Annotated in this window: 36 protein-coding genes, 1 tRNA gene and 9 pseudogenes (1 of these 46 only partly in view); 23 read left to right on the top strand and 23 right to left on the bottom strand. The window is 37.6% G+C overall.

What is annotated here, in order from left to right; genetic code table 11:
• Window positions 1-254: 254 nt before the first annotated feature.
• Window positions 255-2,780 (top strand): annotated as a pseudogene (locus FIM66_RS00500) (TonB-dependent receptor family protein).
• Between the two features lie 88 nt (window positions 2,781-2,868).
• Here FIM66_RS00500 and FIM66_RS00495 read toward each other — a convergent pair.
• A pseudogene (locus tag FIM66_RS00495) lies at window positions 2,869-3,153 on the bottom strand (YgjP-like metallopeptidase domain-containing protein); the annotation flags it as partial.
• Window positions 3,154-3,259: 106 nt separating this feature from the next.
• On the opposite strand from FIM66_RS00495, the gene FIM66_RS00490 reads away from it, so the two are divergent.
• The 3 genes and pseudogenes from FIM66_RS00490 to FIM66_RS00485 form a co-directional block, all read left to right on the top strand.
• Entirely contained in the window at window positions 3,260-4,723 is a 1,464-nt protein-coding gene (locus tag FIM66_RS00490) for a site-specific DNA-methyltransferase (protein ID WP_341472521.1), read from the top strand.
• Window positions 4,720-5,304: a site-specific DNA-methyltransferase gene (locus FIM66_RS08285; RefSeq protein ID WP_238699879.1), complete on the top strand. Its 585-nt coding sequence runs from the start codon at window positions 4,720-4,722 to the stop codon at window positions 5,302-5,304. The genes FIM66_RS00490 and FIM66_RS08285 overlap by 4 nt, the downstream gene beginning before the upstream one ends.
• 2 nt (window positions 5,305-5,306) lie before the next feature.
• Window positions 5,307-5,825 (top strand): annotated as a pseudogene (locus tag FIM66_RS00485) (DEAD/DEAH box helicase family protein); the annotation flags it as partial.
• Here the strand turns inward: FIM66_RS00485 and FIM66_RS00480 are convergent.
• A pseudogene (locus tag FIM66_RS00480) lies at window positions 5,783-7,772 on the bottom strand (type I restriction endonuclease subunit R); the annotation flags it as partial. The pseudogenes FIM66_RS00485 and FIM66_RS00480 overlap by 43 nt on opposite strands.
• Window positions 7,773-7,841: 69 nt before the next feature.
• Here FIM66_RS00480 and FIM66_RS00475 point away from each other — a divergent pair.
• A pseudogene (locus FIM66_RS00475) lies at window positions 7,842-10,314 on the top strand (type I restriction-modification system subunit M).
• Window positions 10,315-10,322: 8 nt separating this feature from the next.
• Window positions 10,323-11,458: pseudogene (locus FIM66_RS00470) on the top strand (restriction endonuclease subunit S).
• A gap of 400 nt (window positions 11,459-11,858) precedes the next feature.
• On the opposite strand, the gene aapA3 reads toward FIM66_RS00470, so the two are convergent.
• The 5 genes from aapA3 to FIM66_RS00450 all read right to left on the bottom strand — a co-directional run bounded on the left by aapA3 (window position 11,859) and on the right by FIM66_RS00450 (window position 15,377).
• Window positions 11,859-11,951 carry a type I toxin-antitoxin system toxin AapA3 gene (gene aapA3 / locus FIM66_RS08385; protein WP_000681089.1) on the bottom strand — a complete coding sequence of 31 codons (93 nt, stop codon included), beginning with the start codon at window positions 11,949-11,951 and terminating at the stop codon, window positions 11,859-11,861.
• Between the two features lie 159 nt (window positions 11,952-12,110).
• Entirely contained in the window at window positions 12,111-12,737 is a 627-nt protein-coding gene (gene thyX, locus FIM66_RS00465) for an FAD-dependent thymidylate synthase (RefSeq protein WP_140489539.1), read from the bottom strand.
• Between the two features lie 21 nt (window positions 12,738-12,758).
• Window positions 12,759-14,552 (bottom strand): glutamine--fructose-6-phosphate transaminase (isomerizing), encoded by a 1,794-nt coding sequence (gene glmS, locus FIM66_RS00460; protein ID WP_140489537.1) that lies wholly within the window; start codon window positions 14,550-14,552, stop codon window positions 12,759-12,761.
• Window positions 14,553-14,792, bottom strand: a complete 240-nt coding sequence (locus FIM66_RS00455) for a DUF2443 domain-containing protein (protein ID WP_000461837.1) — start codon at window positions 14,790-14,792, stop codon at window positions 14,553-14,555.
• A 42-nt stretch (window positions 14,793-14,834) separates the two neighbouring features.
• The gene (locus tag FIM66_RS00450; RefSeq protein ID WP_140547810.1) at window positions 14,835-15,377 is read right to left on the bottom strand and encodes a purine-nucleoside phosphorylase; all 543 of its coding nucleotides are present in this window, start codon (window positions 15,375-15,377) and stop codon (window positions 14,835-14,837) included.
• A gap of 152 nt (window positions 15,378-15,529) precedes the next feature.
• On the opposite strand from FIM66_RS00450, the gene dnaA reads away from it, so the two are divergent.
• Together dnaA and FIM66_RS00440 are read left to right on the top strand one after the other, a co-directional pair.
• The gene (gene dnaA, locus FIM66_RS00445) at window positions 15,530-16,903 is read left to right on the top strand and encodes a chromosomal replication initiator protein DnaA (RefSeq protein ID WP_140599780.1); all 1,374 of its coding nucleotides are present in this window, start codon (window positions 15,530-15,532) and stop codon (window positions 16,901-16,903) included.
• Between the two features lie 228 nt (window positions 16,904-17,131).
• On the top strand, window positions 17,132-18,571 hold the full coding sequence (locus FIM66_RS00440) for a competence protein (protein WP_140599779.1): 1,440 nt from the start codon (window positions 17,132-17,134) through the stop codon (window positions 18,569-18,571).
• 2 nt (window positions 18,572-18,573) lie between these two features.
• On the opposite strand, the gene FIM66_RS00435 is transcribed toward FIM66_RS00440, so the two are convergent.
• A tRNA-Phe gene (locus FIM66_RS00435) sits at window positions 18,574-18,649 on the bottom strand.
• A 101-nt stretch (window positions 18,650-18,750) separates the two neighbouring features.
• Between FIM66_RS00435 and FIM66_RS00430 the strand changes: the two genes are divergently transcribed.
• The gene (locus FIM66_RS00430; protein ID WP_140489529.1) at window positions 18,751-19,503 is read left to right on the top strand and encodes an exodeoxyribonuclease III; all 753 of its coding nucleotides are present in this window, start codon (window positions 18,751-18,753) and stop codon (window positions 19,501-19,503) included.
• Here the strand turns inward: FIM66_RS00430 and FIM66_RS00425 are convergent.
• Window positions 19,500-20,135, bottom strand: a complete 636-nt coding sequence (locus tag FIM66_RS00425) for an outer membrane protein (RefSeq protein WP_140599778.1) — start codon at window positions 20,133-20,135, stop codon at window positions 19,500-19,502. The two genes, FIM66_RS00430 and FIM66_RS00425, sit on opposite strands and share 4 nt — an antisense overlap.
• A 3-nt stretch (window positions 20,136-20,138) precedes the next feature.
• Window positions 20,139-20,486, bottom strand: coding sequence for a hypothetical protein (locus FIM66_RS00420; protein WP_140599777.1), 348 nt, complete (start codon window positions 20,484-20,486; stop codon window positions 20,139-20,141).
• Window positions 20,487-20,567: 81 nt separating this feature from the next.
• Here FIM66_RS00420 and recG point away from each other — a divergent pair, with 81 nt between their 5' ends.
• From recG to FIM66_RS00385, 8 genes and pseudogenes are all read left to right on the top strand, one after another.
• Window positions 20,568-22,439 (top strand): ATP-dependent DNA helicase RecG, encoded by a 1,872-nt coding sequence (recG, locus tag FIM66_RS00415; protein ID WP_140547813.1) that lies wholly within the window; start codon window positions 20,568-20,570, stop codon window positions 22,437-22,439.
• A 50-nt stretch (window positions 22,440-22,489) separates the two neighbouring features.
• The gene (locus FIM66_RS00410) at window positions 22,490-23,953 is read left to right on the top strand and encodes a site-specific DNA-methyltransferase (protein WP_341472521.1); all 1,464 of its coding nucleotides are present in this window, start codon (window positions 22,490-22,492) and stop codon (window positions 23,951-23,953) included.
• Window positions 23,950-24,534, top strand: coding sequence for a site-specific DNA-methyltransferase (locus FIM66_RS08275; RefSeq protein WP_238699879.1), 585 nt, complete (start codon window positions 23,950-23,952; stop codon window positions 24,532-24,534). The genes FIM66_RS00410 and FIM66_RS08275 overlap by 4 nt, the downstream gene beginning before the upstream one ends.
• A 2-nt stretch (window positions 24,535-24,536) precedes the next feature.
• A complete protein-coding gene (locus FIM66_RS00405; protein ID WP_140599776.1) occupies window positions 24,537-27,449 on the top strand; it encodes a type III restriction-modification system endonuclease in 2,913 nt (970 codons plus the stop codon).
• Window positions 27,450-27,554: 105 nt separating this feature from the next.
• A complete protein-coding gene (locus FIM66_RS00400) occupies window positions 27,555-31,361 on the top strand; it encodes a type IIG restriction enzyme/methyltransferase (RefSeq protein WP_140599775.1) in 3,807 nt (1,268 codons plus the stop codon).
• A 1,019-nt stretch (window positions 31,362-32,380) separates the two neighbouring features.
• Window positions 32,381-33,998: pseudogene (locus tag FIM66_RS08270) on the top strand (RNA-directed DNA polymerase).
• Window positions 33,999-34,222: 224 nt separating this feature from the next.
• Window positions 34,223-34,661, top strand: a pseudogene (locus FIM66_RS00390) (Panacea domain-containing protein).
• Window positions 34,651-35,419 (top strand): annotated as a pseudogene (locus FIM66_RS00385) (hypothetical protein). The pseudogenes FIM66_RS00390 and FIM66_RS00385 overlap by 11 nt, the downstream one beginning before the upstream one ends.
• A gap of 243 nt (window positions 35,420-35,662) precedes the next feature.
• On the opposite strand, the gene nusA reads toward FIM66_RS00385, so the two are convergent.
• From nusA to plsY, 6 genes are all read right to left on the bottom strand, one after another.
• The gene (gene nusA / locus FIM66_RS00380) at window positions 35,663-36,850 is read right to left on the bottom strand and encodes a transcription termination factor NusA (RefSeq protein ID WP_140599774.1); all 1,188 of its coding nucleotides are present in this window, start codon (window positions 36,848-36,850) and stop codon (window positions 35,663-35,665) included.
• 96 nt (window positions 36,851-36,946) lie between these two features.
• Entirely contained in the window at window positions 36,947-38,119 is a 1,173-nt protein-coding gene (locus tag FIM66_RS00375) for an aminotransferase class V-fold PLP-dependent enzyme (RefSeq protein ID WP_140599773.1), read from the bottom strand.
• Between the two features lie 226 nt (window positions 38,120-38,345).
• Entirely contained in the window at window positions 38,346-40,985 is a 2,640-nt protein-coding gene (locus tag FIM66_RS00370; RefSeq protein ID WP_140599772.1) for a TonB-dependent receptor, read from the bottom strand.
• Between the two features lie 169 nt (window positions 40,986-41,154).
• Window positions 41,155-41,481 carry a Plug domain-containing protein gene (locus FIM66_RS00365; protein WP_120851965.1) on the bottom strand — a complete coding sequence of 109 codons (327 nt, stop codon included), beginning with the start codon at window positions 41,479-41,481 and terminating at the stop codon, window positions 41,155-41,157.
• Window positions 41,465-41,818 (bottom strand): FolB domain-containing protein, encoded by a 354-nt coding sequence (locus FIM66_RS00360; RefSeq protein WP_140463058.1) that lies wholly within the window; start codon window positions 41,816-41,818, stop codon window positions 41,465-41,467. The genes FIM66_RS00365 and FIM66_RS00360 overlap by 17 nt, the downstream gene beginning before the upstream one ends.
• Window positions 41,815-42,477: a glycerol-3-phosphate 1-O-acyltransferase PlsY gene (plsY, locus tag FIM66_RS00355; RefSeq protein ID WP_000446716.1), complete on the bottom strand. Its 663-nt coding sequence runs from the start codon at window positions 42,475-42,477 to the stop codon at window positions 41,815-41,817. The genes FIM66_RS00360 and plsY overlap by 4 nt, the downstream gene beginning before the upstream one ends.
• 105 nt (window positions 42,478-42,582) lie before the next feature.
• Here plsY and ccoG point away from each other — a divergent pair, with 105 nt between their 5' ends.
• On the top strand, window positions 42,583-43,959 hold the full coding sequence (gene ccoG, locus FIM66_RS00350; RefSeq protein ID WP_140599771.1) for a cytochrome c oxidase accessory protein CcoG: 1,377 nt from the start codon (window positions 42,583-42,585) through the stop codon (window positions 43,957-43,959).
• Between the two features lie 9 nt (window positions 43,960-43,968).
• On the opposite strand, the gene FIM66_RS00345 is transcribed toward ccoG, so the two are convergent.
• Window positions 43,969-45,168 carry a saccharopine dehydrogenase family protein gene (locus FIM66_RS00345; RefSeq protein WP_140547819.1) on the bottom strand — a complete coding sequence of 400 codons (1,200 nt, stop codon included), beginning with the start codon at window positions 45,166-45,168 and terminating at the stop codon, window positions 43,969-43,971.
• 85 nt (window positions 45,169-45,253) lie between these two features.
• On the opposite strand from FIM66_RS00345, the gene gltS reads away from it, so the two are divergent.
• The 4 genes from gltS to FIM66_RS00325 are packed head-to-tail and all read left to right on the top strand — an operon-like array spanning window position 45,254 to window position 50,599.
• Window positions 45,254-46,480 (top strand): sodium/glutamate symporter, encoded by a 1,227-nt coding sequence (gene gltS / locus FIM66_RS00340; protein WP_140599770.1) that lies wholly within the window; start codon window positions 45,254-45,256, stop codon window positions 46,478-46,480.
• Window positions 46,477-47,511 carry a dihydrofolate reductase family protein gene (locus FIM66_RS00335; RefSeq protein ID WP_140501611.1) on the top strand — a complete coding sequence of 345 codons (1,035 nt, stop codon included), beginning with the start codon at window positions 46,477-46,479 and terminating at the stop codon, window positions 47,509-47,511. Before gltS ends, FIM66_RS00335 begins: the two co-directional genes overlap by 4 nt.
• A complete protein-coding gene (locus tag FIM66_RS00330; protein ID WP_140599769.1) occupies window positions 47,493-48,209 on the top strand; it encodes a tRNA1(Val) (adenine(37)-N6)-methyltransferase in 717 nt (238 codons plus the stop codon). The genes FIM66_RS00335 and FIM66_RS00330 overlap by 19 nt, the downstream gene beginning before the upstream one ends.
• 23 nt (window positions 48,210-48,232) lie before the next feature.
• Entirely contained in the window at window positions 48,233-50,599 is a 2,367-nt protein-coding gene (locus FIM66_RS00325; RefSeq protein WP_140599768.1) for a heavy metal translocating P-type ATPase, read from the top strand.
• On the opposite strand, the gene FIM66_RS00320 is transcribed toward FIM66_RS00325, so the two are convergent.
• Entirely contained in the window at window positions 50,596-51,033 is a 438-nt protein-coding gene (locus FIM66_RS00320) for a CopD family copper resistance protein (RefSeq protein WP_039092565.1), read from the bottom strand. The two genes, FIM66_RS00325 and FIM66_RS00320, sit on opposite strands and share 4 nt — an antisense overlap.
• Before the next feature lie 181 nt (window positions 51,034-51,214).
• Here FIM66_RS00320 and FIM66_RS00315 point away from each other — a divergent pair, with 181 nt between their 5' ends.
• On the top strand, window positions 51,215-52,378 hold the full coding sequence (locus tag FIM66_RS00315; RefSeq protein ID WP_162967748.1) for an outer membrane protein: 1,164 nt from the start codon (window positions 51,215-51,217) through the stop codon (window positions 52,376-52,378).
• A gap of 60 nt (window positions 52,379-52,438) precedes the next feature.
• On the opposite strand, the gene FIM66_RS00310 is transcribed toward FIM66_RS00315, so the two are convergent.
• The 5 genes in view from FIM66_RS00310 to pth are tightly spaced (at most 56 nt apart) and all read right to left on the bottom strand, a layout consistent with a single transcriptional unit that may run on beyond the window.
• Window positions 52,439-54,055, bottom strand: coding sequence for an AlwI family type II restriction endonuclease (locus FIM66_RS00310; protein ID WP_140547822.1), 1,617 nt, complete (start codon window positions 54,053-54,055; stop codon window positions 52,439-52,441).
• A gap of 5 nt (window positions 54,056-54,060) precedes the next feature.
• Window positions 54,061-54,906, bottom strand: coding sequence for a Dam family site-specific DNA-(adenine-N6)-methyltransferase (locus tag FIM66_RS00305; RefSeq protein WP_238699330.1), 846 nt, complete (start codon window positions 54,904-54,906; stop codon window positions 54,061-54,063).
• Between the two features lie 50 nt (window positions 54,907-54,956).
• A complete protein-coding gene (locus FIM66_RS00300; protein WP_140501623.1) occupies window positions 54,957-55,958 on the bottom strand; it encodes a DNA adenine methylase in 1,002 nt (333 codons plus the stop codon).
• Window positions 55,959-56,014: 56 nt separating this feature from the next.
• Complete coding sequence (locus FIM66_RS00295; RefSeq protein WP_140499058.1) at window positions 56,015-57,082, bottom strand: LptF/LptG family permease; 1,068 nt, start codon at window positions 57,080-57,082, stop codon at window positions 56,015-56,017.
• A gap of 54 nt (window positions 57,083-57,136) precedes the next feature.
• Window positions 57,137-57,671 carry the 3' portion of an aminoacyl-tRNA hydrolase gene (gene pth / locus FIM66_RS00290; RefSeq protein WP_140489682.1) on the bottom strand. It continues 26 nt past the right edge of the window, so only the last 535 of its 561 coding nucleotides appear in the window; its start codon lies off the right edge, out of view — the gene reads right to left on this strand; the stop codon is at window positions 57,137-57,139.

Raw genomic sequence — 57,671 nt, 5'->3', positions numbered from 1 at the left:
TGTTTGAAAACGCATGCAAGTTTTTTGTGTGTCAAAAATGGGGATTTTTACTAGGGATTGAGCAAAATCAGCAAAATCAAAAAAAAAAAGATTTTCATGGGATTAATAAAATTTTAAGAATTTTATGATAAAATTCCGCACATTATTAAGTTTTTTTTGTTTTTATTACTTAATAATATGCGTTTGTTGTTGGCGTGATTTTACTTGAAAAATTTAAACCATTTTTTAATCTCTCAAAACATAAGGAGTTTGTGTTGCATAAAAAAGTTCTGTTGGCTTTAACTGCTAGTTTGATTTGCCAAGAGTCTTTGTTCGCTAAGGAAAAAGACTACACTTTGGGCAAGGTTTCTACTGCCGGGAAAAAGGATAAATCTGATTATTCTGGGCAGGTCAATTTGGGTTATAGCGGGATTACCGCGCCTAAGAGTTGGCAAGATGAAGAAGTGAAAAAATACACAGGAAGCCGCACGGTGATCTCTAATAAAGCGCTCACCCAACAAGCTAACCAAAGCATTGAAGAAGCTTTACAGAATGTCCCAGGTCTGCAAATTAGGAATGCGACGGGCGTAGGGGCTATGCCTACTATCCAAATCCGTGGCTTTGGAGCTGGAGGTTCAGGGCATAGCGATGCGACGCTTATGTTGGTTAATGGTATTCCTGTTTATATGGCCCCTTACGCTCACATTGAGCTAGACATTTTCCCCGTTACCTTTCAAGCCATTGATCGCATTGATGTGATTAAGGGTGGAGGCAGCGTGCAATATGGGCCTAACACTTATGGGGGTATTGTCAATATCATCACTAAGCCTATCCCTACTCAATGGGAAAACCAAGCGGCTGAAAGGATCACTTATTGGGCTAAGGCTAGAAACGCCGGGTTTGCCGCTCCCCCTGATAAAACCGGCGATCCTTCTTTTATCAAGTCTTTAGGCAACAACCTCCTCTATAACACTTATGTGAGGAGTGGGGGGATGATCAATAAGCATGTGGGTATCCAAGCGCAAGCTAACTGGGTTAGAGGACAAGGCTTTAGGGACAATAGCCCCTCTAATATTTCAAACTATTGGCTAGATGGGGTCTATGACATCAATGAAAGCAATGGGATTAAAGCCTATTACCAATACTACGATTTTGCTATCGCTCAACCGGGATCACTCAGCGAGCAAGATTACAAAATAAACCGCTTCGCTAATTTACGCCCCTTAAACCAAAAAGGCGGGCGCTCACAACGCTTTGGGGCTGTGTATGAAAACCGCTTTGGGGATTTAGACAGAGTGGGCGGGACTTTTAGCTTCACTTACTATGGGCAGTTGATGACTAGGGACTTTCAAGTGAGTTCTAGCTACAATAGCGCTAACATGGTTACTTGTTTTAGCGAAGCGGCATGCAGGGCGGCAGGACTTCCGGCAGGGTATAACTTGGCTGTGCCTTATTATGCCACTAACTACAATGGTTGGGCAGAGGTAGAAAACCCTGTGCGTTCCATTAACAACGCTTTTGAGCCTAAAGTGAATTTGATCGTCAATACCGGGAAAGTCAAGCAAACCTTTATCATGGGCTTGCGTTTCATGACCACCACTTTTTTACAGCGCCAATACTTAAACACCAATGAATGCGCCACCAAAACGAGCGGTGAGGGGGCAGGATTCTTGTGTGAGGGTGCTAATGTGATGAGCGGTTGGAAACCTCACATCAAGCATGGCGTTTATAGAAACTGGAATAACTGGCGTAACAATTACACAGCGGTTTATTTGAGTGATCGCATTGAAGCTTGGGACGGGCGCTTTTTTATTGTGCCTGGTTTGCGCTACGCTTTTGTGCAGTACAACAACGAAAATGCGGCTAACTAGATGCAAATCCCTGAGAAGGATTTAAGAAAAATCAAGCACATGAACAATTGGATGCCCTCAACCAATATTGGCTTTATCCCCGTGCAAGGCGATCACAACGTGCTTACCTACTTCAACTACCAACGCTCTTTTGTCCCGCCTCAATTAGATGTTTTGAGCTATGGAGGAGCGGAGTATTTCACCCAACACTTTGACACGGTGGAAGCAGGAGCGCGCTACACCTATAAAGATAAGTTTAGCTTTAATGCGGATTACTTTAGGATTTGGGCGCGCGATTTTGCCACCGGGCAGTATTCAGTCTATACAAGCGGTCCCATGAAAGGTAATGTGCGCCCCATTAATGGCTATTCTCAAGGCGTGGAGCTGGAATTGTATTACAGGCCTATTAGAGGGTTGCAATTCCATGCCGCTTTCAACTACATTGACACTCGTGTAACCAGCCATGGCCCTTTAACAGACTTGAACGGGGATGTATTAAAAGGGACTAGCTATAACAAGCATTTCCCTTTTGTAAGCCCTTTCCAGTTCATTTTTGACGCTCGTTACAATTGGCGTAAAACCACCATTGGTATTTCTAGCTATTTTTATAGCCGCGCTTATAGCGGGATCAGCAACAGCGCAGCAGGAGGCTATTATGGGATGCAATATTATAGTGGGGGGAACAACTATGAAAGCGTTCTTAACAGCGGTTATCAATGCGAAGCTTGGTGCATGACCCAACATGAAGGGCTATTGCCTTGGTATTGGGTGTGGAATATCCAAGTGAGCCAAATTTTCTGGGAAAACGGAAGACACAGAGTTACAGGAAGCTTGCAAATCAATAACATCTTCAACATGAAGTATTATTTTACCGGGATTGGCTCTAGCCCTGCAGGCTTGCAACCCGCACCTGGAAGATCGGTTACAGCGTATTTGAACTACACTTTCTAAAGGCTTTAAAAAGGAGGGGGTTATTGCACTATGATGAGCCGCTCAAATTAGCCGCTTAGCGATTTTATTGAGATGATGAAATCTTCATTTAAGAACGCTCCAAATAAGTTTCTTTGAGGCTGGCCTTAGCCCTTTGCCAATCAGGCAAATACAAACTCATCAAATCCCTAAAATATTCGTTATGGTGGTGCGTTTTTAAATGCAATAATTCATGCACAACCACATATTCAATGCCCTCGCTAGGCGCTTTAGCCAATTCCAAATTAAAAAGCAGGGCGCGTTTAGCAATGTTGCAACTCCCCCATATCCGTTTCATTTTTTGGATTTTAAAGCTTTGTATGCTTTCGTTTAAAATCTTTTCATACTGGTTGATGGAAACGGGATTTTTTAAAGGCCGCTAGCGTTTCACATGGAACATTTGAAAATTGAAAATTAAGGTGGAATTGGGTAATTTAAATCATTTAAAATAAAGGATAGCAATGCAAAATAAAGAAGTTTGTGAAGAAAAAAGCGTTAATGAAAAAAATTTAGAAATTTTTAATCGTTATTTTCCCAGTTGTTTGAGTGTGGAAAATGATGATAAACTCACGCTGGATGTGGGAAGATTAAAAGCGTTACTTGGGGATTTTAGCGAAATGAAAGAAGAGGGCTATGGGTTGGATTTTGTGGGTAAGAAAATCGCCTTAAATCAAGCTTTTAAGAAAAACAATAAGATTTTAAAGCCCTTAAACGAATCCACTAGCAAGCACATTCTCATCAAGGGCGATAATTTAGACGCTCTCAAAATCTTAAAACAAAGCTATAGTGAAAAAATCAAAATGATTTACATTGATCCGCCTTACAACACGAAAAACGAGAATTTTATCTATGGCGATGATTTCTCGCAATCCAATGAAGAGATTTTAAAAACATTGGATTATTCTAAAGAAAAGCTGGATTATATCAAGAATCTTTTTGGGTTAAAAAGCCATAGCGGGTGGCTTAGCTTCATGTATCCCAGATTGCTGCTCGCTAGAGATTTGCTCAAACAAGACGGCGTGATTTTCATTTCTATTGACGATAACGAAGCCGCCCAACTCAAACTTTTATGCGATGAGATTTTTGGGGAGGGGAATTTTTTATCATCTTTGACTTGGCTTAAAGGTAACGCTCAAAATGATGCGCAATATTTTCAAAACAATTATGAAAATATTCTTGTTTATGCAAAGCATGTTGAAGCGCTCAGTCTTAATCGCATGGCTTTAAAAAAAGAAGTCAAAGTATTTTGTGAAAATGATAAATATTATTATGAAGGAGCTGGGCTTACAACAGGCGGAGCTGGAGGGACTTTAAACGCACGAGCAAATTTAGGTTATAGTATTTACTATAATCCTAAAACGCTAGATTTTTTAGGTGTAGATGATTATGATAAAAAATTAGCAAAAAGTAGTAATGATGAAAACCTAGTTTATAACGATAGACAAGACTTATTAAAACAAGGCTATAAAATCATAAGACCACCAAAAAAGGGTGTTGGACTTGGGCGTTGGACTTGGGCGTTGGATACTTTTAATAGTAATAAAAATATTATTTCTATTAAAAAAAATAGTAGAAATGAATATGTAATTTGTAAAAAAGAATTTTTAGATAAAAAGCAAGTCAAACAAAATGAAAACGGCGAATTTTACGCTATTTTAGACAAGTCATCACCCACAAGAAATGTGATAGAAAATATCGGCGGTGGTAATGGGACAAAAGAAGTTAATGCCCTTTTTAATCAAAAGATTTTCAATAACCCAAAACCTACAAAACTCATCAGCCGACTGATTGAATTATCCACTAACGAGGGCGACATCATCTTAGATTTTTTCGCCGGGAGCGGGACAACCGCGCATGCCGTGTTAGAGAGTAATAAGAGCGATTATCAAAAATTAAGTGAGGGGGGGGGTTATTTAATGGCTTGAGCGCCGCATTTAAAGAAAGGCGCTTCATTCTCGTCCAATTAGATGAAAAAATTGACCCCAAGAAAGACAAAAGCGCGCATGATTTTTGTTTAAACACCCTAAAATCCACCTCCCCAAGCATTTTTGACATCACCGAAGAAAGGATTAAAAGAGCGGGGGCTAAAATCAAAGAAGCTTGCCCTCATTTAGATGTGGGGTTTAGAGCGTTTGAAATCATTGATGATGAAAAATTAGGCGATAAAAATCTGGGCGAAGCCACTCAAAAGGATTTATTCGCTTATTCCAACCCTGAAAAAAAAGAAACTCAAATAATTTTAATCAAGCTTTTATGCTTAGAGGGTTTGGAGCTAACCACCCCTATAACTTGCTTGATTGAAAACGCCTTGTATCTGGCTAAAAATACGGCTTTCATTGTGGGGGATGTGGAAATGAGCGGAATTTTAGAAAACTTGAAAGATAAAGGGGTGGAAAAAATCAGCATGTATATGCCCGCTATCAGTAACGATAGGCTGTGTTTGGAATTGGGCAGTAATTTGCTTGATTTGAATTTAGAGAGCGGCGATTTAAAGATTAGGGGGTAGAGGTGAAAATCAAATTCAAACGATTGGATTATCAAGAAAAATGCTTGAATCAGATTTTAGGGGTGTTTAAGGGGATCTATTTTGAAGAGCCAGAAAATGACGCTCAAAGGATTGCTAACCCTGTTTTTGAAATAGAGGCGCTCAAAGATGTTTTATTAGAAAATATTGAGAATTTGCGATCGAAACAAAAAATAACCCAGGGGAGCGTGGGGATTGAGAAGTCGTTAAACTGCGACATTTTAATGGAAACAGGCACCGGGAAGACCTTTTGCTTTTTAGAGTGCGTTTATGCCTTGCACAAAAACTACCATTTGTCAAAATTCATCGTTTTAGTGCCAAGCAACGCCATTAAATTAGGGGTTTTAAAGAGTATTGAAATCACCAGAGAATTTTTTAAAAGCGAATATTCTAACACGCATTTAGAGAGCTATGAAGATGTAGAAAGATTTATTTTAGCGAGCAACCACAAATGCTGCGTGTTGGTGATGACTTTTTCTGCCTTTAATAAAGAGAAAAACACTCCAAAATCCTTATCTTCGCTATCTAGTCTATTCACCCTGCACACCGCTTGAAAAAGCCCATGATCTTGCATTTTCTTATCCATGTATAAATAAGTGAGGCTTGGCGCATCAAAACCGGTCAATAGCTTATCCACCACGATCAATAGCTTCATTCTATTAGGCTCATTAATAAAACGCTCTTTAACTTTTTCTTCAAACTCTTTAATTTTATTAAGGGCTTTTTTCTCATCTTTTTCATCAAAAAAGTTTTGCAGCATTTTACAATAAGCGCGGTATTTGTAACTCTCTTCGCTCTCATCGCTCCCGCAATCTTTCAGATCAGCGATATTGGGTTCATAGCTTGTGATCACAACCACCTTATCCTTTAATTCTGTTTCTAAAAAGAGTTCAAAATACCGGCATGCGTTATGCACGCTTTCAGCCACCAGCATGGCATTCCCTTTTTCACTCCTTAATCGTGGGAGTTTTGCCATATCCAATACAATATCTTGCACAATGCGAGCTAATCTGTCTTTAGTGGAAAAAACTTTTTGCAAATTAACCCATTTCTTTTTAAGCTCTGTTTTAGCCGCCTCATTCAAGCCTTGGGTTTTTAATTCAAAATATTCGTCTAGCTTTTCAGGGTTACTGACATATTGATCCACGCTTCTGGCTTCATAGTTTAAATCTAGCACCACTTTATCGCTAACGGCTTCATTAAATTTATAGCAATGGATATAATTCCCAAACACTTCCTGGCTTGTCTTTTTATCTTGCTTCAATAAAGGCGTGCCGCTAAAGGCGATAAAAATCGCATTAGGGAGCAGGCTTTTCATGGCGTTGTGCAATTTACCGCCGTGGGTTCTGTGGCATTCATCCACTAAAACAATCCATTCTTTTAAAACAGGTTGCTTTTTTAAGTCTTCTAAGTCATTGTCATCAAATTTATGGACAAGCGAGCCAACCAAAAATTCCTTATTTTCAAACAGCGCACCCAACAAATCCTTCTTGCTGTCTGCGCGATAAATAGGATCGCCTATTCCCAGAAACACGCCTTGAATTTGAGCGTCTAATTCCCTCCGGTCTGTAACGATTAAAATCCTCGCTTGTGTGGTATTTCCTCTTAGCCATTTAGTGAGCCACACCATAGTAAGGCTCTTACCGCTGCCTTGCGTGTGCCAAATAATCCCCCCTTCTTTTCTTTTGATAAATTCTTGCGTTTTTTTTAATTGCAAAATACTGATGGAACCTGGCGCATTTCTTTTGCCCCTTATCAAAAATCAAAAAATCATGGATAAATTCTAAAAACCTTTCTTTTTTTAAAAAGCATTCAATCGTCTCAAACAAATTTTTTTGAACGCCCTCTTCTTTCCAAGAAAGGTAGTGTTTTTCTTTAGTTTCTATGACGCCATATCTTAGCCCTTGACTTTCATTGCCCGCCATAACCAATTGGATCGTTTTAAAAAAATCTCTAATAAATTCTTTCTTTTGGTTGTCTAAATTTTGCCTGATACCGCTTTCTACGCTCACGCTGGATTTTTTTAATTCCAACACCCCTAAAGCGATCCCATTAATATAAAGCACTATGTCCGGCCGCTTCATATTTGGTCCTTTAACGCTCACTTCTTCAGCCACGCTAAATTCATTCTTAGAAACATCTTTCCAATCAATGAGCCAAGTCGTTTGGAAGTTTTCATTCTGGCTTATTTTAGTTCCCACGCCATAAATCAAAAGCTCGTAAAATTCTTGATTCGCTTCGTATAAGTCGTTTTTTAAAGCGTTATGGATTTTCTGCTCAATTTTAGGCCACCTTTCATCACTGATTTTTTGATTTTTAACTAGCCATGCCTTCAAGCTTTCTTTATTAATGTTTTCGTTATCGCTCTTTGTTAAATCCCCTAAATACGCATAGCCCATGCTTTTAAAAGTTTCTATGACTTGTTTTTGAACTTCTTTTTCTGTTTTCATCATAAACCCCTTAAGAACGCTTTTTACCGCTTTATATTATAATCCTAAAAACAAAATAGGGCGGTTAAAATGGCGATCAAAAAAAGCGAATTGTATAGCTCTTTATGGGCTGGAGCGGATAGCTTAAGGGGCGGAATGGATGCGAGCGAGTATAAAAACTATGTTTTGAACCTGCTTTTTTTAAAATACATCAGCGATAAAGCCAGAAATGACGCTAAAAACAATACTGATAGTGCCATAGAAGTGCCAGAAGGGTGTTTTTATGAAGACATTCTCGCTTTAGAGGGCGATAAGGAAATAGGCGACAAACTCAATAAAATCATCGCCAAGATCGCAGAGCGAAACGGCTTAGAAGGCGCGATTGACAGCGTGGATTTTAACGATAACACCAAGCTTGGAGAGGGTAAAGCGATGATAGACACCCTTTCTAATCTGGTTAAAATCTTTGCTGATTTGAGTTTGGGCGCGCATGGGGCTTTAGACGATGATTTATTGGGCGACGCTTACGAATATTTAATGCGCCACTTTGCCAGCGAATCCGGTAAATCCAAAGGGCAGTTTTACACCCCTAGCGAAGTTTCGCTTTTATTGTCCCTTTTGCTTGGCATTGATGAAAACACCAAATAGGATAAAAGCATCTATGACCCCACTTGCGGGAGCGGTTCGTTACTATTAAAAGCTTCTAGCTTGGCCGGCGAAAAAGGCTTAACTATCTATGGGCAAGAAAAAGACATTTCCACAACAGCCCTTTGTAAAATGAATATGATTTTACACAATAGCACTGATGCTGATATTGCTAAGGGGGGGTTTAGCACCCTTTCTAACCCCCTTTTTACTACTGAAAATGGCATGCTAAAAACCTTTGACTATGTCGTGGCTAACCCTCCCTTTAGCTTGAAAAACTGGACTGATGGGCTAAGCATAGACCCTAAAAGCAAGCAAGTCATTAATGATTAATGATAGTTTCAATCGTTTTGAAGACGGCACGCCCCCTGAAAAAAATGGCGATTTTGCTTTTTTGCTCCACATCATCAAATCCCTAAAAGACACAGGCAAAGGGGCAGTGATTTTACCCCATGGGGTGCTATTTAGAGGGAATGCTGAGGGTGTAATCAGAAAAAATCTTTTAACAAAAGGCTATATTAAAGGCGTGATAGGCCTAGCCCCTAATCTTTTTTATGGCACTTCCATTCCTGCATGCGTGATTGTTTTAGACAAAGAAAACGCGCGTGCCAGAAAGGGCGTTTTTTTGATAGATACGAGCAAGGATTTTAAAAAAGACGGCAATAAAAACCGCTTAAGAGATCAAGATGTCCAAAAAATGATAGACACTTTTAACGCTTTAAAAGAAATCCCTTATTATTCCAAAATGGTAAGCTTAGAAGAAATTAGCGCTAACGACTATAACTTGAATATCCCGCGCTACATTGCCGCCAAACCAGAATCAGAAAAAGACTTGTTCGCTTTAATCAACAGCCACAAGGCCAGTTATTTGCCCAAAAACGAAATAAAAGCCTACGCCCCTTATTTTAGAGTGTTTAAAGAGCTTAAAAACACGCTTTTTAAAAAAAGCGATAAAGAGGGTTATTACGCTTTAAAAACAGAATGCGAAAACATTAAAGAATCAATCATTCAAAGCTCAGAATTCCAAACCTTCCACGCTTCTGTTTTAAGCGCTTTTGACCGATTGGAACTATTGACAACTTTTAATGATTTAGAGCCAGGTTTTAACCCAAAAACCCTCATAGAGAGCGTTTGTTCAAAAGTTTTAAAAGAATTTGAAAAAGTGGAAATTTTAGACAAATACGGCGTGTATCAGCTCTTCAAAGATTACTACAACGAAGTCTTGCAAGACGATTGGTTCCTTCTTTCATTCAATGGCTTTATAAGCGCTAAAGAATTAAGGAAATTAACCCCCCTAAAAGACAAAAACAAAAAAGCCAATTATTTGGAGGAGCCGGATTTTATCATTCAAAAAACCTACTATAAAAGCGATCTGATCCCTAAAAACCTGATCAAACAACGCTTTTTTGAAAAAGAAGCGAAAGAATTAGAAGAATTAGAAAACGCCCTCAATGAAAAAGAGGCCCTTTTAGATGAATTTATAGAAGAGCATTCCAACGAAAAAGGGCTTTTTTATGAATCAAAAATCAATGAAAGCGTTTTGAAAAAAGAGCTAAAAAACGCCACCGATTCAGAAGATAAGAAAATCCTAAAAACCGCTTTAGAATTGCTAGAAGCTAAAAACAAGGCGCTAAAAATGAAAAATAAAGCCCACGAGGAGTTGGAATTGAAAGCGTTCCACCAATATAAAAACTTAGAACTAGGCGAAATTAAGGATCTCATCATCCAAGACAAATGGCTTAAGAGCTTGAAAAACGCCCTAGAAAACAAAATTTTTAAACGCATCAACGCTTTTAGCAGCGCCCTTAATGAAATCGTTTCAAACTACTCTAACAGCCTGTTGGAATTGGACAAAGAAGTCAAAGAGAGCGAATTAAAAGTTTTAGAGCATTTGAAAGATTTGGGGCTAATGGGGTGATAGAACGCATGGACGCATTAATGCTGCCCTTAAATTGGCAACGAGTAAGGCTTGGGGATATTGCCGAGATTATTGGCGGAGGCACACCTAGCACTCAAGTAGCATCATTTTGGAATGGCAGTATTAATTGGTTCACGCCTACAGAAATAGGCATAACAAAATATGTTCATAAAAGTCAGCGAACAATCACGCTATTAGGGTTAAAAAAGTCAAGCGCCAAACTTTTGCCTATAGGAACAATCTTATTGACAAGTCGCGCCAACATTGGAGATTGTGCCATTCTTAAAGTGGTAGCTACAACAAATCAAGGTTTTCAATCGCTGATACCATTAGAAAAAATCAATAATGAATTTTTATACTATTTAATTTTAACACTAAAAAATAAATTATTAAAGTTGGCAAGTGGTAGCACTTTTTTAGAAGTTAGCCCAAACAAAATTAAAAATTTACTAATCCCCCTACCCCCTCTAAACGAACAAATCGCTATCGCTAACATTTTAAGCGATGTGGATAATTATCTTCATGCTTTGAGAGCTCTCATTCTTAAAAAAGAAAGCGTTAAAAAGCTTTAAGCTTTGAACTATTGAGCCAAAGAAAACGCTTGAAAGACTTCAATCAAAATTGGCAAAGAGTGAGGCTTGGGGATATATGCAACTATTTAACATCAAATTTAAGTACAGAACAAATCACGCAACAAGGAAAAATTAAAGTCTATGATGTGAATAATTTCATAGGCTATACAGATACAACTTTCATTAGCGATAAGCCTTATATTTCTATTGTTAAAGATGGAAGTGTAGGCAGAGTGAGGATTTTACCACCTAAAACAAATATTTTATCTACTATGGGAGCGTTAATTGCTAATCATAAGACAACAACAGAGTTTTTATTTTATTTATTATCTAATTTTGATTTTAAAAATTTCACAAGCGGTAGCATAATACCGCATATTTATTTCAAAGATTATAAAGAAAAGACTATTTTTTTACCCCCTCTAAACGAACAGAGCGCTATCGCTGACATTTTAAGCGCTTTGGATCATGAAATCATTAGCCTTAAAAACAAAAAACGCCAATTTGAAAACATCAAAAAAGCTTTAAACCACGATTTAATGAGTGCTAAAATCAGGGTTTTAAACAAATGAAACGCCCCAAAAGTCAAGGACAAACCCGCTTTTTAAAGGAAACCCCTAAGCTTTTCAACTCAGGGGAACTCTGGCTAATACATTACTTTTCTATAGAAAAGACCACTTTAAACCCCTTAAAAGAGATTTTAATGTATAATACTAACCAAGAGTTTTTATCATGTCTTCTCCACATGATAAACCCTTCTTAAGTTGGAATTTGCCCCATATCGCAACTATGGGGCGTGATGAGATTCTACAACAAACCCCCTTAAAACTTTTAATTTTACAAACGCTAAAATAAGATTAAAAAATTGAATGAAAAGATAAAGAGATAATAAACGCCCCAAAAGTCAAGGACAAACCCACTTTTTAAAGGAAACCCCTAAGCTTTTAAACTCAGGGGAACGCTCTTAGAAAATCAGCGTTTCACAGAAACGATCACTTTAAGCCCCAAAAAAGCAAACTCAAAGTATAATGTTTTCCAAGAGCGTTTGCCATTTTTGTGTTTCATGGCATGCTCCTTTTGACATAGGATTTGCCCCATATCGCAACTATGGGGCGTGATGAAATCCTACAACAAACCCCCTTAAAACTCCACCTCATCAAACGCAAAAATAAGGCGTTTTTAGAACATCAAAGAATGAGCGTTATTAAGCGGTATTGTTTAAAACTAATGCTTCAAACAATCTTCAAACAAATATTGATGCTCGCCAGGTAAAGCGTCAAATAAAGCTTTGGCTAAATCTTGCATTTCTTTTAAGGCTTTATTACTGCTTCTTAAAGTCAATAAATTTTGCAAGCTCCTAGCGTTAATGCTATAAGCTAAATGCGTTTTATAGCTTTCAGGCATGGCGTATTTGGCTAAATCGTTTTTAATGTTATATTCGCTCAACAAAACCCTGAGATTTTCCAAAGCCAAAACGCTCATTGCATTCACTTTTTCATCATCCACAAAAACTAAAAACTCTTTGGCTCTTTCTAAATTCGTTTCATTAAGGGGCAAAAAGCTCTCCACTTCTTTCAATTCCCTTAAAGTGTAACGGCTTGATTTCACGCTCAAGCTCGCTATTCGATGCCGGCTCAATTCTTGCAACGCCCCCCTACTCAAGCCCTTGATTTCAAAATTGTAATAAAGATGCTCTAAAGTGGAAGAATGCCTGAAAATATTCCCCACCCTGTGGATCAAATCCTTATCCTTACAGCCTCCATCATCGCTGTATTCAAAACTCTGCCAGCAAGTGCGGATCGCTTGGCTTGCAATGTCTAAAGGGGTGTAATGCTTACAAATCACTTCCATTGTCTTACTCCTAATCGCTTTTTATTCCACGGTAACGCTTTTAGCCAAGTTTCTTGGGTGATCCACATCGTGATTCAAACGCATAGCGATTTCTAAGGCTAAAAGCTGCATCGCTAAATTCATGCGGAAAAATTCTTCCATGTAGCTTTCGCTCTCTTCTAATTGGATAAAATCATCAGCGATCTCTAAAATTTCAGAACTTAACACGCAAATCGTAGAATCCCTAGCGCTCAATTCTTCAATATTGCTTTTGGTTTTATCAAATAACAGATGCTTAGACAATAAAGCAATGGTAAAAAGATTAGAATCCACCAACGCAATAGGCCCATGCTTCATTTCCGCGCTCGCATACCCCTCAGCGTGCAAGTAGCTGATTTCTTTAAGTTTCAACGCCCCCTCTAAAGCGAGCGGGTAAAACACATCGCGCCCGATATAAAAAAAGCCATGCCCATGCAAGTAGCGTTTGGATAGGCGCTTGATTTTTTCATGCAATTTAGGCTCTATTTTCATCGCATTCACGCTATTGAGCATGTTTTTGGCTTGGATTCTTTCTTCTTCTTTAGAGATGGTCCCTAGTTGTTTGCCTAGATACACGCTCAAAAGCCATAAAAGCATCACTTGCGAAGAAAACGCCTTAGTGGATGCCACGCTCCGCTCCACCCCCGCTCTAATCAAAAGCGTGTGATCACTAATGCGGCTCATCATGCTAAAAGGAGCGTTACACAAACTAATGGTTTTAAGCCCTTGGGCTTTGGCTAATTTTAAGGCTTCCAAAGTATCAGCGGTTTCACCGCTTTGAGAAATCGCTATAAAAAGCTCGTTAGGGTTGCTTTTAAAATGGGCGTAGCGGTATTCGCTCGCTAAAATGGCCCTCGCTCTTATTTTGGCTAATCTTTCAAACAAATACACGCTCGCCAAACTCGCATGGTAACTGCTCCCGCAAGAACACAGCGTGATCTCGCTCACATTTTCTAAAAATTCAGGATCGATCTCGCAATACACACTCAAGGCTTCCAAGCGCCCCTCTAAACACTCTAACAAACTGCTGTGCTGCTCATAAATCTCTTTTTCTAAATAATTCCTAAAATTGCCTTTAGAATAATCCTTATTTTCAAAAGCGTAATCTTTCATGTTTTCAATATTGTTTAAATCTTTAAAATTTTCTAAAGAAATCTGCCCCACGCTGTTTTCTTCTAAAATGACAAATTGATCCACTTTAGGGGCTAACACGCTCAAACTGGACGCAAAAAATACCCCCTCTTTGCCCTTGCCCACGATTAAGGGCGAAGAAGATTTAGCGTAAAACAAGCTTTCTTTAGCCCTTTTATGGAGCATTAAAATCGCATAACTCCCTTTCAAAAGGCTGATGCTTTTTTCAAAGGCTTTCAATAAATCGCTCTCGCTTTTAAGCGTTTCTTCTAACAAATGCGCAATGACTTCCGTGTCCGTTTGGCTTAAAAACGCATGCCCTTTATTTTCCAATTCCTTTTTCAAACTCGCGTAATTTTCAATGATGCCGTTATGCACTAAGGCTAAATTTTCTGTAAAATGCGGGTGGGCGTTCGCACTGCTTGGCTTCCCATGCGTCGCCCATCTCGTATGAGCGATACTCACGCCAAAATTTAAAAACTCTTTATTTTTAAGCTCTGTTCTAAGGTTTTCTAATTTCCCTTGAGTTTTAAACACTTCCAAACGATTAGCGCTCAATACGGCTAAGCCAGCACTGTCATAACCTCTGTATTCCAATTCCTTTAATCCCTCTAAGAGAATGGATTTTTTCTCGCTATCCCCTATATAACCTACAATCCCGCACATTTAAAACACCAATAACCCTTTTTTGATTTTATTTAAAGCGTTGATAAGCTCCTTTAGGCGCTCCACTTCTTCGCTTAATTGCGTAAAAAACGCTTCATTCACGCCCTTTGGCATGTCCATGCTCCCTCTTTTAATCTCAATAAAATCCCCCAAACTCAAATTCGCTAATTTTAAAAGCATTTCAATTTCATTTTGCGAATCTTCAATATCCGCTAAAATCTTGCGTATTTTTTCAAACATGTGATCGCCTTTAATTTAGAATGCTCCATGATAGCTAAACTATTAAATTATCAAACTATCAATGATGTTTTCTAAGATCTGTTTGACTTTGGCATGGTTTTCTTTAAATTCCTGATGCGCGTTAAGTCCTATATAGTTACTCACGCAAAAAATCCCTTTAGCTTTTAAAGAAAACGCTTTAGCCACGCTTAGCACACTAAAAAACTCCATGTTTTCTAATAAAACGCCCTTTTGAACCATTTTTTTAGCAAACATTTCACTCGTGTGGATGTAGTTACTGCTATTGACACACACCCTTTCAAAAAGAGCTTCCTCTTCAGTTTCTATTTGAATAAAATTATCCAAAGGCGTGTAGCTGTTTAAATGGCTAAAACTCTCTTCAATTTGATAGCCGCAAACGCTTTCAAACACGCTTAAAAGCTCCATTTCTGAGCTATAACTCCCCGCGCTCCCTATAAAAATAAGGCTTTCTGTATCAGGGTTTTTTAGGCACATTCTCGTTAAATTGATCGCGCTTCCTATCAAACCCACACCAATAGGCGTCGCTTTTTGTAAAGTTTCATTCCTTCCCGCGCAAAGCAGCATGAAAATCCTTTTTTCGCATCCATTAGCTTATTATAAAGCAAGCATTATAGACAAACCCTTAAAAGAAACACCTTAATTTTAAGGCTTCATTCACATTTCATTCACATGTTATTCCTTTTTCATTCACAACTTATTCACGCTATAATAACGCCATGGATACCAACAACAATATTGAAAAAGAAATCTTGGCACTAGTCAAACAAAATCCTAAAGTTAGTCTCATAGAGTATGAAAATTACTTTAGCCAACTCAAATACAACCCTAACGCGAGCAAGAGCGATATTGCCTTTTTTTATGCCCCCAACAAAGTCTTATGCACCACGATTACGGCTAAATACGGCGCGTTGCTTAAAGAAATTTTAAGCCAGAATAAAGTCGGCATGCATTTAGCCCATAGCGTGGATGTGCGTATTGAAGTAGCGCCTAAAATCCAGGTTAACGCCCAATCTAATATCAATTACAAAGCGGTAAAAACGAGCGTCAAAGACTCTTACACTTTTGAAAATTTTGTCGTAGGCTCATGCAACAACACCGTTTATGAAATCGCTAAAAAAGTCGCCCAAAGCGATACGCCCCCTTATAACCCGGTGCTTTTTTATGGCGGCACAGGGTTAGGCAAAACGCACATTTTAAACGCTATCGGTAACCACGCCCTAGAAAAGCATAAAAAAGTCGTGTTAGTCACTTCAGAAGATTTTTTGACAGACTTTTTAAAGCATTTAGACAACAAAAACATGGATTCTTTTAAAAAAAAATACCGCCATTGCGACTTTTTCTTGTTAGATGACGCTCAATTTTTGCAAGGAAAACCCAAACTAGAAGAAGAATTTTTCCACACTTTCAACGAATTGCACGCCAACAGCAAACAAATCGTATTGATTTCAGACCGATCGCCTAAAAACATCGCCGGCTTAGAAGATCGCTTAAAATCGCGCTTTGAATGGGGGATAACCGCTAAAGTCATGCCTCCTGATTTAGAAACCAAACTTTCCATTGTCAAACAAAAATGCCAACTCAATCAAATCATTTTGCCTGAAGAAGTGATGGAATACATCGCCCAACACATCAGCGACAATATCCGCCAAATGGAAGGCGCGATCATTAAAATCAGCGTGAACGCAAACTTGATGAACGCTTCCATTGATTTGAACCTCGCTAAAACCGTTTTAGAAGATTTGCAAAAAGATCATGCTGAAGGCTCAAGCTTGGAAAATATCTTACTCGCTGTCGCGCAAAGCTTGAATCTCAAATCCAACGAAATCAAGGTCTCTTCGCGCCAAAAAAATGTCGCTTTGGCGAGAAAATTAGTCGTGTATTTCGCCAGGCTCTATACCCCTAACCCCACGCTCTCGCTCGCTCAATTTTTGGATTTAAAGGATCATTCAAGCATTTCTAAAATGTATTCTGGCGTTAAAAAAATGCTTGAAGAAGAAAAAAGCCCTTTTATCTCAAACCTTAGAGAAGAAATCAAAAACCGCTTGAACGAATTGAACGATAAAAAAACCGCTTTCAATTCAAGTGAATGAAAAAAGGCTTATCAAAAAGCGTTTCATTCACTCTTTTTCAAATCCCACAACCCCCCTAAAAACGCGCACCCCTAAAGCTTTTTATTGTTTCATTCCATTCATTCACGCCCCTACTACTGTTACTAATTATTATTAATTAAAGTGTTACCTATCTATAACTTATTGATGACTTTTACTAAACCTTTTTTTAAGATATAATCCAAAAATCCAAAATAAAAAGGAATCAACATGAAAAAAACCCTTTGTTTGTCTTTCTTTCTGACTTTCTCTAACCCTCTTCAAGCCCTTGTGATCAAGCTTTTAGAAGAAATCAAAACTTCGCCGCATAAAGGCACTTTTAAAGCTAAAGTCCTTGATTCTAAAGAACCCAAACAGGTTTTAGGCATTTATAATATCTCCCCACACAAAAAACTCACGCTCACTATCACCCACATATCCACTGCAATCGTCTATCAACCCCTTGATGAAAAACTTTCTTTAGAAACGACACTAAGCCCTAACCGCCCTACTATCCCTAGAAACACCCAAATCGTTTTTTCTTCAAAAGAATTGAAAGAGTCGCACTCAAACCCAATACCTTCTTTAAACGCGCCCATGCAAAAACCACAAAATAAACCTAGCTCATCGCAACAATCTCCTCAAAACTTTTCTTACCCAGAGTCCAAACTAGGCTCTAAAAACTCTAAAAACAGCCTTTTACAGCCTTTAGTAACTCCTAGCAAAGTAAGCCCCACTAACGAAACTCAAACGCCAACAAACGACACCAAACCCCCTTTAAAACATTCTTCAGAAGATCAAGAAAACAACCTTTTTGTAGCACCACCCACTGAAAAAACGCTCCCTAACAACACCCCTAACGCTGATGCGAGTGAAAACAATGAAAGCAACGAAAATAAGGACAATGTGGAAAAACAAGCGATTAGAGATCCTAATGTTAAAGAATTTGCGTGCGGGAAGTGGGTTTATGATGATGAAAATTTACAAGCCTATCGCCCAAGCATTTTAAAACGCGTTGATGAAGACAAGCAGACTGCGACAGATATTACCCCTTGCGATTACAGCACCGCTGAAAATAAAAGCGGTAAAATCATTACCCCTTATACTAAAATCTCTGTTCATAAAACAGAGCCTTTAGAAGAGCCGCAAACTTTTGAAGCTAAAAACAATTTCGCCATTCTTCAAGCTAGAAGCTCTACAGAAAAATGCAAAAGAGCCAGAGCGCGAAAAGACGGCACGATTAGGCAATGCTATCTCATAGAAGAGCCTTTAAAACAAGCATGGGAGAGTGAGTATGAAATCACCACGCAATTAGTGAAAGCTATTTATGAGCGCCCCAAACAAGACGACCAAGCAGAGCCGACTTTTTATGAAACCAGCGAATTAGCTTATTCTTCCACACGAAAAAGCGAAATAGCGCGCAATGAATTGAATTTGAATGAAAAATTCATGGAATTTGTGGAAGTGTATGAGGGGCATTATTTAAACGATATAGTCAAAGAGAGCAGTGAATATAAAGAATGGGTTAAAAACCATGTGCGCTTTAAAGAAGGGGTGTGCATGGCCTTAGAAATAGAAGAGCAACCACGAGCCAAAAGCACGCCTTTAAGTATTGAAAACTCTCGTGTTGTGTGTGTCAAAAAGGGGAATTATTTATTCAATGAAGTTTGAGATGGTGGCTTGAGGCGGAATCGAACCACCGACACGAAGATTTTCAGTCTTCTGCTCTACCGACTGAGCTATCAAGCCAAGCAAAAGACAATTATTACATAAAAAAGGTAAAATAAAGCTTAATTTTTAAAAAAATGACTAAAAAGATATAATTCACTCAAAATCAAACAAGGATTAAAATGAAATTGATTTCATGGAATGTGAACGGGTTAAGGGCTTGCATGACTAAGGGTTTTATGGATTTTTTCAATAGCGTAAATGCGGATATTTTTTGCATTCAAGAATCTAAAATGCAGCAAGAACAAAACACCTTTGAATTTAAAGGGTATTTTGATTTTTGGAATTGCGCGATTAAAAAGGGCTATTCTGGGGTGGTAACTTTCACTAAAAAAGAGCCTTTAAGCGTGAGCTATGGGATTAATATTGAAGAGCATGACAAAGAAGGGCGCGTAATAACTTGCGAATTTGAGTCGTTTTATTTAGTGAATGTTTATGTCCCTAATTCCCAACAAGCCCTATCCAGGCTTAGTTATCGCATGAGTTGGGAAGTGGAATTTAAGAAATTTTTAAAAGCTTTAGAGTTAAAAAAACCGGTCATTGTGTGCGGGGATTTGAATGTGGCCCACAATGAAATTGATTTAGAAAACCCTAAAACCAACCGAAAAAATGCCGGCTTTAGCGATGAAGAGAGAGAAAAATTCAGCGAGCTTTTGAACGCTGGTTTTATTGACACTTTCCGTTATTTTTACCCCAACAAAGAAAAGGCTTACACCTGGTGGAGTTATATGCAACAAGCAAGGGATAAAGACATTGGTTGGCGCATTGATTATTTTCTATGCTCTAATCCTTTAAAAACGCGCTTAAAAGACGCTTTAATCTATAAAGATATTTTAGGGAGCGATCATTGCCCGGTGGGGTTGGAATTAGTTTAAAGGTAGAAAGTGTGCGAAATAAAGACAGAAAAAAGCCTTACAAAGGGTGAGTCGTATTCAAAAGCAAAAGGCCATTTGATCCCCACTTCAATACTAGCGTCATGGTGGAATAGCACGGTTTGGAATTTAAACCCCACTAAACCCAACATCCTGAAATTTGAAGTTTTGAGCGAAAACCCTTGAATACTGCGCCAATCGTCAATGATGAAATTTGCGCTGTGCTTGGAAATCGTCCATGTGTTTTCAGCAACTTGCATGCCATAAAAAAGAGAAAATACATACAAGGGGTTTTTATTGTATTCCACGATCAAATCCCCTCCAAAGCCATAAGTGAACATGTTCGCTTGAGCGCCCGTTCTTTTATTAAGGATGACATTCCCATAATCCATAAAAAAGTAATAGCGCGAATAAAACCAGTAATTAGTGGGGTTAATCTCCCAGCCTAAAGAAAAGCTCGCCCCTTCAATCGTGCGTTTGAGATCGTTGTATTTTTCCATGATCATTTTCCCCACCTGGTATTGAGAAGCCACATAAAAACGGCTTTTGGCTTGCGTAAGGGTAGGGCTTAAAAAACAAACACTTAAAAATAAAGGGGTTACTTTTTTAAATAAATCCTTTGAAAAAAATTTCACACTTTAATACTTCCTGTTGAGTGGGGAGCTGAGATTGTCTTGGTGGTTAGTGGCTCGTTGCAAAACGTTATTCGTTCTTTTTTGCGAAGGATCAGCGTTTTCTTCATTATTGATTTCATCAATTTTATTTTCGTTATTGATCAAATCATTCGCTTCTTTGGTGACTTTTTCATCTTCTTCTTCATGCTCAATCTTTTTTATATCCTTATTCGCTTGATTGATTTGATTGTTTTGAGTGGTTTTAGTGTTGTTTTGGTGCGATTGGGACGATTTTTTAGGCTCATCTTTGCATGCGCTCAACAGGCTTAAAACAAAAGAGATAGCGATAAAATGAGTGATTTTAGATTTCATCAATTAAATTTCCTTAAGTCAATGTATAATTTGATTATCTTATCATAAAAATGATTAAGGATTGGCTAGGGTAAGAACAAATTGCAAGAAACAGATGACTTATTAAAAACATTGAATGTGAAATCGCTTTTAGAAGCCTTGCTTGTTTATACGCCTAAGGGTTATAAGGATTTAAGCTTGTTAGAGCGTTTTGAAACGGGCTTGAGCGGTGTTTTAGAAGTGGGTATTTTAGAGAAAAGAAACTACGCCAAAGTTTTAAAGATTTTCGCCTATTCCAAACGATTTTACAAAAATTTGGAGCTTGTTTTTTTCAATTACAGCGCGTTTTATTACAACCAATTTAAAACCGGCGAGAGTTTGTTTATTTATGGTAAATTAGAGCAAAGCTCTTTTAATCAAGCTTATATCATTAACACGCCTAAAATCCTTACCGAATTTGGAAAAATTTCTTTAATTTTTAAAAAAGTTAAAAACCATAAAAGAATACAGGAAAATTTACAAAAACTCCTTTCATTAGAAAATTTAAAAAAGGAAGGCGTTAAAGAGAATATCGCGCGTTTGTTGTTAGAAATCTTTTTCCCCACGCCACATTTTGTCAAGGATTTTGAAACGAATAAAAATTTCCCTTCACAACATTTAAATGCATTAAAATACATTGAAATGCTTTTTTATATGAAAAATTTAGAGCGCAAAAAATTGCAATTTGGCGCTAAAATCGCATGCCCCAATAATAGCGAACGCTTGGATAACTTTATCGCTTCTTTACCCTTTAAACTCACACGCGATCAACAAAACGCCATTAAAGAAATCCAAAGCGATCTCACTAGCTCCATAGCGTGCAAGCGTTTGATTATAGGCGATGTGGGGTGTGGGAAAACGATGGTGATTTTAGCGAGCATGGTATTAGCTTACCCTAATAAAACCCTTTTAATGGCGCCCACTTCCATTCTCGCTAAACAGCTTTATAACGAAGCCTTAAAATTTTTACCCCCTTATTTTGAAGTGGAATTACTGCTTGGCGGGAGCCATAAAAAGCGTTCTAATTGTTTGTTTGAAAAAATCACGCATATTATTATAGGCACGCAAGCGTTGTTGTTTGATAAGCGCGATTTGAATGAATTCGCTTTAGTAATCACTGATGAACAGCACCGATTTGGCACCAAGCAGCGCTACCAATTAGAAAAAATGGCGAGCAGTAAGGGCAATAAACCCCATTCCTTGCAATTTTCCGCTACCCCCATTCCTCGCACGCTCGCCCTAGCCAAAAGCGCGTTTGTGAAAACGACCATGATTAGAGAAATCCCTTACCCTAAAGAGATTGAAACTTTAGTTTTGCATAAAAGAGATTTTAAAATAGTGATGGAAAAAATCAGCGAAGAAATCGCTAAAAACCATCAAGTCATTGTCGTCTATCCGCTGGTGAATGAGAGCGAAAAAATCCCGTATTTATCGCTCAGTGAGGGGGCAAGTTTTTGGCAAAAACGCTTTAAAAAGGTTTATACCACTTCAGGGCAGGATAAAAATAAAGAAGAAGTGATTGAAGAATTCAGAGAGTCCGGGAGCATTCTTTTAGCGACTACGCTCATTGAGGTGGGCATTTCTTTACCACGATTGAGCGTGATGGTAATCTTAGCGCCCGAAAGGTTGGGCTTAGCGACTTTACACCAGTTAAGGGGGCGCGTGTCTCGTAACGGATTGAAAGGCTATTGTTTTTTATGCACGATCCAAGAAGAAAACGAACGATTAGAAAAATTTGCTGACGAATTAGACGGCTTTAAAATCGCTGAATTAGATTTAGAATACAGAAAAAGCGGGGATTTACTTCAGGGCGGAGAGCAGAGCGGGAATAGTTTTGAATACATTGACTTAGCCAAAGATGAAAACATTATCGCTGAAGTGAAACGGGATTTTTTAAAGGCCGCTAGCGTTTCACATGGAACATTTGAAAATTGAAAATTAAGGTGGAATTGGGTAATTTAAATCATTTAAAATAAAGGATAGCAATGCAAAATAAAGAAGTTTGTGAAGAAAAAAGCGTTAATGAAAAAAATTTAGAAATTTTTAATCGTTATTTTCCCAGTTGTTTGAGTGTGGAAAATGATGATAAACTCACGCTGGATGTGGGAAGATTAAAAGCGTTACTTGGGGATTTTAGCGAAATGAAAGAAGAGGGCTATGGGTTGGATTTTGTGGGTAAGAAAATCGCCTTAAATCAAGCTTTTAAGAAAAACAATAAGATTTTAAAGCCCTTAAACGAATCCACTAGCAAGCACATTCTCATCAAGGGCGATAATTTAGACGCTCTCAAAATCTTAAAACAAAGCTATAGTGAAAAAATCAAAATGATTTACATTGATCCGCCTTACAACACGAAAAACGAGAATTTTATCTATGGCGATGATTTCTCGCAATCCAATGAAGAGATTTTAAAAACATTGGATTATTCTAAAGAAAAGCTGGATTATATCAAGAATCTTTTTGGGTTAAAAAGCCATAGCGGGTGGCTTAGCTTCATGTATCCCAGATTGCTGCTCGCTAGAGATTTGCTCAAACAAGACGGCGTGATTTTCATTTCTATTGACGATAACGAAGCCGCCCAACTCAAACTTTTATGCGATGAGATTTTTGGGGAGGGGAATTTTTTATCATCTTTGACTTGGCTTAAAGGTAACGCTCAAAATGATGCGCAATATTTTCAAAACAATTATGAAAATATTCTTGTTTATGCAAAGCATGTTGAAGCGCTCAGTCTTAATCGCATGGCTTTAAAAAAAGAAGTCAAAGTATTTTGTGAAAATGATAAATATTATTATGAAGGAGCTGGGCTTACAACAGGCGGAGCTGGAGGGACTTTAAACGCACGAGCAAATTTAGGTTATAGTATTTACTATAATCCTAAAACGCTAGATTTTTTAGGTGTAGATGATTATGATAAAAAATTAGCAAAAAGTAGTAATGATGAAAACCTAGTTTATAACGATAGACAAGACTTATTAAAACAAGGCTATAAAATCATAAGACCACCAAAAAAGGGTGTTGGACTTGGGCGTTGGACTTGGGCGTTGGATACTTTTAATAGTAATAAAAATATTATTTCTATTAAAAAAAATAGTAGAAATGAATATGTAATTTGTAAAAAAGAATTTTTAGATAAAAAGCAAGTCAAACAAAATGAAAACGGCGAATTTTACGCTATTTTAGACAAGTCATCACCCACAAGAAATGTGATAGAAAATATCGGCGGTGGTAATGGGACAAAAGAAGTTAATGCCCTTTTTAATCAAAAGATTTTCAATAACCCAAAACCTACAAAACTCATCAGCCGACTGATTGAATTATCCACTAACGAGGGCGACATCATCTTAGATTTTTTCGCCGGGAGCGGGACAACCGCGCATGCCGTGTTAGAGAGTAATAAGAGCGATTATCAAAAATTAAGTGAGGGGGGGGGTTATTTAATGGCTTGAGCGCCGCATTTAAAGAAAGGCGCTTCATTCTCGTCCAATTAGATGAAAAAATTGACCCCAAGAAAGACAAAAGCGCGCATGATTTTTGTTTAAACACCCTAAAATCCACCTCCCCAAGCATTTTTGACATCACCGAAGAAAGGATTAAAAGAGCGGGGGCTAAAATCAAAGAAGCTTGCCCTCATTTAGATGTGGGGTTTAGAGCGTTTGAAATCATTGATGATGAAAAATTAGGCGATAAAAATCTGGGCGAAGCCACTCAAAAGGATTTATTCGCTTATTCCAACCCTGAAAAAAAAGAAACTCAAATAATTTTAATCAAGCTTTTATGCTTAGAGGGTTTGGAGCTAACCACCCCTATAACTTGCTTGATTGAAAACGCCTTGTATCTGGCTAAAAATACGGCTTTCATTGTGGGGGATGTGGAAATGAGCGGAATTTTAGAAAACTTGAAAGATAAAGGGGTGGAAAAAATCAGCATGTATATGCCCGCTATCAGTAACGATAGGCTGTGTTTGGAATTGGGCAGTAATTTGCTTGATTTGAATTTAGAGAGCGGCGATTTAAAGATTAGGGGGTAGAGGTGAAAATCAAATTCAAACGATTGGATTATCAAGAAAAATGCTTGAATCAGATTTTAGGGGTGTTTAAGGGGATCTATTTTGAAGAGCCAGAAAATGACGCTCAAAGGATTGCTAACCCTGTTTTTGAAATAGAGGCGCTCAAAGATGTTTTATTAGAAAATATTGAGAATTTGCGATCGAAACAAAAAATAACCCAGGGGAGCGTGGGGATTGAGAAGTCGTTAAACTGCGACATTTTAATGGAAACAGGCACCGGGAAGACCTTTTGCTTTTTAGAGTGCGTTTATGCCTTGCACAAAAACTACCATTTGTCAAAATTCATCGTTTTAGTGCCAAGCAACGCCATTAAATTAGGGGTTTTAAAGAGTATTGAAATCACCAGAGAATTTTTTAAAAGCGAATATTCTAACACGCATTTAGAGAGCTATGAAGATGTAGAAAGATTTATTTTAGCGAGCAACCACAAATGCTGCGTGTTGGTGATGACTTTTTCTGCCTTTAATAAAGAGAAAAACACTATCAATAAATCATGCTTAGAAAACACGAATCTGTTCAATGGCGCAAAAAGTTACATGCAAGCTTTAGCCAGTATGTGCCCTATCGTGATCTTAGACGAACCGCACCGATTTTTAGGCGATAAAACAAAAAAATATTTGGAACAATTAAACGCTTTAGTTACGCTCAGGTTTGGGGCGACTTTTAAAGATAATTATAATAATTTGATTTACGCGCTAGACAGCAAAAAAGCGTTTGATAATGGGCTGGTGAAAAGCATTAGCGTGGCGTCTGTGGGGGAGAGTGATGAGTATTTTTTAGAGCTTAAAGAGGCTAACAAAAAACAAAATGAAGCGACGATCAATTACACGAATTTAGAAAATAAAACTCAAAGCGTCAAAGTCAAAACGCATGATAATTTAGGCGCGCTAACTCATATCAGCGCTTTAGAAGATTACATTGTAGAAAACATCACTAAAAATGAGGTTCGTTTTCTCAATGGCGTTAATTTGTTGTTGGATCAAAAAGAGCCTTTTTCTTATTTTGTAGAGGGCGAACAAGAAGTGATGCTGAAAGAAGCGATAAAAAGCCATTTTGAAAGAGAAGAAGGGCTTTTTAAAAAGGGGATTAAAGCCTTGTGCATGGTGTTCATTAGCGGGGTGAATAGCTATTTAAGCGAAAATGAACAGCCGGCCAAATTAGCCCTTTTATTTGAAAAACTTTACCAGCAAGAGCTTGAAGAAGTCTTAAAAAAGCCTTTAGATGAAAATTATAGAGCGTATTTAGAGCACACTAGAGAAGATATTAAAAGAGTGCATGGAGGGTATTTCGCTAAAAGCAAGAAAGTGGGCGATGAAGATAAAGCGATCGAACTCATTTTAAAAGAAAAAGAGAAATTGCTGAGTTTTGATTCCGATCTCAGGTTTATTTTTTCGCAATGGGCGTTGCAAGAGGGGTGGGATAACCCTAATGTGATGACGATTTGCAAATTAGCCCCTAGCTCTTCCAATATCACTAAATTGCAACAAATCGGTAGGGGGCTAAGGCTCGCTGTGAATGATAAGGGCGAACGCATCACTAAAGAGCATGCTGATTTTGATTTTGTCAATGAATTGGTGGTGATCGTGCCGCAAGTGGAGGGGGATTTTGTGGGAGCGATCCAGCAAGAGATAAGCGAACACAGCTTGATCAAACAAGTATTTAGTGGGGAAGAGCTAGAAAAAAGCGGCATTGTTAAAAAAGGGTATTACGGGGTTTTATTGGAAACATTAGAGGGTTTGGGTTTTGGAGAAAAAACAGGTGATGAAAACTTTAAACTCACTCTCAATCAAAACGAATTTTTAAAAAAAGAGCCGGAACTAGAAAATTTAAAAAATGAAAAATACCTGGATCTTGAAAAATTAAAAGATTTTTTAAAAGATCGTTTAGTGGGTCATTTTAGAGTGAGGAACAAAAACGAGCGAAAAACTGAAAAAATCAAAATCAATAAAGAAAATTTTAAAAAATTTGAAACCTTATGGGCGGGTTTGAATCATCAAGCCCGGATCGCTTACGCCATTGATAGCGAGAGCTTGATTGATGAGATTGTCAAAAATATTAATTCTTCTTTTAATGTCAGTTCAAAAAGCGTTTTGGTTACGATGCATAAAAAAGTAGAAACTATGAGAAATAACGCCAAAACAGAAATTTTTGAGCGAGAAAGCGCATGCGTGTGGAGTCTGCATGAATTTATCAGCGCCTTGTCCAATAAGGTGAAATTGAGTTTTAAAAGCGTGGCTAAAGTGTTGGAAAACATTGATGAAAACAAGTTTGAGCTCATTAAAAAAAACGAACAAGAGGGCTTAAAGCGCTTAGAAGAGCTGTTTTTGGAAATCATTTATCAAAATATTAAAGATAAAATATCCTATCAAATGCGCGAAACGACGATTAAAAACAGAAAAAACGATGCGTTTTATGATGAAAAAGGAGAAATTAGAGAATTTTTAGACGGGAGTTTGGGAGGAGCGGATAAATATGAGATTAAAAATTCAAGCGTGCGAGAAAAATGCCTGTATGAAAATTTCATACAAGTGGATAGCGAGATTGAAAAAGACACGATTGAAGAATCTAACGACACTAAAATCATTGTTTTTGGTAAGCTCCCTAGGGTTAAAATCCCAATAGGGTTAAATCAAACTTATAGCCCTGATTTCGGGTATGTGGTTGAAAACAACGATAAAAAAGTGTTATTAGTGGTAGAAACTAAGGGGGTTGATAAAAAAGGCGAATTACGCCCTGAAGAAGAGCGGAAAATTTCAACCGCTAAGAAATTTTTTGAAGCTTTAAAAAAGCAAGGCGTGAATATTGAATACAAAACCAAAATGAACAAAGATCAATTGAGCGCGTTGATCAATGAAGTTTTAAATCGTAAAGATTAGAGTTACTTTAATGTTTCACATGGAACAATTTTAAAGAAAAGCGTTTTATTTAAAATTCACGGCGCTTTTGTTATAATCGTTTTTATCCCATTTCAAAGGCGTTTTATGATTCGTTTCACTCGCATCCCGCTCAAAGATTTTATTAAAAAATACAATCTCCAAGAACCCAAAAAGGAAACTATAGAAGATTTTGAAAAAGAAATAAACAGCTTATTAGAAAACACGCCAAGACAAGATGATGAAGAATTTCAAAAAAATGTAATCAATTCTTTTTTAAAAAACACCTATGGCTATGATTGTAATACCCATGAAAAAGTTGATAGCGCGATCTATGTGGATAAAGAAGTTTGGGTGCTTATTGAAGTCAAAGCCCTAAATAACAAGACAGAATTCCCTAAAAACAAAGAAAACCCGCTCAGTAAAGCCTTTTGTCAAATGATTTCGTATTTTTTAAAAGAGATGAAAGAAAATAACTCCCTAAAACACACCATTATTTGCAACGCGCATGAATTTTTTCTCTTTGATTGTAAGGATTTGCTCTTTTTAAAAGGAGATAATCGCATTACAGATTTCTATAAAAATTGCGCTAAAAAAGAAGGCACAGACACCGCCACCAAAAGATTCTACAGCGATTTAGAGGAATATTTAAAAAAGGATTTTGAAGGCGAACTCCGCTACACTCACTTTAATTTGAGCGGTGTTGATCCTAAAGAACTCCCTTTGATTTATCAAGTTTTAAGCCACGAAGTCCTTTTAAAACAAAAGAAAACCCTTGACGCTAACACGCTTAACAAAGATTTTTATGAAGAATTGCTTTACATTTTAGGGTTAGAAGAGCAACATGAAAAGGAAAATAAAAAGGGGAAAATTTTAATCAAGCCTAGCCGCACCAAAAACTCCCTAAGCGGTGCTTTAAAAAAAGAATACAAAAATTTAGACGATGAAGAAGTCATGGCGTTACTCATCGCTTGGAATAACCGCATCTTGTTTTTACGGCTTTTAGAAAGCCTTTTAATTTCTTTCAAGCATTTTGAAAAACCTTTCTTAACCACAGAAAACTTTAAAGATTTCAAAGCCCTAAACACCCTTTTTTTTGAAGTCCTAGCCAAGAAAAATAACGAGCGTTCCTTAGAAAAAGAAGACAAGATTTTAGGAAAAATCCCTTATTTGAATTCCAGTTTGTTTGATAAAACGCCTTTAGAATCAAACGGGCATGAAATCAGATTACTCAAGAACGAGTCTTTAGAGGTTTATCCTAAATCCATTCTCAAAAAAGACAAAGACTACCAAGAAAAAGAAGATTTGCCCTTGCTGGAATACCTTTTTGCCTTTTTGCACGCTTATAAATTCACCACCACCCCTGAAGACATTAAAGATAATAAGAATACCAGCGAAAGCCGTTTAATCAACCCTGCCGTTTTAGGGCTTGTTTTTGAAAAACTCAACGGCTATAAAGAGGGGAGCTTTTATACCCCAAGCTTTATCACAAGCTACATGTGCAAAGAGAGCATCACGCCAATCGTGTTGGATAAATTCAATCAAACTTATAATAAAGAGTGTGAAAATTTAGAAGAATTAAAAAATTATCTCAAAAATGATAGCTATAAAGAGGATAAACGCAAAGAATATTTGCAACTCCTTCTTGCTTTACGCGTTTGCGATCCGGCGGTGGGGAGCGGGCATTTTTTAGTTTCTGCGCTCAATGAAATGGTGTGGATCGCTTATGAGCTAGGGCTTATTGCTTCCTTGTATCGCCACTCTCTTAGATTAGAAAACGATGAAATCATCATTCACACGCCAGAGGATAAAGTCTTTAACTACACCATACCGATTAGAGAAAACGACCCCCACCACCAAATCCAAAAAGAACTTTTTGAGCTTAAAAAATCCATCATTGAAAACTGCCTTTTTGGCGTGGATATTAACCCCAATTCTTGCGAAATCACCAAGCTCAGGCTATGGATAGAGCTTTTAAAATACAGCTATTATATTTTTGAAGAGGACAAGAACACTAACGCGCTTGAAACCCTCCCCAACATTGATATTAACATTAAGTGCGGTAATTCGCTCATTTCACGCTTTAGCTTGCATGACGATCTCAAAAAAATCCCCAATATCAAAGCAAAAATCCAAGAATACAAAGATCTAGTCGCCCAATACAAAGATCCAAACCCTCTCTTTCCCTTAAATAAAACAGATCTCACCAACAAAATCCAAGATTTAAAAACCACTTTTTCCCTAGAACTCAAAGACCCTAAAACCAAAGCAGAGCTTGAAAAAGCGATTGAAAAGCACATTAAAAATTACAATGATTTTGCCCTAGACGATAAGAGTTTGCTAGATGGATTGGAGAAGGGTGTTGTGAGAATAAAAAATATTTTTGGCACGCCCAAACTAAGCCCCAAAGAAGAGGAAGAGGCTTTTGCGTCTTATGGGCGTATTAGAGCTTTAAGAAAAAAGCTTGATGATGCCTTAAGTGGTGGGGAATATCAAAATGCGTTTGAATGGCGTTTTGAATTCCCTGAAGTGTTGAATGATGAGGGGGATTTTTTAGGCTTTGATTGCATTATAGGCAATCCGCCTTATATCCGCCAAGAACAAATCAAACCCCTAAAGCCTTTATTAGAAAAGCAATACCAAGATTTCTACAACAGCTCCGCTGACATTTACACCTACTTTTTTGCCCTATCTTACCACCTTTTAAAAGAAAAAGGGTTTAACGCTTTCATCACTTCTAACAAATACGCGCGCGCCAAATACGGTGCTAAATTAAGAGAGTTGCTGCTCAAAAAAACCACCATTGTCAGCTACATGGAATTGAACGCCTTAAAAGTCTTTGAAAGTGCTGCAGTGGATACCAGCATTATGAGTTTCATCAAACAAACGCCCCCCAAAGAGAGCCAATTTAATTATTACGAACCCACCCCAGACGATAAAAACGATTTGAAAAGCGCCCACTCTCTATCCATGAAACAAAACGCGCTTTCAACAGAAAGCTTTATTTTTGCCAACACCTCTCTTTTAGATTTAAGGGATAAAATGGAGGGCATCGGCACCCCGCTCAAAGACTGGGATATTCAAATCAATTATGGGATAAAAACCGGCGCGAACGAAGCCTTTATCATTCCCACTGAAAAAAGAGACGCCATTTTGAACGCTTGCAAGACGCAAGAAGAAAGGGAGCGCACAGAGACGCTCATCAAACCCATTTTGAGAGGGAAAGACATTAAAAGGTATTCTTATGAGTGGGTGGGGGAGTGGATTATTTTTATACCTTGGCATTTTCCAAACACTGATAGTCAAAAAAGCATGGAGGAAAATGAACAAGATTTTTCTATCCATTATCCTATTATCTATGCTCATTTGCTTTCACATAAAGATGAACTTTTAAAACGCAATAAAGATGAAACCGGAAAGCGATATGAATGGTATTGTCTACAAAGATGGGCGGCAAGCTATTATCAAGATTTTGAAAAAGAGAAAATTGTGTATGGCGAGATTGTGCAAGAGCCACGATTTTATTTAGATAATGGAGAATGCGAGTTAGGGTATTTTTATGCAGAAGCTACGAGCTTCATTCTCACAGGAGAGCATTTGCGCTATCTTTTAGGAATGTTGCATTCTAAATTGATTACTTTTGCTTTCAAAACTTTCTATGCAGGCGGAGGACTAGGCGAGAGTGGCTATCGCTATAAAAAGGCTTTTATAGAACGGCTACCCATTCCCAAAATCACCTCTAAAAACCAAGAATTGGCCCGTAAGATCACCGCTTGCGCGAAGCAAATTCTAGCGCTAAAAGAAAAAGACCCTAAAGCCAACACCCAAGGATTAGAAAAAGAAATTGACGCTTTAGTCTATCAGCTCTACCACCTCACCGATGAAGAAATTAAAATCATTGAAAACGGGCAGTGAATAAAAAGCGCTTGTTCTTTGTCTAAGAAACACCCCCTTAAAAAAGGGGGACTCTTGAAAAACTATCGTTTGATTTTTAATTCCAAACAAAACCCCAAAAAACTGATTTTTAGGTATAATGTTTCCCAAGAGTATTTACTATGATTTTTTCTCATAGAAGTCTCCTAGACAAACTTTACCCCCTAATCTCTAGTGGAATAAAAATTAGGGGGTGAGCGTTATTTTATCCTAATCTTAAAAAAACGATTTTTATAAAAGCTTTAAATCACTAATTTAAAATCATATTAAAAAACTTCACAAGAAATAAAAAACGCTTTACCTTAAAGGAAACCCCTTAAATAGGGGAAACCTTTGGCTCTTAATGGGTTTTTTTAACAACGATTTTAACCCTATACTTAAAAAAAGGTATTTTTAAGTATAATACAACCAAAGGCTTTTTACCATGTTTTTTGGACATAGTAATCCTTTGAAGGTAATTTACCCCCTAATCTCTAGCGAAAAAAACTAGGGGGTGAGCGTGATTTTATCCTAATCTCACAAAAACGATTTTTAAAACTACAAATCACTAATTTAAAATCATATTAAAAAACTTCACAAGCAATAAAAAGCGATTCACCTTAAAGGAAACCCCTTAAATAGGGGAAACCTTTGGTTTTAATGGGTTTTTTTAACAACGATTTTAACCCTATACTTAAAAAAAGGTATTTTTAAGTATAATACGACCAAAGGCTTTTTACCATGTTTTTGGACATAGTAATCCTTTGAAAGTGATTTACCCCCTAATCTCTAGCAAAAAAACTAGGGGGTGAGCGTTATTTTATCCTAACCCTTAAAACAAGCAAAAACAATCAAACGCAGTTTAAAGATTAAAAAGCTTTTTCTAACGCATGGTTTTGGACTAAAACCATAAATAGTAGGGATCGTAATGTTTAAAGCAAACGCCTTAAAAACTAAAAAATACCATAGAATTGCTTTTGAATCTGTATATTGGCAATGGGAAAACTTTCAAAAAGAGAGTAATGTTAATGAAAAAAGTGAAAGAAAAGACTTATTTTGAATGTCTTGATGAGATTTCTCAAAATAAACTTTTTAAGGGATTGTTAGGATATGGGATGTTTGTAGAAAGAATTCCTAATTTTCTGACATCAAAGCCTTTTTACAGATATTGCAAGAATAATGAAAATAAGATATTTCCCAAACGCAAGATGGGGTATCAGCATATTACTTACGAGGGAATAAGAGATATTGGAACACCAAGATATTTTGCTATCCCTAATCCTTTGGCTTATTATAATCAATGCAAAATTCTACGGGATAATTGGGATAAACTAAAGGAGTATTTTAAAGAAAAGACAGATGGCAATACCCACAAGATCAGCCGCATCCACATTCAAAAAATTCCTAAAAATAAAAAAATTTTTCAAAACGATTATTCTAAAGATAGAGTTGCTATGAGAAAAAGTATTTTTGATATGGGTCATAAAGATATTTTTTGTGAGGGGAAATTAGGGAGGAGTATTCGTATTGGTGCGAGATACAAGCTAAAGGCTGATATATCCACTTGTTTTCCAAGCATTTATACGCATTCAATTCCTTGGGCAATAAGGGGTAAAGAAATTGCTAAAAAAGACAAAAATCATTGGAGCGATGAGATTGATACCCAAACAAGAAACATGAATCATAAGGAAACTATGGGGATTCTTATTGGACCGCATAGTTCCAATTTGATTTCAGAAATTATTTTAGTCGCCGTTGATAGGGATTTAAAAAATTTAAGAAAAGAGCAAAATAAAACAGAATATAGATATATTAGGCACATTGATGATTATACTTGCTATGTGAATTCAAGAGATGAGGCAGAACAATTTACAATCGATCTCGCAAAGTGTCTTAAAAAATATAACCTTTCACTCAACCACAAAAAAACAAAAATTTTTGAACTCCCCTTAACGTATGAAGAAGAATGGATCAATCAGTTAAAAATTTTTAAAATGGATGAGTATAAAGGGAAAATTAAATACCCTAGTGTTGTTGCTTTTTAGATAAATCTATTGCATTGATAAAGCAAAATGATAATAAGGCTTCCATTTTAAAATATGCTATAAAAATGCTCAACAAAAAGAAGATGACAGATAACGCAAGAGAATATTATTTTAGCACCTTGCACCATTTAGCTTTGCTCTATCCTTATTTAATCCCTTGTATTGAAGAAGTGTTTGATAACAATAACTATTCGATCTAAACCAATCAAATTCAAGAAATTTCTAAGGATATATTTAAAGCAGGGTCAAAAAACAATAATCATGAAGCTTGTTCTTATGCGTTGTATTTCTCTCTAAAATATGATTTTGAGATGGAAAAAACTTGCCATAGTATGGCCCTTGAAAGTAATGATTGTATTTTTATGCTTTTAGGACATTTAAGGGCAAGAAAAGATTCAGAGAGTTCTGCGATTGATGAATATTTAAAAAGAGCTGAAACGATGATTAAGTCATGTGTATATTAGATGATGAATTTTGGCTTTTTGCATATGAAGTATTGAGAGTTGAAAACGAAAATGCATTAAAAAATTGCAATGGTTGGAGTGAATTGTCAAAAAAAGGGATTTCATTCATCAAAAAAGAATTTCAAAAATAAATTAAAAAAGTTACTGAATTCCCTAAACATGTGAATAGCTCACTAGTTGAACCATCAAGCGATTTTTGCTATTCTAAAAGGCTAAATATCCATTGAAAAAACTTGAATTATTTCTCTAGAATTAGCTTTAAGAAATTCAAGAGATTAAAATCATTGGAAAAGAAATGGTTAGAAAAGTTAACAATATTTAGTTAAAATTAGCAAAAACTAGCTAGGAGGTATTGATGGTCAATACTTTGGAACTAGCAAAATATATTCTTAAGCATTCAAACAAAGAATTGAGTAACTTAGAATTACAAAAAACTTTGTATTTCACAGAGCTTGATTATATCAAAAAGTTTGACAAACACCTAGTTTCTGATGATTTTGAAGCTTGGAAATACGGGCCTGTTGCAAGAGAGGTGTATCTATGAATACCGCAATTATGGTGCCAATTCTATTGACAAACCCAAAGAAGAAACTCTCTCGCAAAATCTTAGAAAAGATGAACTTGAAACCATCAACCACTCCATAGAAAAATGCAGCAAAAAATCCTATTGGGACTTAGTGAAAGAGAGTCATAAAGAAAATGGCGCTTGGCATAAAAGCTTCAAAGAAGACAAAAAAGAAATCATTAGCAAAGATTTGATCAAACAAGAAGCAAAGCAAACAAATGGAAACTAAAGAAGAAGATAAAGATAAAAAGCTAGAAGAAATGATTGTATTGCTGTGCGAAAAGGGGGATTTGTCTAGTCAAACAGATCAAATCATCAAAGATCTCAAAGAAATCTATGAAGGAGAATATAGGCATAAATACTCAAAAATTACAACTACTATTTTAAATTCCACAAGGGATAAAGAGCAAGCCTTTATGACGCTCACACAAAATATAAGGACACTCCAAGAGATTCAAGATAATAAAGAAGTTGAAAGCATTAAACCAAAATTAGAAAAGCTTTATGATCACATGAATTTAGAGTGTATCAGGTTGCAAGATTTTGATGAGAAAATGAGCAGAGTTAAAGATGTTTCTAATAAGCTAGAAGATGATCTAAATAAAAACTATAAAAAATTAAGCGAAGAATTGAATAAGCAACAAACACAATACATAACCATTTTAGGTATTTTTGCTTCTATTGTTTTAACATTTGTTGGGGGATTGGCGTTTTCTACTTCTGTTTTATCAAATATTGATAAAGCGAACGCCTGTCGCTTGGTTTTTGTTATGGCTTTTATAGCTTTATTTTTTTGGGAATATTTTGTATCTGCTTTTTTCTTTTTTATCAAAAATATCCTTATCAAAAGAGAAAAAAGATAAACAAGAAAATTTTTGCAAAAAACCCATGTTTTGGTTTAATCTAATAGTTACAATTCTATTTGTGATTGGTTTTTATGGAGAATTGCATATAATACAGAGATTAGTTTCTATATACAAGGCTTAGTTTCTAAATATCTTTAAATTCAATCCAGCCCATTTTTTGTGTCCATTCTAATAAAATTTGATGCAAATTTTTCTTAATTGAGTGTTTTTTGCAATTTTGAAAATCTCAATACTCATTCATTAAAAAACCTGAATTATTTCTTTCAAATTTAGCCTTAAGAAATTCAATCACGCACTTATTTAATACCGCTCTTAGCTTAAAGTCCTTTTGATTAAAGACTCAATAAGTTTCACAGAAATCATTTTAATTCTTAAACAAAGATTCTAAAGCTTCTACCCCTACTTTTGGCGTTTCTTTTTCGCTTTCATTTTCTGCGTTTTCTTTCACGCTAGGAATGGTTTCAAACTCTATGTGATAGCCTGTAAGCATGGACGCTAAGCACACATTCACCCCGCCTTTACCGATAGCCTTAGATTTTTCAATGTCTAACAAACGCACTTTAGCCTTTTGCAAATGGTTATTGACAATGAAACGCTCTTGAATGGATTCTTTTTCTTCAGCATTCAATTCTTCTATAGGGATTTTTTTGATTTCAACGCTTAAAATTTTGGCTGGAGCGAGCGCAAGAGTGATATAAATTTCAGGCACATTAGAATACTCTATGCAATCAATATTTTCTTTATTCAATTCGTTACTTATCGCATTAATGCGCACGCCCTTAACCCCTACAGCCGCGCCTATGGGGTCAATCCTGGCGTTATGGGAAAAAAAGCTCACTTTCGCTCTGTTGCCTGGGATTCGCGCGCAATGGATGATTTCAATTTCTTTATCTTTAATTTCAGGGACTTCTAATTCCAACAAGGCTTCAAGCATTTTAGGGGTGGTGCGGCTCAGCTCTAATAATAAGCCTTTTTTCGTGCGTTTGACTTGCGTTAAAACCGCTTTAATGCTATCGCCCACTTTAAAACTCTCGCCCTTGATGCGATGGCGCATGGAAAGAACGCCTTGAAATTGCTGCTCGATCTCAATAAAAGTGTTTTGATTGCTATCCACTAAAATCACTTGCCCCATTAAAACGCTGTTAAGGCGCTTTTGAAACGCTTCAAAGTGGCTGTCTTCCAACGCTTTTTCTAACTGGTATTGCAAATCTTTAAAAAGGCGGTTGATCGCTCCTTGCTTCATGCTCTCCAAACTCAAGCTGTAAGACAATTCGTCTTTAATCTTAACGCTTGGATCCATTTCTTTGGCTTTAGACAAGCTGATGTATTTAGAAGGATCATTAATCAATCTTTCATCATCATCTTCTAAAACTTCTACCAACTGGATAAGCTGGAGCTGCTTGTTTTCTTCAACCACCAAGTAGCGCGCTAGGGGGTCTAACTCATTTTGCGCCATTTTTAACAAACAGCCTTGAATCACTTTTGAAATCATCTCTTTAGGCAAATTTTTTTCATACGCAATGCATTCTATAAGGTCGCTGATTTTTTCCATTCTTAAGTTCCTTTAAATTGATGTTCTATCGTTTTCTATCATTCTCTATTGTGGGGGATATGGCGCGTTTAAAAGAAATTTTATTATAGCGAATTTTTAAGCCTTGTTAAGGATTTCTTTTAAAACCAGAGCGATTTTTTCAAAATCTTTTTCATTCAGGCTAAAGACTTCAAAGCACACAAATTCGCATGAAATTCTTGTAATAACGCCTTTTTGGAAAAGCTTTAAATAAAGTTTCTCACCATTTAAAGCGTGGGTGTTTTTAGGCTGGATTTTCACGCAAAAGGATTCTAATTCCCTATCGGGCAAATTCCCTATTTTAGAAAAGCTAGAGGCTATGCTCACGTTCAATTCTAAAGGCTTTAAAAGGGCGTAGAGTTTCAAGGCTTTTTGCAATAAGGCGTCTTTAGTTTGGTGGAGTAGTGCATGAATGGCGATTTCTTCTTGATGATTGACCCATGCTTTTAGGCTGCAAAAAAGCAAGGTGAGCGTGATCTTATCCGCTCTCAAGGCTCTATAAAGGGGGTGGTTTTTTAACATTTCAACCCATTCTTTTTGCCCCATAATAATGCCGGCTTGAACGCTGTTAAAGCATTTATCCGCGCTAAAGCTTAAAAGCGATGGTTTTAGAGCTAAAATTTCTTCTAAAGCCGTTCTATTTAATAAATCCACATCCCCTAAATTGTAATAATCAATCAAACCATGCTCTTTAGCCAGGGCTTGCAAATCTTTAAAAGGCGTGTCTTTTTGAAAAGCGGGGTTGTGGGTTTTAAAGAGCATTTTGCTGTTTTCATTCAAGGCTAAGCGGTAATCCCTTAAATAAGCGCGATTGGTATTCCCCACTAAATGCAACCTAGCCCCACTATTTAATAAAATATCTTTAAGGTTAAAATTCCCCCCCACTAATTCGCCATAAGAAACAACGATTTCTTTTTCTTGCGCTAAAGCGTTAGCGATGAGAAATACCGCGCTGGTGTTATTATTGACAATCAAAATTTCTTCAGCGTTAAAACACGCCTTAAAAAGTTGTTTTAAAGGGGTTAAGCGGTTCTTTTTTTTAGCGGTGTTGAGATCGCATTCTAAATCAATGGGTTGGGTTAAAACTTCTTTTAAATAAGGTTCAATTTTTTCATAAAATTGCGGGCTAAAAAACGATCGCCCATGATTTTCATCAAAAACGCTCGTGCTCGCATTGATGATTTTTTGATAAGGGTTTTTCAAAAGATCCGGGGTTATTTCAAGCGTTTCTTTAGTCGTGATGTTAGCCATGATGAGCGCGTTTGCTTTTCCTTTTTGAAGTTTAAAATAAGCGTTATTTTAAACTAAACCCGCTAAATTTTTGATAAAACTACTTTTTTAAAATCCTTAAGAGCATTTTAATGAGTTTATTGAGGGAGCGGAACTTTTTCCATAGAGTTTGGCGGTTTCTATAGGGCTTTTTCATGTTTGTTTCCATGTTTAAAATTCAAAAAGAAATCCTAAGATTCCTTTCATTTTAGAATTGATAGGATACCTCAAAACGCGCATTAAATCCAGGAGCCGGAAGCGCCATGCGCTTGCCTTTAGGGATCATATCGCTCGCTGGAGCGTCCGCGCTCGCTTGAAACACAGAAGTTTGATCCACATATTGCTTGTTTAAGATATTATTAAACACGGCTGAAATCCTTAAACCCTGCCATTTTTTAGAAGGCGGAGTCCAATTGATAAAGATATTATGCACGCCATACCCGGGTTTATGGATTTTTATCAAGCCGTATTGCGGGTAATAGATAGAATAGCCCTCATAATACATGTTAGTTACAAAGCGTGAGAGCCAGGTTAAAGTAAGCCCCCATCTGCGAACATCATAATCGGCTTTTAAGATAAACACATTCCCAGTCGTTGCAGCTAGAGCGTAGGTGTCCGCTAATAAATGCCCCCTAGCCGTTGGCCAAGAGCGAGCCACTGAGAAAGTCCCTAAGAAATTCTTATACCTCACATTCCCTGAAACTTCATAACCATAGATATTAATGGTTTCGGGCAAATTCCCTGACATGTTTTTTGCGGTCGCATTACCCCCTCCATTTTTAGAAGTGTCTTGCCCGTAGCTGTTGATGAAGTTATTGATGACTTGATAGAACGCTGCCCCGCGCACATTGAAATACTTGCTGTTGTAATCCACATTGAATTCCACGTTTTGACCGATCGCAGGGCGCAAGTTCCTTTGATAAATCACCGTAGGATCGCGCATCAAAACGCCATCGCCAGGCAAAGCCCCCTTAGTTACATACGCATAACTCACTTTCAAGCCAATGCTTTCAATGGGGTTATAAAGCACGGTTGCAGAAGGCGAGAAACCAGAAGTTACATGCGTGCGGCCGTTTTTGTCTAGCAAGGTGTAAATATCATAACGAGTTCCCGCACCCACGATCACATTGCTTAAAATATTGTAGTTCGCTTGCATAAACCCTCCGATGATATTCCCAATCGCATGCGAATTTTGGGGCATGTTACGATAGAGCGGGTTAGGCGTGTTTAGATTTTGAGGGTATTGAGAGCTTTGATCGGTGTAGTAATGGCGGTAAGGCAAGCCCGGCCCATTAGGGTCGTTAGGATCAATGTTGTTTTTATAATAGCCGTTTTTGCCTTTATCTAATCCAGAGAAAACGCTCAAGTTTTGATAAATCATGCCGTATTCAAACACATTCCCATAATCTTCGCTAATGGGGTGGGTTACTTTAAAATTAACGCCTGAGTTGATTAAGAAAATCCTTCTGGCTAAAGTCCCCTCAGCGTCCGCATTCCCTAAAGTCCAATCGTTTGCGCTAGGGTTTTGAGCGTTAGGGGGGGTCATGTCATAATCAGGATTTTTAGGGACAAGCCCATGATAAACATTCGCGCTTGCAGAAAGCATGGTAGCGCTAAGCTGCCCGTATCCTGCTTGCGCCCCTCCACTAGAATCGCTATCCCCTTGCCAATTAATAGAGTTAGGCGCGCCATAGCCTATTTGATAGCCTCCATTAGAAGGCCTGATAGCCCCTTGCGTGCATTGGCTGATGTTGTCCGGGTTGTTACACCACTCTTTCACTTCAGGGATGTAATCCGGGTTGGCCGGCTCGTTAGAATTGTAAGCGAAAGGATTCACCACAGGGTTATAATTGCCCCCCCTTACCCCTAAAAAGGCGGTGGATTCAACGCGCGGCTGGTTGAAATTAGGGCCACCTTCATGCTTGTATTTCAAGCTCAAATTGTGGTTGAAGTTGATCGTATGGGCTAATTCTTTCCCAAAGTCAATCACAAAAGGCGCTGGCTGGCTTCCTGGGTCGTTGGCTTTGGAGAGGGCTGAAGTGGTGTTAGGGCGTAAAAGCCTTGTAGAATTGTCTCGTGTGAGGTTGTAGCTCACGCTAATGCTATCGGTTTCGTTGATATAACCATTAATTTTAGCTAAAACGCTATTGACTTCACTCGGAGTCCCTACGCTCATTTCGCTATTGCTCGGATCTTGTAAATCGTAGTTAGGGTGGAAGACATTCCTAAAAGCGTTGTTCCCGTCTCTATAGTAAAAGATATTTTGATGGTTGTAATAGGCTAGAATATCCCAATTCTTCCCACGATAGGCTGCGGTAGCGTTCATGCGGTATCCAAAGTTGGTATAAAAGGCCGCTTCCGCTTTAGCCCCATAAGTTTGATTCTTCCTTAAAAAGTCGTTAGCGTCAATCGTGGTGAAAGACAATTTACCCGCAACAGCACCAGGGCCTGCTGAAGCGTTTGCTGCCCCTTTAATCACTTCCACTTCTTTAACCATGTTAGGATCGATCACGGTGTTAGCGTCATGGTGGAAAATGTTACCATTTTGAGCGACGCCATCTATTGTTACCCTTAAAAGGCGGGTTTCAATCCCCCTAACATAGATCTTTTGCGCCATTAAGCCCCCACTGGCCACATTCACATCCGCTCTAGTCCTAAAAATATCACGGACTTGGTTGCTTTGGCGTTGTTGGAGCTCTTTTCTGTCAATATACATTTTATTGTTGTATTCAAAAGTCCTTTCACCCTTAGTGGTTACCTTACCCAAAGTGTGGGTTGTTTCTTGAGCTTGCAAACTGCTAGCGACAATACAAGAGACAAACACGATACGAAATTGATTTCTAAGCATTTCTTTTAGCCTTTTTATTTACTTTTTTCTAAAAAATTTAGTCAAGTTTTAAACCTAAGGTTATTATTACATTATTCTATTTAATAATACCTTAAATTTGTTTTAGGATTAAGAAAATACCAAGAAAAATGTGATTAAAAAAAGTTTTAGCATTTTACTGAGCGGTTGATTACTGAGCGGCCGAATCGATCACTATGCGTGAAGAAGCGCTACTGATCCCTCTTAAAAAAGTTTGAGAAGACACATTGATTTCAGCGTTTTGGCGGAAAATATCGCTTGGTTGGTTGCTTTGGCGTTCTTCTAAATCATGGCGTTTGATGATAATGGTATTCCCCCATTGAAAGGGTCTATAAGCGCGCTTCTTTTTAATGACAAAATGAGGTTCTAAATTTAAAAATTGCGCGTAACTGGGGAAATATAGCGGCTCTAATAAAGGGTTTATGGGGTGTGCTTTTAAAACCATAAGGAGGAAAAAGAGGCTAAAGATTGGTTTCATAGTAAATTTTCACGCTCGCTCCCACTTGAGAATTGGGAGAAATTTCTAATTTGCTGATTTTCAAATAAAGCTCAGAGATTTCACTATAGTGCGTTTTTAGAACATGGCTCAAATCTTTCAGGGCGTCTTCAATGAGAAGATATTGTTTTTCTTGCATCATCTTTTGAATGATTTCTTGGATTTCCATGTAGTCTAAATAAGCCTTATTGGGTAATTCCGTGTAGAAAAGATCCAAATCCACGCTTATTTTTTGGGGTTTTAAGCGTTCAAACTCTAAAATCCCTAAAATCGTTTCAAACACCAAGTTATGGATATGGACGGCTTGTTTAGTTTTCATAAGACTTTCTTTTCCTTACCGGCTAATAAATTAAAAATATTGCCCGCATGCTTGATAAGGGTAAAAATAAAGATTAATACCATAGGCGTTTGCGTGCCGACTTCTTTAAGGATATTGACGCTGTCTGGGATATGCATATAAGGCACAAAAAAGATAAGAACAGTCGCTGTGCCTACCCCTAGAATGCTAGCGAGTGAAGAGATTTTAAGCACCTTACCCACAAAAAACCACACCGTTAAACCGATGAGGCTTTCAATAGGAATGAGCAACACCACAGAGCCCATGATCGTAGAAACGCCCTTGCCTCCATTGAAATTCAAAAAAGGCGAATAGCAATGCCCTAAAATGCTAGCGATAGCGACCATCCATTGCAAACTGTAATCCAACCCAAACAATTTGCTTAAAAACACCGCGAACATGCCTTTGAATAGATCCAAGATCAAGACTAATAAGGCCATTTGTTTGGCGTTACTCACGCCCTTACTTTGTAAAGCGCGCAAGACATTCGTCGCGCCAATGCCGCCTGATCCGATTTTAGTAATATCCATGCCGTAAAAGATTTTCATTAACGCATAGCCAAAAGGAATCCCCCCAATAAGATAGCCCAAAAGGGTGAAAATCACATTGATATTGGTCAGGAAATTTAAAACGCTTTCCATAAATACCCTTTCAAATAAAATAGCGTTCATTATAACATGTTGCTTTTTAAGTGAAAGCGTTAAGTTGTTAGGGTATAGTGGCTTAAAAATTTTAGGATATTGAGAATGCTTGAAACTTCTAGCCATTTTTTAAAATCGTTTCGCTTGAAGCGTTATATAGGGTTTTTATTGATTTCTTTAGCGCTATTAATCACGCCCTTCATTCGCATTGATGGGGCACATTTGTTTTTAATCTCCTTTGAACATAAACAACTGCATTTTTTAGGCAAGATCTTTAGCGCTGAAGAATTGCAAGTCATGCCTTTTATGGTGATTTTGCTTTTTATAGGGATTTTTTTCATCACCACTAGCCTTGGGCGTGTGTGGTGCGGTTGGGCTTGCCCGCAAACCTTTTTAAGGGTGCTTTATAGAGATGTGATTGAAACTAAGATTTTCAAACTCCATAAAAAGATCAGTAACAAACAAGAAAGCCCTAAAAACACCCCAAGCTATAAGATCCGTAAAGCGTTGAGCGTTTTGTTGTTCGCTCCTGTTGTGGCAGGGCTAATGATGTTGTTTTCCTTTTATTTCATCGCCCCAGAAGATTTTTTTATGTATCTTAAAAACCCTAGCGATCACCCTATCGCTATGGGTTTTTGGCTTTTTAGCGCCTTAGTGGTGCTGTTTGATATAGTGGTGGTTGCGGAGCGTTTTTGCATTTATTTATGCCCTTACGCTAGGGTGCAATCGGTGTTGTATGACAATGACACCTTAAACCCTATTTATGATGAAAAGCGCGGCGGAGCGCTTTATGACAAGCAAGGTCATCTCTTTCCCTTACCCCCTAAAAAACGCAGCGCTGAAAACGAATGCGTGAATTGTTTGCATTGCGTGCAGGTTTGCCCCACGCATATTGACATCAGGAAGGGCTTGCAATTAGAATGCATCAATTGCTTAGAATGCGTGGACGCATGCACGATTACCATGGCCAAATACAACCGCCCTTCACTCATCCAATGGTCTTCAACTAACGCCATTAACACGCGCCAAAAAGTGTGCCTAGTGCGTTTAAAAACGATCGCTTACATGGGGGTTATCGCTGTTGTGATAGCCCTTTTAGCCATCACTTCGTTTAAAAAAGAACGCATGCTCTTAGACATTAACCGCAACAGCGATCTGTATGAATTGCGATCTAGTGGGTATGTGGATAACGATTATGTGTTTTTATTCCACAACACGGACAATAAAGACCATGAGTTTTATTTCAAAATTTTAGGGCAAAAAGACATTCAAATCAAAAAGCCTTTAAACCCTATCGCCATTAAAGCCGGGCAAAAGATCAAAGCGGTAGTAATTTTACGAAAACCCCTAAAAAGTAACGCCACAGAATACAAACACGCTAGAGACGCTTTAATCCCTATCACAGTACAAGCTTATAGCGCAGACGATAAGAATATTACGATAGAAAGGGAATCGGTGTTTATCGCACCAAGTGAGGATTGAAGCCTAAAACTAGCGCTCAATCACTTCATAAGGCAAGCCTTGTTTGATCAATTCTTCCATAAAGGGATCGGTGTTTAATTCTTCTATATTAAACACCCCGGCCCTAAAATGATCCGCGCTCCAAGTGTCATTACAAATCATTTTAGCCGCGCACATCGCTGGCACACCGGTGGTGTAGCTTATGGCTTGCGATCCCACTTCTTCATAGCATTTTTTGTGATCGCACACGTTGTAAATGTAGAGCGTTTTGTCTTGGTTGTTCTTAATGCCGGTCATATAGCACCCGATGTTGGTTTTGCCGGTGGTGTCTTTGGCTAGAGTCGCTGGATCAGGAAGCAAGGTTTTTAAAAATTGTATCGGTACGATTTTTACGCCTTGATGCTCTATTTCTTTAATGCCTAGCATGCCGACATTTTCTAAGCATTTCATGTGGGTTAAATAATTTTGAGAGAAAGTCATAAAAAACCTCGCCCTCCTCAAGCCTTTAATGTTTTTGACTAACGATTCCAATTCTTCATGGTATAAAAGATACGAATCCATTTCGCCAATCTGCGGGTAAGCCCACACTTGCTTGATTTCTAAAGGCTTGGTTTCAATCCATTTGCCGTTTTCATAATAACGCCCTTTAGAGCTGACTTCTCTCAAATTGATTTCAGGGTTAAAGTTCGTAGCAAAAGGGCGTTTGTGATCCCCAGCGTTACAATCTAAAATATCTAAAGTATGGATAGTGTCAAAATGGTGTTTTTGAGCGTGAGCGACATAAGCGTTCGTAACGCCCGGATCAAACCCAGCCCCTAAAATCCCTAAAATCCTTGCTTCTTTATAGGCCCTATCAAACGCCCATTGCTCTTTGTATTCAAATTTTGCTAAATCCGGGTGCTCGTAATTGGCGGTATCAATGTAATGCGTTTTAGTTTCTAAACATGCTTGCATGATCGTTAAATCTTGATAGGGTAAAGCCACATTAACAACGACTTTAGGCTTGTGTTTTTGGATTAAAGCGACTAAGGCTTGCGTATCGTCTGCATCCACTTGCTCAACGCCAATTTCCCCCAAACCCTTTTTGAGCATGCTTTCTTTAATCGCATAGCATTTGTCTAAGCTCCTGCTCGCTAAAATGATATTTTTAAACACATCCTTGTTCATGCCCATTTTGTGCGCTACCACACTGCCTACGCCACCAGCTCCAATTTGTAATACTGTATGCAAGGAACACCTACTTTCTAACTAATCTCGTTCTTTTAGGGGGGTATTATATTATAATAAGATAAATTTGATTAATAAGGATGCAGGCTTGCAAGAAATTAAGTTGGATATTTATGCCACTTTGGTGTGCATGGTTTTAGTGCTGCTTTTGGGGCGTTATGTGATTTCTAAAGTCAAGTTTTTGCGAGATTATGATATTCCAGAGCCTGTTGTGGGCGGGGTCTTAGTCGCTTTTTTTATCATGTTAGTGCGTCAGTTTTATAATTTTGGCTTGCAATTTGATTCTTCTTTAAAAGATCCTTTAATGCTGACTTTTTTTATCACCATTGGTTTGAGCGCGGATTTCAAATCTTTACAAAAAGGCGGCAAAATGCTTGCGGTCTTTTTGCTGGCTGTGGCGGGGTTTGTGGTGTGCCAAAATGTGGTGGGGATTTCTATCGCTAGCCTTTTAGGGGTCAATCCTTTAATGGGGCTTTTGGGGGGATCTATTGCTTTAGTGGGAGGGCATGGCACTAGCGCGGCATGGGCTAATTTTTTCACCCAAGCACCTTATCATTTTAGCTCTAGCTTAGAAGTGGGCATGGCGTGCGCGACTTTTGGCTTGGTGAGTGGGGGGATTATTGGAGGGCCTGTCGCTAAATATTTGATTTCTAAATACAAACTAGAGCCTAAAGACACTAAAGAAAAAGACACTTTAGAGGGCGTGGTGTCTAAAGGCTTTGAAACCCCCAAAGAGCAGCGCCTGATCACCGCATCCAGTTTTGTAGAAACTTTAGCTTTGATTGCGATCGCTTTATTAGTGGGGACTTTTTTATCGCATCTGATGCCTAAAAGTTTCACTTTGCCGACTTTTGTGTGGTGCTTGTTTGTGGGGGTTATTTTAAGAAACGCCTTGTCGTTTTTTAAGATCCATAGCGTGTTTGACAGAGAGGTTTCAGTCATAGGGAATGTGAGTTTGAGTCTGTTTTTAGCCTACGCTTTAATGAGCGTGAATTTATTGGAATTGTTAAAACTCGCTGTGCCATTAGCGGTTATTTTGAGCGTTCAAGTGGCGGTTATGATCCTTTATGTGGTGCTTGTAACCTTTAGGGTATGTGGGAAGGATTATGATGCGGCGGTGTTGTGCGCGGGGCATTGCGGTTTTGGGCTTGGAGCGACCCCAACGGCTATGGTGAATATGCAAACCATCACCAACCACTATGGGCCATCGCATGTAGCGTTTATCGTCGTGCCTTTAGTGGGAGCGTTTTTTGTTGATATTATTAACGCTTTAGCGATTAAAGGCTTTTTGCTTTTGCCTTTTTTCCCGTCATGAGACTTTATGAAAGTTTATTAGAAATTTGCTTGAATAAGGCGTGGGAATATCAAACCCTAGCCTTAGAAAACCCAAGCGTGGCTTGCATGGTGCTAGATAAAAACCATGAGATCTTGAGTTTAGAAACCCACAAAAAATCCAAAACCCCGCATGCAGAAGTCTTGGCTGCTAAATCGGCGTTAAAGATTTTACGCCCCCATTTAAAAAACGATTTAGAAAAATTAGAAGACCCTAAAATTTTAAGCGATTTTTTAAAAACGCGCCACGATAACGCCTTTAAAGACTGCGTTTTTTTAATCACTTTAGAGCCATGCAATTCTTATGGCAAAACCCCGGCGTGCAGCGGGTTGTTAGAAATTTTAAAGCCTAAAAGAGTGATCATTGCCACAGAAGAAAACGAAGCCAAAAAAGGGGGGTTAGCAAGGCTACAAAAGGCTCATATTGAAACAATAATTTGTCATAATTTAGAAAACAAGGCTAAAAATTTGCTCTTGCCTTTTAGGATAATGGAACAAAAGGGGCGTTTTAATTTGTTCAAACTCGCTTTAAGGATGAATGGGGATTATTACCATGGCAAGATCACCGGGCAAAAAAGCGTGATTTTCACGCACAACCAGCGAGCGGTATGCGACACGCTCATCATTTCTGGGAAAACCATAAGAACGGACAACCCCTTATTAGACGCTCGCTTTTGCGATAGCTTTTATCACAATAAAAACCCCAATATCGCTATTTTATCCAAACGCTCAATTAGCCCCCATTCAAAAGTTTTTTCGGTGCCTAATCGTTTGGTTAATATTTTCAACAACCCTAAAGATTTACCCCTAGAGAAAGGGTTTAATTTCATTGAAGGGGGGTGGGGGTTGTTTGAGGGTTTGAGGGACAAAATAGATGTATTGCTTTTGCATTCGCATGCGTCTATAATCAGCGAAGCGTTTAATACGCTCGCTTTAAAAACCCCTTTTAAGGGGCGGTTGTTGCATGCGCAAATCTTAGAAAATGAAGCCCTTTTATGGATAGAAAACTCTTAAGATTATACCAGCCCTTAAACGCTTATTCTTACAATAGCGATTCGCTTTTTTTATACGATTTTTCACGCCCTTTTATCAAAAATAGCGGCGCGATTTTGGACATAGGCTCAGGGTGTGGGGTTCTAGGCTTGCTCTGCGCTAGAGACAACCCGCTAGCGAGCGTTCATTTAGTGGAAAAGGATAGCAAAATGGCGTTTTGCTCCCAAAAAAACGCCCTCAAATTCCCTAACGCTCAAGTGTTTGAGAGCGATTTTTTAGATTTCAACCCTCCGATTTTGTATGATGCGATTGTGTGCAACCCTCCTTTTTATGCTTTAGGCTCTATTAAATCTCAAATTAAGGGGCATGCGAGGCACCAGAGCGAATTAGACTTCGCTTCTTTAGCGGCTAAAGTGAAAAAATGCCTGAAACCTAAAGGGTATTTTATTTTTTGCTATGAAGCCTTGTCGCTTTGCTTGGTGGTAGAAAGCTTAAAAAACGCTAAACTCACGCTAGAGGCTTTAAGGTTTGTCCAAAGTTTTAAAGACAAAAACGCCCATTTGATGCTTGGAGCGGCCAGGAATAATTCCAAAAGCACCCTAAAAGTTCTGCCCCCTTTAATCACACACCATTCCAAAAACCAAAGCGACAACACCAAAGAAGTTTTAAGCATCTATCAAACTTGTAACACCTATTCTATCAAAACGCTTCTCAATTAGCGCCCTTAAATTAAGGATTAAAAATGAAATGTTCGCATTGCCAGTTGGAGTTTAAAGAAAGTGAGCTTTTTAAAGAGGTGATCCATCATAAGGAATTGTATTTTTGCTGCGCAGGGTGCGCTAGGGTGTATGCGTTATTAACAGATTTGAATTTAGAGAGCTTTTATGACAAATTAAACGATTCCACTTTAGCCCCCGTAACGCCCCAAGATTCAATGAGCGCTTTGGAATTAGAACAAGCCCTTGAAGAAAACAATAAGGGCGAATTAATCCTTAATCTTTTGCTAGAAAAAACGCATTGCAACGCTTGCTTGTGGCTCAATCAAAAGGTTTTAGAGCGCTTAAAGGGGGTTAAAAAAGTGAGCGTGAATTTCACCACCCACCACTTGCAAATCGTGTTTGAGAAGTCCTTAAACCCTAAAGAGATTATTCAAAAAATTGAGAGTTTGGGCTATGGGGCTAAAATTTATAACGCAAAAAATTACGCTCTGAAAGCCCAAAAAGAGCAGCGTTCCTACTTGATCACTTTAAGCGTGGGGTTTTTTGCCACCATGAATTTGATGTTTATTGCCATTGCCAAATACGCAAGCTATGGTAGCGCGAGTTATGGCGGTGCGGGTTATGGTAGCGGCATGGATAAACTCATGCAAAGGAATTTGGATCTCGTATCGCTCTTTTTAAGCTTGTTGGTGCTAGTGGTGGTGGGGCGTTTTTTCATTAAGGGGGCGTTTTATGGGCTAAAAAATGGCGTTTTGGGCATGGATTTGAGCGTGTCTTTTGGGGCGTTATCGGCGTTTGTTTATTCTATTTATGCCATGTTGGTGTCTCAAGAAACTTATTTTGAAGCGAGCAGCACGATTTTAACGCTTGTTTTTGGCTCTAAGTTTTTGGAATTAAAGGCCAGATTGTTTGCGAATGAAAAATGTCTGGCCCTAGAATCGCATGAGATCCATAGCGTGATTGTTGTAGAAAATGGCAAGCAGATAGAAAAACACCCTAAAGATGTGGCGATAGGCTCTGTTGTTTGGGTGCCAAGCGGGGCTAAAATCGCACTAGATGGCGTGCTTTTAAATAACGCGAGCGTGGATGCGTCTTTGATCAGCGGGGAGTTTAAGCCTTTGGAATTGGGGGTTAATGAGCCAATTTTAGGGGGTTATGTGAATGTGGGCGTGCCTTTTAGCTATCAAGTGAGCGCTAATTTTCAAAACTCACGCCTTTCTGGTTTGTTAGAAACTTTAAAAAAGAGTTTCTTAGAAAAGCCCTTAATTGAGAGCAGCGCGAATAAAATTGCGGATATTTTTTCTAAAGCGGTGTTGTTTTTAGCCTTTGTAAGCTTTTTATTATGGCAATTTGGTTTGGGAGGTAATTTTGAAAAAGCCTTAATGGTGTGTATTAGCGTGTTAGTCATAAGCTGCCCTTGCGCGTTCGCTCTAGCCACGCCCATTGCGCTAGTGATAGGGGTGTTTAAAAACCCTTTGATCGTGTTTAAAGAAGCGTTGTTTTTAGAAACTCTGGCTAAAGTGAAAAAAATCTTTATAGACAAAACCGGCACCCTCACGCAAAAAGAAGTCCTTTTAAAAGAAAAAATCATTCATGAAGAATTTGATGAAAGGCTTTTAAAGAGCCTTTTAAAAACCAGGGAGCATTTAGCCCATAGCGCGATTTTTAAATCATTACATGGCGATGAGGTTAGTTTAGAAAAGATAGAGTTTTTCGCTCATGGCTTAAAAGCGAGCTATCAAAACGAAACCCTGTTAGTGGGGAGTTTGAAATTTTTAAAATCCATGGGGGTTGGTATAAAGACTAAAGAGAGTGCTAATATCATGGTAGGCTTTGCGAAAAACAAGACCTTATGCGCGTTATTCATTTTAGAAGAGCGTTTGAAAGCTAACGCTAAAGAAGTCATTCAGGCTTTACAAAATCAAGGCTTAGAATTAGAAATTTTAAGCGGGGATAATGAAAGCTCGGTTAAGGAGTGCGCGAAAAAATTAGGGATTTCTAAATATCATGCCCATTTGACCCCTGAAGATAAGGCTCAAATCGTCAGCTCTTATCAGGGCGTGTGTGCAATGGTAGGCGATGGCAATAATGACGTGCTGGCCTTAAAACAAGCGAGCGTTTCTTTAGGGTTTGAAAAAAGCGCTTTGAGTAAAAGCGCATGCGATATTTTGCTTTTAGAAGAGGATTTGAGTTTGCTAGAAAAAGCGTTTCATAACGCTCAAAAAGTCTATCAAGTGGTATTGCAAAACATTGTTTTGAGCTTGATTTATAACGCTATTTTAATCCCAGTCGCTATGCTAGGATACATCAACCCTTTAATAGCGAGTTTGAGCATGAGTGCTAGCTCGCTCTTAGTGGTTTTAAATTCTTTGAGGTTGAAGCGAACTTAAACAAACCACATCGTTTTAGCTAAAATGGCGATTAAAAAGCCAAAAGTTAGAGCGATAGGGTGGATATATTTACCAATAGGGTTTTTCTTACCCAAAAACTTACACGATAAAGAAAAAAGCACCAAAAGAAAAATGCTTAACGCTAAGATCACTTTAAGCATGAGTATCTTTTGAAAAGGGGTTTCACACCAGCCTTTATCGCCCCCCATGTATTGACTAAGCATCATGCCCCCTGTTAAAACAAGCCCTAAAACGCATAAGGGCATGATTTTGATCGCTCTTTGAGTGATTCCTGCATTTGCTTTATTGGCAAACTCTTCGCCAAACATTTTCTTCACATTGGGGAAAATTACCCCATCAAAAAACAAGTAGCCAATAAAAATAATGGCGCACAATAAATGAACAACCAACACATAAGGATAAATCGCATCCATTTAAAATCCTTTATTCATGGGAAAATTAAAGAGTTTTTAATCTACTATAAAAGGATTTTATTGTCAAGTATCCCACTATTATGGGAATTTTAGGGGTGGTTTTTGTTTGACTTTTAAGATTGCAATTAGCTATAATAAAATAATTAAAAAAGTAACACTTAAGCGGAGACTCTAGAGAGTGATGCTCAATTTTATGACAAAGAAGAAAAATAGAATGCAAGATTGCAAAATGGTTTGTAAAAATTTTAATCGTAAGGAATCTGTTTTGATAGCTCAATCTTTAGATATTTCTAAAAAAGGTTCGGTGATTTTAGGCGCTCTTTTGAGTTCGTTATGGCTGACAAACCCTTTAAATGCCCATGAAAAGAATGGCGCGTTTGTGGGGATCAGCTTGGAAGTGGGTAGGGCTGATCAAAAGACAAACGCTTATAAAAACGGCGAGTTGTTTCAAGTGCCTTTTGGAGATGTTTCGGCTAATGATGATGGCAAAGTTCCTGACGGGCAGACCGGTGGCTGTCAGCCAGCTTCAGGGACGCCAGGAACGCCAGGCTATACTAAAGCTAACTGCGTGGTCAATTGGACTTCGCGCACCATGCTTAGCACCAATAAAAACATTCCTGGCCGTAACCAGCCGATGTATGGGCTAGGCGTGATGACAGGCTATAAGCATTTTATCGGTAAAAAAAGGTGGTTTGGGTTGCGCTATTACGGCTTTTTTGATTATGGGCATACCAATTTCTCTAACTCCAGGGCTGCTAACGCTATATCGCCTTTTTATTTGAGCGATCAAAAAGCAGACATGTATACTTATGGTTTTGGCACAGACATGCTTTTTAACATTATAGATAAGCCTAAAGCCACGGCCGGGTTTTTTGTGGGCGTGAATTTTGCGGGTAACACTTGGACTAATAATCGTGTGGGGTATTTTAAAGACGGGTATGTTTATGGCGTCAATACCGATGCTGACGCTTACATGACTAACGCTGATGGCACGATCACATGCGGGGACACGACACCGGCGAGTTGCAATGTGGGGATTAACCCTAATAGCGTCTATACCACAGGAAAATTAAACGCTAAAGTGAATCACACGATTTTCCAATTTTTAGTGAATGTGGGCATTAGGACTAATATTTTTGAACACCATGGCATTGAGTTTGGCATCAAAATCCCCACGCTCCCTAATTACTTTTTCAAAGGCTCTACCACTATTAAAGAGCAAAGCCAAGGTCCGCTAAAAGACGGCAAACCAACCACTATCACCGGAGCAGAAACCAATTTCAGCTTAACCCAAACCTTACGCCGTCAGTATTCTATGTATTTGCGCTATGTTTATACTTTTTAAGTTTGGTAGGGTTTTTAGACAAGGCTTAGGACAAGGCTTGGATATGGAAAGCTTGATGCTTTAAGCTTTCAAATGGTCATTGATCTGTAGCCATTCTGCACTATTTTCTACTTTTTTGATAAAATCATTAATAGCATAACAACATATATTAATATTGTCTTTGAATTGGGCAAATTCCGCATATTCTTTGGCATCATCATGGATATTTGGAGCTACAAAAACACTAAATTTTTCTCTAATATCAGTGCTATTTTTAATCAATTCTTTTAAATGTCTGGCAATAGGTATCATTTCCAAGGTACTTTGACTTCTATCTCTAATCAAGCTCACTTCTATATAACTTTGGGTTTTTGTGTCCATGGCTACAATATCAGGTTTATTACCGCTTGCTGTGTATACGGGCAAGCCTTCATCATCGCTTTTATAATTGGGTATCACGCTTAAATTTCCAAAATGTTGTTTCAAGAAAATAGCGCTTAAAAATTCCAAGCGTAAAGGTTTATCAATGAGTCTTAAGAAACTATCTTTTGATTCTTGCTTGTTGCAAGTAATGAGTAATTCTTGCTTGATAAAATCTTTAGTATAAGTGGTTGCTAGTTCATTCAATTTGCTTGATTTAACGCTCTCATCAGCACTGATTGGAGCAACACTAACAAGAAAGCTATCCACGATTGACATGTAGTTAAAAAAAGCGAGTTTGTTAGCTTGAGTGTCGTTTAAATAATCCCCTTTAAAAGCCTTATGAGTTTGTAAAATGTAATCTATTTTATTATTTTCATTAGTATTAATATCAATAAACCTACCATTACCACGCAATGAAATAAGTCCTGTAATACGCATTTTTCTAATGTATTCATCAACGGCTTCGTTAGTGATTTGGCTCATTTTAAATCGTGTTTTATTAACACTTTCTAAAAGATTTAGGCATTTTTCATAGATAAATTCATCTGAGTAGCTGAATTCTGTCTTATTGATAGTAACAATTTCTTGTCTTAAATGAATAATGTAGTCATAAAGCCCATTGGCGTTATCATCTTTCCAACAAAGTAAAATAGGGATTTCTTTGACAGATAGGGGAGTTAGATTGGCATTTTTGAGTCGTTTTAAAAGCGAGAGTAATAGTTTGAAGGGGTTGTTATGGTTTAAATTCTTTTTATAGGGGTTTCCTACTTCATATTTAGACAGAGCGTTTAAAAATATAGCCCCAACTACGCTTTCATCAACGCTTTCTTTAAAAGTATCGTTTTCTTTATCATAATAAGCAAGAATAAGCATCTTAGCGCTATCGCTGATGAGTATTTTCTCACATTTTGCATAATAGCAAAAACCAAACTCACACATAAGCTTATACCAAGTGTCAAACCGACTTTCCCATCCATGCTCAAAGCCCATTTCTTTATGTTGTTGTGGGGATATTTCTATAATGCGTTCTAATTCTTCATTGCTAAAGGTATATTTATTGGAGTCAAATTTTTCTTTCAATTCTTTATTTTGATTGATAGAAGTAGGTCTATAAAGCCTATGAGCCAAAACGGATTTGATAATTTGCATGATTGTTGAAGATTTAAGGATCTGATTTTCAAACTTTCCTAAAACAGCTAAAAATTGTCCTATTCTTTTAGGGTTTCGCATAGTGGTTGAAAAGCTTAAAATTTTTCGTGCCGGTTTTTTAGTCATAATAATTACCTATAATTAGTTACAAAGATTTCTTGACTATCTTCTTTAATAGTATTGTCATTATAACTGATATAATTACTTTTGATATTAAAAATATAATATTTTTTAGCCCATTCTTTTAAAATAAAATTGGTCTCTCCCTTGTGATAAACAAGATTAGTTATACCAAATAAAACTCCCTTTTTATCTAGGCTATCTAAAACGCCATATAAGGCTATCTCATTATCGCTATTCCATAACTTGTTGTATTCACTATTGGAGATTAAATAAGGGGGGTCAAAATAAACATAATCATCTTTTAAATAGGTAGTATGGTTAAGAAAATCAATATAATCATCATTGTGAAAAATAATGGTGTTTTGCTGTATAAAATCTATGTAGTTTTTTAGGGCATTATAAACATTTTCATTGAAATCCACATTACCCACAGGCAAATTAAAAAGCCCTTTAGAATTAAATCTAATCATGTGATTAAACCCATAAATTAAAAGTAAATATAAATAGAGCATGTTGTTTTGATTGGAGTTAAAATCAGCCCTTAGTTTTTCATAAGCTATTTTATTGTATTTAGCGTAGTAAGTTTTTAAATATTGTTTTTTTAATTCATCAGGAGCTGTAATCCCCTTAAAAGAGAAAGACAAGCCATAATGAATGATGATTTTAGACAATTCATCAAAAAGCTCACAAGCGTTGAACTTGCTTAAAGTTTTATGTAAATTGATAATATTAGTATCTATGTCGTTAGCTAAGTATCTTTTAGCCTTAGTGTTTAAAAACACGCTACCCCCACCCACAAAAGGCTCAATAAATTGATTAATGTTATTGGGGAATAGCTTATTGAGTTGTGGCATAAGTTTATATTTATCCCCCACATAGAAAAAGGGAGAACGAATACCTTTTTTCAAGGTTTCACTTCCACTATAAATAAAAATTCTTTATGCTCTTTAAAATCAGTTTTTCCTGAATTAAAAAAACCATGAGCCTTTTCTTTAACACTTAATTTTCCTTTTTGACTTAAAATTTCCACTAAATCTTTAAAGCCTATTTTATTTTGCGAAGAGCTAGACTTAGAATTATAGGTATTATTATAAGTTAAAGCAATCCTTTTACAATCTAGTTTTTCAATTAAATCGCTCAATTCTTTCTTGGCATTAGAGCGACAATATTCGCTCATGTTCTCGCATAATGGCTTTAAAGCTGTTCCATAGAGTTTGGGTTTTTTCCACTGCACTAGGTTTTCATAGAGATGATAAAACCGGCTGTATTGCCTTGAATTGTATGGAGGGTCAATAAAGACTAAGTCCATTTTTAAGGTTTTAGCCAATTCGTTAGCGTTTTTTCTCTCTATCATGATATTTTTATCATGCTTTATAGGGTTAATAAGCTCAAAAATAAATCTATCTTGCAAAATCTCTTTTTTCCTATAAGCTTCATAATGCCCCACCGTGTTAGCTATCTTATCCATTGAATAAATCAAGCTTGTTAATAAAATATCTTTGTTTAATTTATCTAAATTCAAGCTTTCTATATGCTCTCTAATGCTACCGATTTTGACACAATCTTTATAGCTGAAAAATTTGCCGCTAAAATGTTGGCTAAAATAATTTTCTTCTAGCTTTAAAGCTTGAGTATAATATTCTCTCAGCTCTTCAAGCACCTTAAAATCAGCGTCTTGCCCCATAAAAAAAGCATGATAAATGATTTCATTAGAAAATAAAATATCATTTATAATAATGTTTTTAATGTTAGGAATAGTGGCAAATTGACCAGCCACTACCCCACTTCCGGCAAAAATATCGCACACGCTTTTGATATTATTTAATTTTAAACTCCCAAATACCCACTCCATAAGCTTGGTTTTTGAGCCGATATACCGGCGGTTTTTTAGATTAAATTTTTCCATTAGCCACCTTTAAACTAAGAGAATAAAACCACTTAGTAACATATAAGATTAAAAAATCACAATCTCTTATTAAGCTTTTTAAAATACCAAAGACTAAGAGATAAGAATACAAAAAAGGGCGATAGCACGCCTATTTCAGGAATGAGTATCCCTGAAATGCTGAACTTCCCTAAAGCAAAGAATAGCCCCCAAACAACGAGCGTGATAATGATAAACTTTAGCCCTAAAAGAGCCAGGTTTTCATAGCGGGCGAGACTGGGCGAAAAATAAGCGATTAAAACGCTTAAAAACGGCACAAAAAAGGGCAAAATCGCAAACACATACAAAAACGAGCGCACTTTTTTCGTGTCTGCGTTTTGGCGCACTAAAGCATGCAAGGATAAAAGAGCGTCTGTGATAGAAACCGCGGGCTTGTTTTGATAAATGGTGTCTAAAACTTTAGGGCGGAAATTTTTGAGCGTTTTAAAGGTTTTTAAACGCGTGGTGCTTAAAGCGTTGTTGCCTAGTTCAAAACTTAAGGGCATCTCATAGATAGTGGTGTCATGCAAGATCCAATACTTGTCTTCAAAAAAAGCTTCTTTAGCTTCAGCGTAAGATTCTAAAGTCTTATCTTTTAGGCGAAAAACCTTGATATTTTGGGCTTTTTGTAATAAGGGATTAATCTTATCAAAATACACATAATCATCGTTATATTTCACTAACAAATGCTCTGAGACGCTCAAAGAATTGTCTTTATAGATCAAATTTTGCGTTTTTTCTTCCATATACACAAAAGGAGTGGCGTTCAACCCCACATAAACAGCCGTGAAAAACAAGCTAATCAAAAAAATAGGGCTTAAAACCTGGCATTTGGAAAAGCCAATGGAGAGCAGGGCGGTGTATTGGTTGGATTTAATGAAGGTGATGTAAAATAAAACCATCGCCAAAAGCAAGGAAATGGGCAAGGTGTAATTGAGGGCGAATAAAATATCATAGGTGAAAAATAAAATGATCATGTTCGCAGAATCGGGCATTTTGTCGGCGTATTTCAGGCTGTCAATGCCTACAAAAAACAATTCCAAAGCCAAAAGCACGATTAAAAAGTATTTGAAATAATACCACCCCACAAATCTAAACAAACGCACTTTAAACCCCTATTCAAACCATGATAAAAACTTAAAATTTTGGATAGAGTGCATCTAATTTTCTATTTGTAAAGGTTTTTTAAGCGTGAAACGATTTTGCATGGCGTTAAAATCATGGCTTTCTATAAAAAATTTTAGGGCGTTTTTGGCATGTTCAAACGCAGCGTTTTTTAAAGACTCTTCGTTTTTGTGGAATTTTGAAAGCACATGCTCAATCACGCCAATCCCTTTAGAAATCCCCACCCTCAAGCGATAATAAGAATTAGAACACAATAAATCAATGGATTTTAGGCCGTTATGCCCTCCATTCCCCCCACCATTTTTAAACCTCACAACGCCTAAAGGTAAATCCAAGTCGTCATGGACAATTAAAAGCTCTTTAATTTTGTAAAAATTTTTAGCGCTTAAAACGCTCTCGCCGCTTAAATTCATGTAAGTTTGGGGCTTGAGTAAGATAAAATCCTTATAAACGCACAAACAAGCGTTGTGTTTGGGAGAAAAAGTGAAAGAAAGATCCAATTCGCTAACGAGCGAATCTAAAATATCAAAACCAGCGTTGTGTCTGGTGTGAGCGTAACGCAAAGTAGGG

It is taken from the genome of Helicobacter pylori (genome assembly GCF_006439795.1).
Taxonomy (GTDB): Bacteria; Campylobacterota; Campylobacteria; order Campylobacterales; family Helicobacteraceae; genus Helicobacter; species Helicobacter pylori_CR.
The sequence above is the reverse complement of the archived record's forward strand: the minus strand, read 5'-3'. Positions and strand labels throughout refer to the sequence as shown.

What these genes read in the sequence shown, in the direction of transcription:
- FIM66_RS00305 (WP_238699330.1), bottom strand. Translation starts at nt 54,906, where the DNA reads ATGCCACAACTCAATAAGCTATTCCCCAATAACATTAATCAATTTATT.
- FIM66_RS00320 (WP_039092565.1), bottom strand. Translation starts at nt 51,033, where the DNA reads ATGGATGCGATTTATCCTTATGTGTTGGTTGTTCATTTATTGTGCGCC.
- FIM66_RS00490 (WP_341472521.1), top strand. Translation starts at nt 3,260, where the DNA reads ATGCAAAATAAAGAAGTTTGTGAAGAAAAAAGCGTTAATGAAAAAAAT.
- FIM66_RS00325 (WP_140599768.1), top strand. Translation starts at nt 48,233, where the DNA reads ATGAAATGTTCGCATTGCCAGTTGGAGTTTAAAGAAAGTGAGCTTTTT.
- FIM66_RS00335 (WP_140501611.1), top strand. Translation starts at nt 46,477, where the DNA reads ATGAGACTTTATGAAAGTTTATTAGAAATTTGCTTGAATAAGGCGTGG.
- FIM66_RS00440 (WP_140599779.1), top strand. Translation starts at nt 17,132, where the DNA reads ATGAAAAAAACCCTTTGTTTGTCTTTCTTTCTGACTTTCTCTAACCCT.
- ccoG (WP_140599771.1), top strand. Translation starts at nt 42,583, where the DNA reads ATGCTTGAAACTTCTAGCCATTTTTTAAAATCGTTTCGCTTGAAGCGT.
- FIM66_RS00370 (WP_140599772.1), bottom strand. Translation starts at nt 40,985, where the DNA reads ATGCTTAGAAATCAATTTCGTATCGTGTTTGTCTCTTGTATTGTCGCT.
- FIM66_RS00430 (WP_140489529.1), top strand. Translation starts at nt 18,751, where the DNA reads ATGAAATTGATTTCATGGAATGTGAACGGGTTAAGGGCTTGCATGACT.
- FIM66_RS00330 (WP_140599769.1), top strand. Translation starts at nt 47,493, where the DNA reads ATGGATAGAAAACTCTTAAGATTATACCAGCCCTTAAACGCTTATTCT.
- plsY (WP_000446716.1), bottom strand. Translation starts at nt 42,477, where the DNA reads ATGGAAAGCGTTTTAAATTTCCTGACCAATATCAATGTGATTTTCACC.
- FIM66_RS00400 (WP_140599775.1), top strand. Translation starts at nt 27,555, where the DNA reads ATGATTCGTTTCACTCGCATCCCGCTCAAAGATTTTATTAAAAAATAC.
- FIM66_RS00300 (WP_140501623.1), bottom strand. Translation starts at nt 55,958, where the DNA reads ATGGAAAAATTTAATCTAAAAAACCGCCGGTATATCGGCTCAAAAACC.
- FIM66_RS00310 (WP_140547822.1), bottom strand. Translation starts at nt 54,055, where the DNA reads ATGACTAAAAAACCGGCACGAAAAATTTTAAGCTTTTCAACCACTATG.
- FIM66_RS00365 (WP_120851965.1), bottom strand. Translation starts at nt 41,481, where the DNA reads ATGAAACCAATCTTTAGCCTCTTTTTCCTCCTTATGGTTTTAAAAGCA.
- FIM66_RS00420 (WP_140599777.1), bottom strand. Translation starts at nt 20,486, where the DNA reads ATGAAATCTAAAATCACTCATTTTATCGCTATCTCTTTTGTTTTAAGC.
- thyX (WP_140489539.1), bottom strand. Translation starts at nt 12,737, where the DNA reads ATGGAAGTGATTTGTAAGCATTACACCCCTTTAGACATTGCAAGCCAA.
- dnaA (WP_140599780.1), top strand. Translation starts at nt 15,530, where the DNA reads ATGGATACCAACAACAATATTGAAAAAGAAATCTTGGCACTAGTCAAA.
- FIM66_RS00315 (WP_162967748.1), top strand. Translation starts at nt 51,215, where the DNA reads ATGCTCAATTTTATGACAAAGAAGAAAAATAGAATGCAAGATTGCAAA.
- FIM66_RS00455 (WP_000461837.1), bottom strand. Translation starts at nt 14,792, where the DNA reads ATGTTTGAAAAAATACGCAAGATTTTAGCGGATATTGAAGATTCGCAA.
- FIM66_RS00450 (WP_140547810.1), bottom strand. Translation starts at nt 15,377, where the DNA reads ATGCTGCTTTGCGCGGGAAGGAATGAAACTTTACAAAAAGCGACGCCT.
- FIM66_RS00410 (WP_341472521.1), top strand. Translation starts at nt 22,490, where the DNA reads ATGCAAAATAAAGAAGTTTGTGAAGAAAAAAGCGTTAATGAAAAAAAT.
- nusA (WP_140599774.1), bottom strand. Translation starts at nt 36,850, where the DNA reads ATGGAAAAAATCAGCGACCTTATAGAATGCATTGCGTATGAAAAAAAT.
- glmS (WP_140489537.1), bottom strand. Translation starts at nt 14,552, where the DNA reads ATGTGCGGGATTGTAGGTTATATAGGGGATAGCGAGAAAAAATCCATT.
- FIM66_RS00375 (WP_140599773.1), bottom strand. Translation starts at nt 38,119, where the DNA reads ATGGCTAACATCACGACTAAAGAAACGCTTGAAATAACCCCGGATCTT.
- aapA3 (WP_000681089.1), bottom strand. Translation starts at nt 11,951, where the DNA reads ATGAAACACAAAAATGGCAAACGCTCTTGGAAAACATTATACTTTGAG.
- FIM66_RS00360 (WP_140463058.1), bottom strand. Translation starts at nt 41,818, where the DNA reads ATGAAAACTAAACAAGCCGTCCATATCCATAACTTGGTGTTTGAAACG.